The sequence below is a fragment of the Flavobacterium sp. 22659 genome, from assembly GCF_052044235.1.
GTDB classification, from domain to species: Bacteria; Bacteroidota; Bacteroidia; order Flavobacteriales; family Flavobacteriaceae; genus Flavobacterium; species Flavobacterium johnsoniae.
This window is the reverse complement of sequence record NZ_JBQEMU010000017.1, coordinates 1-49,123: the sequence shown is the minus strand read 5'-3', so window position 1 is coordinate 49,123 and position 49,123 is coordinate 1. Positions and strand designations below refer to the sequence as shown.

At 34.5% G+C, this 49,123-nt stretch carries 32 protein-coding genes; 11 read left to right on the top strand and 21 right to left on the bottom strand.

Annotated elements, in window-relative coordinates:
- Window positions 1-418: 418 nt before the first annotated feature.
- From ACTJIW_RS16460 to ACTJIW_RS16410, 11 genes are all read right to left on the bottom strand, one after another.
- Window positions 419-2,827, bottom strand: a complete 2,409-nt coding sequence (locus ACTJIW_RS16460; protein WP_440716212.1) for a glycoside hydrolase family 95 protein — start codon at window positions 2,825-2,827, stop codon at window positions 419-421.
- 198 nt (window positions 2,828-3,025) lie between these two features.
- Complete coding sequence (locus tag ACTJIW_RS16455; protein WP_440716213.1) at window positions 3,026-4,972, bottom strand: sialate O-acetylesterase; 1,947 nt, start codon at window positions 4,970-4,972, stop codon at window positions 3,026-3,028.
- A gap of 113 nt (window positions 4,973-5,085) precedes the next feature.
- Window positions 5,086-6,594 carry a cellulase family glycosylhydrolase gene (locus tag ACTJIW_RS16450; protein ID WP_440716214.1) on the bottom strand — a complete coding sequence of 503 codons (1,509 nt, stop codon included), beginning with the start codon at window positions 6,592-6,594 and terminating at the stop codon, window positions 5,086-5,088.
- A 1-nt stretch (window position 6,595) separates the two neighbouring features.
- Window positions 6,596-8,833 carry a glycoside hydrolase family 3 C-terminal domain-containing protein gene (locus ACTJIW_RS16445; RefSeq protein ID WP_440716215.1) on the bottom strand — a complete coding sequence of 746 codons (2,238 nt, stop codon included), beginning with the start codon at window positions 8,831-8,833 and terminating at the stop codon, window positions 6,596-6,598.
- A 90-nt stretch (window positions 8,834-8,923) separates the two neighbouring features.
- On the bottom strand, window positions 8,924-10,480 hold the full coding sequence (locus ACTJIW_RS16440) for a GH39 family glycosyl hydrolase (RefSeq protein ID WP_440716216.1): 1,557 nt from the start codon (window positions 10,478-10,480) through the stop codon (window positions 8,924-8,926).
- A gap of 264 nt (window positions 10,481-10,744) precedes the next feature.
- Window positions 10,745-12,751 (bottom strand): glycoside hydrolase family 97 protein, encoded by a 2,007-nt coding sequence (locus ACTJIW_RS16435; RefSeq protein ID WP_440716217.1) that lies wholly within the window; start codon window positions 12,749-12,751, stop codon window positions 10,745-10,747.
- A 271-nt stretch (window positions 12,752-13,022) separates the two neighbouring features.
- Window positions 13,023-15,422, bottom strand: a complete 2,400-nt coding sequence (locus tag ACTJIW_RS16430; RefSeq protein WP_440716218.1) for a glycoside hydrolase family 31 protein — start codon at window positions 15,420-15,422, stop codon at window positions 13,023-13,025.
- 195 nt (window positions 15,423-15,617) lie between these two features.
- Window positions 15,618-18,101, bottom strand: coding sequence for a glycoside hydrolase family 2 TIM barrel-domain containing protein (locus ACTJIW_RS16425; RefSeq protein ID WP_440716219.1), 2,484 nt, complete (start codon window positions 18,099-18,101; stop codon window positions 15,618-15,620).
- Between the two features lie 83 nt (window positions 18,102-18,184).
- Window positions 18,185-19,555 (bottom strand): hypothetical protein, encoded by a 1,371-nt coding sequence (locus ACTJIW_RS16420; protein WP_440716220.1) that lies wholly within the window; start codon window positions 19,553-19,555, stop codon window positions 18,185-18,187.
- Window positions 19,556-19,577: 22 nt separating this feature from the next.
- Complete coding sequence (locus ACTJIW_RS16415; RefSeq protein ID WP_073410416.1) at window positions 19,578-21,149, bottom strand: RagB/SusD family nutrient uptake outer membrane protein; 1,572 nt, start codon at window positions 21,147-21,149, stop codon at window positions 19,578-19,580.
- 10 nt (window positions 21,150-21,159) lie between these two features.
- Window positions 21,160-24,273 (bottom strand): SusC/RagA family TonB-linked outer membrane protein, encoded by a 3,114-nt coding sequence (locus ACTJIW_RS16410; protein WP_274251717.1) that lies wholly within the window; start codon window positions 24,271-24,273, stop codon window positions 21,160-21,162.
- Window positions 24,274-24,789: 516 nt separating this feature from the next.
- Between ACTJIW_RS16410 and ACTJIW_RS16405 the strand changes: the two genes are divergently transcribed.
- Window positions 24,790-25,506 carry an NUDIX hydrolase gene (locus ACTJIW_RS16405; RefSeq protein ID WP_440716221.1) on the top strand — a complete coding sequence of 239 codons (717 nt, stop codon included), beginning with the start codon at window positions 24,790-24,792 and terminating at the stop codon, window positions 25,504-25,506.
- Between the two features lie 22 nt (window positions 25,507-25,528).
- On the top strand, window positions 25,529-26,266 hold the full coding sequence (locus ACTJIW_RS16400) for an NUDIX hydrolase (RefSeq protein ID WP_012022872.1): 738 nt from the start codon (window positions 25,529-25,531) through the stop codon (window positions 26,264-26,266).
- A gap of 54 nt (window positions 26,267-26,320) precedes the next feature.
- Here ACTJIW_RS16400 and ACTJIW_RS16395 read toward each other — a convergent pair whose 3' ends face one another.
- Window positions 26,321-26,530, bottom strand: a complete 210-nt coding sequence (locus ACTJIW_RS16395) for a class IIb bacteriocin, lactobin A/cerein 7B family (RefSeq protein WP_121359859.1) — start codon at window positions 26,528-26,530, stop codon at window positions 26,321-26,323.
- Between the two features lie 484 nt (window positions 26,531-27,014).
- Between ACTJIW_RS16395 and lepA the strand changes: the two genes are divergently transcribed.
- From lepA to ACTJIW_RS16380, 3 genes are all read left to right on the top strand, one after another.
- Entirely contained in the window at window positions 27,015-28,811 is a 1,797-nt protein-coding gene (gene lepA, locus ACTJIW_RS16390) for a translation elongation factor 4 (RefSeq protein ID WP_012022874.1), read from the top strand.
- Between the two features lie 269 nt (window positions 28,812-29,080).
- The gene (locus ACTJIW_RS16385; RefSeq protein WP_012022875.1) at window positions 29,081-29,698 is read left to right on the top strand and encodes an outer membrane beta-barrel protein; all 618 of its coding nucleotides are present in this window, start codon (window positions 29,081-29,083) and stop codon (window positions 29,696-29,698) included.
- A gap of 139 nt (window positions 29,699-29,837) precedes the next feature.
- Window positions 29,838-30,797 carry a helix-turn-helix transcriptional regulator gene (locus ACTJIW_RS16380; RefSeq protein ID WP_121359858.1) on the top strand — a complete coding sequence of 320 codons (960 nt, stop codon included), beginning with the start codon at window positions 29,838-29,840 and terminating at the stop codon, window positions 30,795-30,797.
- Window positions 30,798-30,838: 41 nt separating this feature from the next.
- Here the strand turns inward: ACTJIW_RS16380 and ACTJIW_RS16375 are convergent, their stop codons facing one another.
- Entirely contained in the window at window positions 30,839-31,336 is a 498-nt protein-coding gene (locus ACTJIW_RS16375; RefSeq protein WP_440716222.1) for a DinB family protein, read from the bottom strand.
- A 46-nt stretch (window positions 31,337-31,382) separates the two neighbouring features.
- Window positions 31,383-31,862, bottom strand: coding sequence for a DinB family protein (locus tag ACTJIW_RS16370; RefSeq protein ID WP_012022878.1), 480 nt, complete (start codon window positions 31,860-31,862; stop codon window positions 31,383-31,385).
- Window positions 31,863-32,096: 234 nt separating this feature from the next.
- Between ACTJIW_RS16370 and thiL the strand changes: the two genes are divergently transcribed.
- Window positions 32,097-33,143, top strand: coding sequence for a thiamine-phosphate kinase (gene thiL, locus ACTJIW_RS16365; protein WP_440716223.1), 1,047 nt, complete (start codon window positions 32,097-32,099; stop codon window positions 33,141-33,143).
- Between the two features lie 110 nt (window positions 33,144-33,253).
- Here thiL and ACTJIW_RS16360 read toward each other — a convergent pair whose 3' ends face one another.
- The 5 genes from ACTJIW_RS16360 to ACTJIW_RS16340 all read right to left on the bottom strand — a co-directional run bounded on the left by ACTJIW_RS16360 (window position 33,254) and on the right by ACTJIW_RS16340 (window position 39,152).
- Complete coding sequence (locus ACTJIW_RS16360) at window positions 33,254-33,952, bottom strand: response regulator (protein ID WP_012022880.1); 699 nt, start codon at window positions 33,950-33,952, stop codon at window positions 33,254-33,256.
- Window positions 33,942-35,963, bottom strand: coding sequence for an ATP-binding protein (locus ACTJIW_RS16355; RefSeq protein ID WP_440718461.1), 2,022 nt, complete (start codon window positions 35,961-35,963; stop codon window positions 33,942-33,944). The genes ACTJIW_RS16360 and ACTJIW_RS16355 overlap by 11 nt, the downstream gene beginning before the upstream one ends.
- A gap of 139 nt (window positions 35,964-36,102) precedes the next feature.
- A complete protein-coding gene (locus tag ACTJIW_RS16350) occupies window positions 36,103-36,348 on the bottom strand; it encodes a hypothetical protein (RefSeq protein WP_012022882.1) in 246 nt (81 codons plus the stop codon).
- A 176-nt stretch (window positions 36,349-36,524) separates the two neighbouring features.
- Window positions 36,525-37,334 carry a LytR/AlgR family response regulator transcription factor gene (locus ACTJIW_RS16345; protein WP_012022883.1) on the bottom strand — a complete coding sequence of 270 codons (810 nt, stop codon included), beginning with the start codon at window positions 37,332-37,334 and terminating at the stop codon, window positions 36,525-36,527.
- 276 nt (window positions 37,335-37,610) lie between these two features.
- Entirely contained in the window at window positions 37,611-39,152 is a 1,542-nt protein-coding gene (locus tag ACTJIW_RS16340) for a glycine--tRNA ligase (RefSeq protein ID WP_012022884.1), read from the bottom strand.
- Between the two features lie 161 nt (window positions 39,153-39,313).
- Here ACTJIW_RS16340 and ACTJIW_RS16335 point away from each other — a divergent pair, with 161 nt between their 5' ends.
- On the top strand, window positions 39,314-39,934 hold the full coding sequence (locus ACTJIW_RS16335) for a ComF family protein (protein WP_012022885.1): 621 nt from the start codon (window positions 39,314-39,316) through the stop codon (window positions 39,932-39,934).
- 10 nt (window positions 39,935-39,944) lie between these two features.
- Here the strand turns inward: ACTJIW_RS16335 and ACTJIW_RS16330 are convergent, their stop codons facing one another.
- A complete protein-coding gene (locus ACTJIW_RS16330; RefSeq protein WP_440716225.1) occupies window positions 39,945-42,632 on the bottom strand; it encodes a zinc-dependent metalloprotease in 2,688 nt (895 codons plus the stop codon).
- A 200-nt stretch (window positions 42,633-42,832) separates the two neighbouring features.
- Here ACTJIW_RS16330 and ACTJIW_RS16325 point away from each other — a divergent pair, with 200 nt between their 5' ends.
- The 4 genes from ACTJIW_RS16325 (at window position 42,833) to ACTJIW_RS16310 (ending at window position 46,527) form a co-directional block, all read left to right on the top strand.
- Entirely contained in the window at window positions 42,833-43,765 is a 933-nt protein-coding gene (locus ACTJIW_RS16325; protein WP_121359852.1) for a bifunctional riboflavin kinase/FAD synthetase, read from the top strand.
- Window positions 43,766-43,879: 114 nt separating this feature from the next.
- Window positions 43,880-44,317 carry a hypothetical protein gene (locus tag ACTJIW_RS16320; protein ID WP_012022888.1) on the top strand — a complete coding sequence of 146 codons (438 nt, stop codon included), beginning with the start codon at window positions 43,880-43,882 and terminating at the stop codon, window positions 44,315-44,317.
- A 171-nt stretch (window positions 44,318-44,488) separates the two neighbouring features.
- Entirely contained in the window at window positions 44,489-45,580 is a 1,092-nt protein-coding gene (gene bioB, locus ACTJIW_RS16315; protein ID WP_073410291.1) for a biotin synthase BioB, read from the top strand.
- An 80-nt stretch (window positions 45,581-45,660) separates the two neighbouring features.
- Entirely contained in the window at window positions 45,661-46,527 is an 867-nt protein-coding gene (locus ACTJIW_RS16310) for a cupin-like domain-containing protein (RefSeq protein ID WP_440716226.1), read from the top strand.
- Between the two features lie 71 nt (window positions 46,528-46,598).
- On the opposite strand, the gene ACTJIW_RS16305 is transcribed toward ACTJIW_RS16310, so the two are convergent.
- On the bottom strand, window positions 46,599-49,123 hold a 2,525-nt coding region (locus tag ACTJIW_RS16305; protein ID WP_440718460.1), incomplete at its 5' end, for a T9SS sorting signal type C domain-containing protein.

The following is a 49,123-nucleotide window of genomic DNA, read 5'->3' as shown; positions in this document are numbered from 1 at the left end:
CCCGTCAGTTTTTAAAACTCGTCGGGTTTATTATTAAAAAACCTCAGCGAGGCGATATATTTATAGATATTAAACCATCCGAATGTAAAGAGCTCCAGCGGGGTGAAATATTTGAATTGTAAATGATTTATATGTCGCTCCTCTGGAGCTTTATATTGTAAATATCTATTTTATTCTATTAATATTTCGCTTCTCCGAAGCTTGTATAAAAAAATAAACCCGACAGGTTTCAAAAACCTGACGGGTTTGTTATTAGAAAGCCTCAGCGAGGCGATATATTTATAGAAATTAAACCGTCCGAATGTTAAGAGCTCCAGCGGAGCGACATATTTGATTGTGAAAATTATATGTCGCTCTGCTGGAGCTTTATGTTGTAAATATCTATTGTATTCTATTAATATTTCGCTTCTCCGAAGCTTTAAAAATTAATTTCTTTTTTCTCTCCTTTTTTCAAAACAATCTCTTGCTTTTTATCACCAAAAATCAAAGTTGTTTTTCCTCCTGTTTTAGAAGAGATTACAACATGAGTTAGATTTTTATTACTCCATGCCATTTCAATTTCAAATCCTCCTCTGGCGCAGATTCCTTTTACAGAACCTTCTGCCCAGGCATCTGGTAAAGCAGGTAATAATCGAATCTCATTTTCATCTGACTGGACTAACATTTCGGCAACGGCAGCTGCTCCGCCAAAATTACCATCAATTTGAAATGGCGGATGTGCGTCGAATAAATTTGGGTATGTTCCTCCTCCTCTTCTTGGTTTTTCCGTTTTCTTTCCGTCAGGATCTACATAACGAAGTAATTCTCGGAACATTTTATAAGCGCGGTTTCCGTCCCAAAGTCTTGCCCACAGATTAATTCTCCAGCCTTTTGACCAGCCGGTTGTTTCATCTCCTTTTATTTCTAACGTTTTTTTTGAGGCTTCTGCCAAATCCGGAGTTTTTAAAGGCGTAATATGATCGCCTGGAAAAAGCCCAAATAACTGCGATTGATGGCGATGTTTTGGATCCTGATCATCCCAGTCAAAATACCATTCCTGCAGATTTCCTTTTTTACCAATTTGATACGGATGTAATTTTGAAAGTGCTGTTTCTAATTTTACTCTAAAAGCAGCATCTGTATTCAGCACTTTTGACGCTTTTATGGTTTTATCGAAACATTCGCGAATCATAGCTAAATCTGCCGTTCCTCCGTAAAATGTCGCACCCGCAAAACCATCTGCCAATTTGTATTGATTTTCTGGAGAAGTGGATGGCGATGTAATTAAATTTCCTTTTTTATCGGTTACAAGCCAGCCCAAACAAAATTCGGCAGCACCTTTCATTATTGGATAACCCTCTTTTTTTAAGTATGTTTCGTCTTGTGTAAAAATATAGTGCTCCCAAATATGAGTACTCAGCCAGGCACCCGCCATTGGCCAGCAAGCCCACATTGGATCTTCTTTTCCAAACTGCCCAACTGGATTGGTCATTGCCCAGATATCTGAATTATGCGCTGCAGCCCAGCCTTTATCTACTCCATAAAAAGTCTTTGCCGTAACTTTTCCTGTTACCGAAAGGTTTTTAATGAAACTCAAAAGCGATTTGTGCATTTCTGAAAGATTGGTGTTTTCTGCCAGCCAATAGTTTTCTTCCAGATTAATATTCATTGTATAATTACTGCTCCAGGGCGGACTTAAATGCGGATTCCAAAGTCCCTGTAAATTGGCTGGAACGCCCAAAGTTCTTGACGAACTGATTAATAAATAACGTCCGAAATTGAAATATAGAATTTCTAGGTTCTTATCTTCTTTTCCGTCTGCATAACGCAATAAACGTTCGTCTGTCGGTAAATCAGGTGCAGTTGTTTTTCCTAAATTTAAATCAACACGATTGAAGAATTTTTGATAATCGGCAATGTGAGATTCTTTTATTTTGTCAAATGGTTTTTCAAAAGCTTTATTCAGGTTTTGTGCCGCAATTGCTATATCGTCTAAACCTTCTGATGCCGGATTTTTGTCAAAACCATTAAAACTTGTTGCGACAGAAACGTAAATAATCGCTTCTGTTGCGTCTTTTAAGGTTAACGTTTCTCTCGAACTTGTAATTTTTCCGTCGGATTTTTTGATTTGAACTAAACCTGTAAATCGTGTACCTCTATCTTTTAGGGCTAGATATTTTGGCAGTACATTGTATCCTGCATTTTCATGAATTGGTGCAGAACCAGTTATAACCAAGATATTATTTCGTACTTCTACATTAGATTTTAAAAGGCTTTTTAAATTGATATCAAAATTTAAAGCTCCTTTTTGATCGGCTGTTAATTTAATTATCATGATTTGGTCTGGTGCCGAAACAAAATACTCTCGTGTGTATTTTATACCAGCCATTTCATAACTTACTTTTGATACGGCGTTTGAAATATCCAGTTCTCTGCGATAATTTACGGCTTTTCCTTTTTCAGAATTATTGATTTCCAGTGTTCCTAAAGGCGCATACGATTCGGAGTTTTTTCCTTGTACTTTTTTATTTAATTCTTCGGCCAGTTTGTAGTTTTCGTTTTGCAATGCTTCGCGAATCGCTGGAATATTTTTATAAGCTTCCGGATTCATATTTGTATTTACCGGTTCGCCTGACCAAAGTGTAATGTCATTCAAATAAATTTTATCTGAATTTACACCTCCAAAAACTGTCGCACCCATTTTTCCGTTTCCTAAAACCAAACTTTCTTCAAAAAATTCTGCGGGCTGTTTGTACCATAAAACATTTTTTGATTGTGCCAAAATGTTTGTATAATAAGATGTGAGAAGTAAGATGAAAAATGTTTTTTTGATAAGGGTTGAATTCATTTTGCTGCGTTTTAAATATTACCGATCAGATGTTCCCACGGAAACAATATTGCATTTTTAATTTTTACTGCGGATTTCATCCGCAGCTACCGATGAATTGTTCCTAACGGAACATTTTAAATTTATTTTTCATTCAAACAAGTTTTGAAAACCGTTCAAATTATCCTTTACTTCTCACTAATTACTAAGGACTAATTACTATTTACTCACTTTGTATTTTTCGCCGGCAGTAATCATTTCCCAATTATCGGTTCTGAATTGTGATGCAGGAAATTTTTCTTTGTTGAAAAGATTGATCTGTGTATCATCGTCTGCCCAGCCATAATGAACAGCAAGTGGATTTTGAATTTTATCACTCGAAACAATTACTTTGTTGTCTTTTATAATCGCTTTTGCAGAATGAAAAACTTTGTCTGCACCTGCGATTTCAAATCCTTTTAACTCATCGTTATTTGGCGTTGATAATCCGCTGCCAATATTGTCAAAAGTTAAAATAATCTGGTTTCCTTTTATTTCCTGAGATTTATAAACTGGTCCGCTGTGAATTTGTTTTTTACCGTAAATGTTGTTCATCGCAATCGCAGCCAAACGCAATCCAATATCTTGTTTGTTGGTTGGATGAATATCTTTTGCGTTCCCAATGTCCGTTGTAACTGCCATTCCTGTGTTTGGGAGTTTTAAAGTTTCAGACTGCGCTTCTCGAAGTTCTGCCCAACGGCTTCCTTTTTGGCTGTTGCCGCCAAACTCATCAAAGGTTGACAATTGAACGAAATAAAACGGAAAGTTTCCTTGTTTAAATTTTGTTCTCCAGTCAGTTATCATCAGCGGAAATGACTTTTTATATTGTTCTGCCCTCCATACATTAGCTTCTCCCTGATACCATAAAACACCCTGAAACGCGTACGGCACTAACGGATTTACCATTGCATTGTATAATAATGAAGGATAACTATTAGGCGAAACTTCGATTCTTACTTTTACAATATTAAATTTCCAAAGTCCTTCCAGAGATACATTTGAGTCTTTAAAATCGATTTTTAAATCGGCTAGATCACCGTAAATTCCGCCGCCGCCGCTGTAATCTGTAATCCTAACAGCAATCACGTTTGTTCCTTCTTTTAAAACATTGGCTGGAATTTTATAAATTCTTAGTTTGTCCCAAAGGTTATTGGTTCCTACTTCGACTCCATTTACATACGTTTTGTCTTCATCGTCTACTTTTGCTAAATGTAAAATTGCTTCTTTTTTAGCTTGTTCGGCAGTTAGAACAATCGTTTTTCGCATCCAGACAATTCCATCAATATTTCCAATCTGCTGGTTTTCCCAAAGTGAAGGCACTTTTATTTCCGGCCAGTTTTTATCCTGAAAATCCGATTTTTTAAATTGATCTTCGTTTTCCATTGAAATATCAAAACTCTGCACTTTTTTCAGATTGTCTAAAATTGATTTTTTATAGCTTTCAAAAACTGCATCAATATCTACAACCGGAACATGGGCTATCATCGATTTAAATTCATCACTGTTTTGAAATGCTTCACGGCTTGTCCAGGTTTCCACATTAGTTCCTCCCCAGGAAGTATTTATGATTCCTATTGGAATTTTTAATTCTGAATATATTTTTCTGGCAAAGTAATATCCAACAGCTGTAAAATTACCAACGGTTTCTTTGTTTGCTGTTTCCCATTTTCCAGCTTTTAAATCGTCTTTTGGTTTTCCGCTTAAATCCTGTGCCACTCCAAAATGACGAATCATAGGATAATTTGAATCTGCAATTTCTTTTTCGGCATTCATAGTTTTGAAAACCTGAAATTCCATATTCGATTGTCCGCTGCAAATCCATACTTCTCCAACCAAAACATTTTTGATCGTGATTGTATTTTTTCCAATTACAATCAGTTCAAAAGGTCCGCCGGCTTTTTCTGATTTTAAATTAAGAGTCCATTTTCCATTTTTATCTGCTTTGGTTTTTTGGATTTGTTTGTTAAAATGGACTTCTATTTTTTCATCAGCATCAGCAAAACCCCAAATTGGAATTTGTTTGTCTCTTTGGAGCACCATTCCATCTGAAAACAATAAAGGCATTTTTACATTAGCGCTTACAAAAACACTAAATATCAACAAAATAACCATTAAATACTTTTTCATATCCTGCAATTTAAAATAGTTAAAATCAAATTAGTGATATAAGTAAAAATAAATTCAAAGCTATTTTTAAATTTAAATTATCTTATATCACTAATATAATTTAGAAAGTTTTTTTATTGTAATCCTTCTTTTAAAGCCGTCAAAGCCTGTGAGTCAAAAACAGTATTATCGCTTCTTTTAAAAATTCCAAAACTGTTATCGCCTGTACTTCCTTCGTCCCAATAAAAAGGCAATAATCCGTTTGCTCGAGCTGTTTTTACCACCGTTTTTAAGTAATACGCTCTTGATGCCAAATGTAAAGTTAAACCTTCTCCGGTTAGACTTGTTCTTCTGATTGCTCCAAATTCTCCTAATAAGACCGGAATTCCTTTATCTACAAACTGAGTTTTCATTAACTTGAAATTTTTCTCTAAGTCTGCTTCTTCTCCCCAGTTTGCATTTCTTTCTGTATCGGTTGCTGAATGGTAACCTGATCCCCAATAGTAAAACATTTTACCCCAAGATTCATCTTTTGTTAAACCTGCAAAATTCCATGGTGTATAATAATGAACCTCAACCATCATTCGGTTTGCTGCTGTATCTGTTGGCAAAACGGTCATTAATTTATTTGTTTTTTCAATGTCGGTTGTTGGCCCCTGAACTACTAAAGTACGATACGCATTTTTTCCACCTGTAGAACGAACAGCGTCAATAAATGTTTGGTGATAGGATGTTAAAACTGCCATTTGTGCAGCATCTTCAACAGCTGGTTCATTGGCACTTGCAAAAAGTAAATGCTCGTCAAAGTCACGTAAATGCGTGGCTATTTGTTCCCAAAAAGCTTTTTGTTTGGCGTTAGTTTCTTCTTTTTTGGCTTCGGTAATATTGTTTTCCAGCCAGCCGCCGTCCCAGTGAATGTTTACCAAAACATACATATCATTATCTACACAATATTGTACAACTTCTTTCACTCGGTTCAGCCAAGCAGTTTGAATTTGTGCAGTTGAAGCATTCGCTAGATTTTGATTCCATGAACATGGAATTCGAATGGCATTAAAACCGTTTGCTTTTACAGCATCGATTAAAGCTTTTGTAACTTTTGGGTTTCCCCAAGCGGTTTCTCCACCAGTTGCTTCCATTGTGTTGCCAATGTTCCAGCCTAGTTTTATTTTTGCAGCTAACTGCACTGCATTACTTGACATTCCAGTTTGGTCTGCAGCAATTGGATTTGTATTATAGCTTGGATATAAACCTGCAGCTGCTGCGCCTCCTGCCTGAGAAACTGCAATTTGTATTGGAGAAGTTTCATCAGAAGTAATTGTTATAACCGCTGTTCTTGCTTCTTTTCCGGTATTTTCTAAAGCTGTAATTTTAACTAAAACTGATCCTGTAACACCAGAAGTCTGGCTTAGTTCCAGCCATTTAGTATCGGCGCTGCTGATTTTCCATGTTCTGGCATTTGTCGTCACTTTTATGTTGACGTCGTTTCCTGTGTTGGCAAAATCAATTTTATTGGTATCAACCGTAAGTGTTTTTTCGGCTGTTTTCTCTGCTTCTTCTTTATCTGAACTGCAAGCCCAAATACTTAAAAAAGAAAAACATAATACAAAACTAAACAGGTAACCTTTGATGATCTTTTCCATTTTATTTGATTGTGAAGTTAATTTCCTTTTTAATATCTCTTGAAGAAGTTCCTAACTTAATTGTATATTTTCCTGGCTCAACTGTCCATTTTTTAGAAGCAACATCATAATAAGCCAATTCTTTTACTGGAACTTTGATTGTTATTTTTTCTGAACTTCCGGCTTTTACATCTGCTTTTTTGAATCCTTTTAATTCTTGTGCCGCACGGTTAATTTTTGAATCAGATTTTGAAGTATACAACTGAACTACTTCTTTTCCGTCTACTTTTCCTGTGTTTTTAACGTCAACCGTAACTTCAATTACATCGTTTTGAGCGTAAGAATCTTTATCTGTTTTGGCATTATCAAGTGCGAAAGTTGTGTATGATAATCCGTAACCAAAAGGATATAATGGTGCTACGTTTTTAGTATCAAACCAACGGTATCCTATTAAGATTCCTTCAGCATAATTAACCGCTTTGTCTCCAGGGAAACTGTTTGTGGCGTGTGCAGGAGAATCTTTTAGTTGTTTTGGCATTGTCCAAGGTAATTTTCCTGACGGATTTACTTTTCCTAAAATAACATCAGCCAAAGCATTTCCGCCTTCAGAACCATTGAACCAGCTCCAAACTAAAGCTGATGATTTCTGGCTTACTTCATTCAAATCAAACGGAGCGCCGGCAATCATTACTACAATCGTTTTTGGATTTGCCTCTATTACTTTTTTGATTAATTCTTCTTGTCCAAATGGCAAGTGTAAATCTCTACGGTCTGAAGCTTCTGTTTCGTAATCACGGTTTGAACCTGCAAAAATAATGGCAACATCAGATTTTTTAGCGGCTTCTACAGCTTCCTGAACTTTTGCAGGATCTAATTTGTCAATTGTAACTGGTCCTGTAGAAGTAATATTTCCTAAATTTCCTTTATTTTTCTCCTCATATTTCTCTAAATATCCTTCAGCATAATTGATTTTAACTGATGAAGGCAATCTGTTTTTAAGACCTTCAAGAGGTGTAACTTCTCTTTTTGTTTTTACTCCGGCACCAAATCCGCCCAAAGCATTTTTCTTTGTTGCATTGTTTCCAATTACAGCAATAGATTTAACTCCATCTAATTTTAATGGCAGTGCATTGTTTTCGTTTTTCAACAATACAATTGCTTCAGCTGCAATTTTGTAAGCGTCTTGGTAATGCGCTTCGGTTGCTATGCTTCCTTTTGCACGCTGGCCTCCGCCCATTGCTTTTACTTGGAATAAAACTCTTAAAATACGTTTTACATGCAGATCAATTTCTTTCTCAGAAACTTCTCCAGATTTTACTGATGCAATTAATTTATCGGCTAAGAAAAATTCGTTGAAAGGTTTTGGTGTTCCCATTTCAATATCCAAACCATTTTTCAAAGATTTTGCTGTAGAATGAACCGCAGCCCAATCTGAAACTACAATTCCTTTAAATCCCCATTCATCACGAAGGATTTTATTCAGCATATAATCGTTCTCACATAAATATTCGCCTCTAAATTTGTTATAAGCGCCCATTATACTGTATGCTTTCGCTTCTTTTACAGTAGCTTCAAAAGCGGGAAGATAAATTTCGCGAAGTGTACGTTCGTCAATTTGTACATCGACAAAATCGCGATTTGTTTCCTGATTGTTTGCTGCGTAGTGTTTTACACATGCCATTACATCTTTTTCTTGTAAACCAACAACCAAAGGCACAGCTATTTTTTTATTTAAAAACGGATCTTCCGACATGTATTCGTATGTTCTTCCTCCAAGCGGTGTTCTTACCATATTGATCGCTGGCGAAAGGAGCATATCTTTGTCTCTTGCGCGTAATTCTTCTCCTAAACTGGTTCCGAAAGTATGTGCCATTTCTGCATTCCAAGTTGCTGCTAAAGCACCTCCTGCCGGATAATACGTTGCAAAATCGTTTGTCCATCCTGCCGGAGCCCAATTGTCTCTTGAAATTTCTTCGCGAACTCCCAATGGCCCATCAGCCATTTTTAATTCTGGAATTCCTAGACGTTTTACACCTGCATTGGCAAACATACTGTTCCCATGAAGCATTCCAATTTTTTCTTCTAATGTCATCTGCGAAATCAGTTTATCGATTTCTGCATCATGATCTGTACTGATTTCTTTCCCAACATATTCTTGAGTCTGGCTGGAATTTGAAGCTGAAGTTTGTGTTTCATTTTTACAAGAAGTAAAAAATGCAAAAACCAAAGCTGCAGAAAGGTATATCATTTTGTTTTTCATAGATAGTTAGGTTCTTTTTATTTAAAGATTTGATTCCTGACTCAGAATCTTTAAATACAGTTAATATTACTTTTATGTTTGTGGTTTTAATTATTGTTTGATTAAATTCAGCATTACAACATCATTTTCATTGATTTTAAATTCTCTGCTGAAAGTTCCTTTTCCGTCAATTGTAATTTTTTCTGTCGAAATAGGCGCGCCGTTATTTTTCTCTTTTATTAAATTTACCTGTTCACGTGTTAACTGACTTGGTTTATTCATCGCCAGATAATCTGCGTAAGCGTCATTTACTTTGTAACCCACTTTGTAAATTTCTAAAAGATATTTTCCTTTCTGCATTCTGTCAATCTCCACTTTTACTTTTCCTTTTTCTTTTGATGGAAGGTCTTTTATATAATAGGTTTGATTCAATTCCTTATCGCCGGGATGTGTATTGGTAAAATCCCATAATAAAACCTGAACATCACCTTTTGCATTTTTAGAACTCCAGGAAGCTTTATCTGAATTTTGGAGTTCTGTTTCTCCTAATTTATTCAATAGATAATAAGAGAAATAAGCTGGCTTTTTAATTCCCTGCGTATTCAACAATCCGAAACCGCCGTGGAAAGGTGTAAATCTTGGTCCTGCTTCTTCAAAAATATCGGTAAAAACCCAATATGACATGGAATTTGCCACATTGCCGACTTGCTTTAATTTTTGTAAAATATAAGCTGCCGAATGATAGCTGTCGTGAATTGGATCTGCTGGCGTGTAAGATGAACTCCATTCCGTATAATGCAATTCAAGATTCGGTTTAGCCGACTCTGCAATCAATTTTCTTGAATTGATAATTTCACCGCTTACACTCCATTCGTCCTGATTTAAAATTGTTCCCGAAGTTCCGAATTCGTCCAGATATCCATGTTTTACACCATAAGTATGTGTCGAAACAAAATCCATCGGAACATTATTTTTAGTACAGAAATCAATTGTTTCAGAAACCCAAGCAGAACCTGCTGTTGCCGGTCCGCCGACTTTATATTCTTTGTTTACTGCTTTTACACCACGAGCGGCATAATCGTATAATTTATAATATTCTTCCTGAGTACTGCTCCAAAATCCCGGTGATAAATTCGGTTCGTTCCAGACTTCAAAATACCATGTTTTTACTTCTTCATCTCCGTAACGTGCCGCAAAATGCTGGGTTAAATTTCGAACTAAATCTTCCCATTTTTTATAATCTTTTGGAGGTGTTACGTTGCCGCGCCACCAGAAAATCGTTTCTTTCCCGCTTGCTAATGCATTGGGCATAAAACCTAATTCTACAAACGGTTTCATTTTCAGACTTACAATATAATCGAACAAAACGTCTACATATTGATAATTGTATTCTGGATTTCCTTTTTCGTCTTCACGATAAACGGCCATATCATCAGACAATAAACCATGAAAACGAATGTATTTAAAATCGCATTCTTTTTTTACCAATGCCAATTGCTGCTGCCAATCTGCACGAAGACCTTCATTTGCTCTTCCTGCTCCGATGCATTCTTTGAACATGGTGTTTAGTTTTCCTGCTTCTTTTTTATAATCAACTTTTATCGTTCGGTTTTGTGCCATCAAATGGACTGAACTAAATAAAACTGCTGCTATTAAAAGTTTTTTCATCTGGAAATGGTTTTATTTATTTTTTTTCTCGCAGATTTAGCAGATCAAGGAGATTTTTTTATTCTTTTCAATCTGTAAAAAAATATGCCACAGATTAAAAAAATTAAAAAGATTAAATCTGCACAATCTGCCAAATCTGCGGGAGAAAAAGAAAAAATCCTTTTCAATCTTTTTAATCTGTGGCTAAATATTTTATTTTCTAACCATATGTTAGATGCACTGCAGTGCGTCTATACAAATACGTTTGTCAAAAAACTGAACTGATTATAACTTTTTGAATCTCACTGCTCCACCTCCAGCTCCGCCTAATTTCAATTGTAATTTATCTGAAGCTTTTACTGTTTTCTTAGAAATTGCTACGGCTTCTGGATTGTGTGTTTGATCTGTTCCTTCGGCATCAACATAAATCTGTGCTTCGTAAGTGGCGTTTGAATCTAAGAATGATAATGAAACTTCTACGTTTCTTGGTTTCTCATTTGTTAAAGTTCCTAAATACCAGTCTGCGCTGTTTCTGTCTTTTCTTGCTGTTGTGATGTACTCGCCAATTTTTCCTTCTAAGATTTTAGTGTCTTCCCAATCTGTTGGAACATCTTTTAAGAATTGTAAAGCTGGTTTTCCTTCATAATTTTCTGGAAGATCAGCCAACATTTGAATTGGAGAATAAATCGTAACGTACAATGCCAATTGCTGTCCCACAGTTCCCTGAATTCTTTTTCCCGGATATCCTTGTTTTACTTCAACATCAAAAATTCCAGGTGTAAAATCCATTGGACCAGAAAGCAATCTTGTAAACGGAATAATGCTTAAATGGTTTGGCGGATTTCCTTCGCTCCAAGCGTTATATTCTTGTCCGCGTGCTGCTTCTCTTGAAACCATATTTGGAAAAGTTCTTCTTTCTCCTGTATCTTTTATTGATTCGTGGTATAAAACTGCTAAATCATATTGTGCTGCTTTTTCTAAAATATATCTGAAATAATTTACTCCAAACTGTCCGAAGTGCATTTGTTTCATGTTTAATTTAGAACCTACGTGACCAATTTTCACGGTATGAATTCCAAGTTTTTTGTACAAAGCAAAACCTTCATCAACTTCTTTTAAGTAATTAATTAAGTTTGAACCTGTTTCGTGGTAACCGATTAATTCGATGTTCTTTTTCTTTCCGTATTCAACTACTTTTTCTAGATCGAAATTATCGGCACTTTTCGTGAAGCTGAACATGTGCATACGGTTTTCATACCAACCTGGCGTCCATCCTTTATTCCATCCTTCGATTAATAAATGGTTGAAACCTTCTTTTGCTGTAAAATCGATATATTCTTCAGCGTGTTTGGTTGTAGCACCTTGTTTGTCGCTTTCCCAGAAGGTATATTTACCAATGTGCATTCCCCACCAAATACCTAAATATTTATAAGGTTTGAAATAGTTGTTTGTATTCTTTAATTTGTTTGGTTCGTTTAAGTTTAAAACCAAATAAGAAGTGATCAACTCACCTGGATTTTCTCCAATTTGAAGTGTTCTCCATGAAGAAGTGAAAGTATCTTTTACACGAACTTTCACACCGTCAGGCCAAGGCACTAAATCTGATTTTAGTTCTGTTCCTTTAGTGTTTACCAAAGTCATACTGGCAAAATCGATCAAGTTTGCTTCGTGGAAACTTAACGCTAATCCGTTTTTGCTTTCGATTGTTAATGGCGTTAAAACGGTATCCAAAGTACTTACCGGCGCATCTTTGAAAAGATATTCGTCACGGTTTTCTCTGTTTGCCGGAATCCACCATGCTTTTCCATCTTCTTTTAAGTTGAAAGTTGTTTTTTCATCCATGATGAAAATACTGTCTTTTACATTTTGTTTTGGATAAACGTATCTAAAAGCCACTCCATAATCGAAGGCGCGAAACTGAATTTGTAATTTTCTTTTGTTTCCTGTTTTTTGCTGTAAATCAACTACCAATTGATTGTAGTGATTTCTAATATTTTTCTTTTCTCCCCAAACTTGTTCCCAAGTTTCGTCAAACGTAGAAGTTTTTGCTCCTTTAATTTCAAAGTTTGTGCTTAAGTCTTCGTTTCCTTTCAATACAAATCCCATATCTGACGGAGAAATGACTTCGGTTTTTCCGTGAGAAACTGCATATTTTGGAGCGTTTTTTACTAACTCAAATTTGATTTTATTTTGTCCGTTTGGCGATGCTAATTCATAAGCGTTTTTTGCTTTCTGACTGTATCCAATCGAAACTGAAAGTAATAGAGCGGGAAGAATGAGGTGTTTTTTCATGGTCATTTTCTTAATTCATTTTTAATAAATCGGGCGTCGCAAGCTTTCACCCGATTTAAAAACTAAACAAAAACTAATTTTTATCCTAAGTTGTTTTTTTAGGCCACAGATTTCACAGATTAAAAGGATTATTACTATTGTAGATTTTTTAATCTTTAAATAAATGAAAATATAACACGGACTAAAAGAATAAATCAGCTCAATCTGCGTGAGAGAAATAAAAATTATTTTAATCTGTGTATCCCGACAGCTATCGGGAGTGGCATATATTCTATTTTATCCACTCTGTTTTAAAAGTGGTTTTTCCGTTTAATGGATTTGATGCGACGTCAAAATTGTTTCCGTTTTTGTTCACTTTTATTTCTTGTACTGCATCACCTTCTGGTAAAAATACTTTGGCTGTTGCCGAAGTGGTTTTATCGCTTGCGTAAACTTTTAATGTCAATTTGCTCCAATCCATATCTTTTGTAGACTGCGCTAAACCGATATGTGGAATTGCTGTTCCGTCTTTAATTAAAACTACGATTGGCACTTCGCCTGCTTTGATTTTATGCCATCCTGATTGGTATACTTTTTTAGTTTGGTAATCAATCCAAGTTCCTTCTGGAAGATAAACATCTCTTTCTTCAACTTCTTCAAAAAGCGGCGCAACCAAAATACTTGAACCAAATAAATATTGATTATCAACTAACCAAGCTCCCGGATCGTTTGGATATTCTACAAAAAGAGCACGCATCATTGGTAATCCTTTTTGAGAACTTTCTTTTGCCTGAGCGTAGATATATGGCATTAATTCGTAACGCATATTGTCTGCTTTTCTAAATCCATCTAAGAATTCTTTGCTGTACAACCAAGGTTCGCGAGGTGGTTCTCCGTGGCTTCTTACGTGCGAAGTAAACATTCCGAATGGCGTCCATCTTCTGTAAATATTCTCAGGAGATTTTGTAGCAAATCCTCCAACATCATGACTCCAGAAACTGAATCCGCTTAATCCTAATGAAAGTCCGCCGCGTAATTCTGCCGACATTGCTCCGTTTGAAGTTTCAGAATCTCCTCCCCAATGTAAAGGATAACGCTGTGATCCTGCCCAAGTACTTCTTGCCCAGATTAAAGTGTATCCTTTTTCTTTCTGAGTAATTTCTGCAACTGCTTTGTTGTAACGTAATGGATATAAATTGTGCTCATAGAAACCTGTTCTTCCAGAATGGTAAATTCCGTCTGGCGGAGCTGCTTCTCCAAAATCTACTTTGAAAACTGCTACACCTTCATCAAATAACTTTTTCAATTTTCCTTGATACCATGTTACTGTTTCCGGATTTGAGAAATCTAAAACAGCATCTTCGTACGGAAGATTCCCTTTTCTATCTCTTACCGCTAAGTTTTTATCCATGATTTCAGGAAACAACGTATTCTTTGGTGTGAAATATGGCAACTGCCATAAACAAACCTGAAAACCGTCTTTCTTTAAATCAGACATCATTTTTGTGGCATCCGGGAAACGAGATTTGGCAAACTCGTAGTTGTTTCTCCAATCTACATCAAACCAGCCTGTATCAAAGTGAATTACGTCTGTTGGGATTTTGTATTTACGCAAATCTCTTGCTACGTCGCGTCCTTCTTTTTCTGAGAAATACGTAATACGACTCATCCAGAAACCGAATGACCAAAGTGGTGGCATCGCTGCTTTTCCTGTCAGATTTGTGTATTGATCTAAGATATCTTTTGGTTCTCCGATAAAGAAAAACAAATCGGCTTCGTCATCTCCAATGTACATTTCGTTGGCACTTGAAAAGTATTTTCCGAAGTCAACTGTAATTGGTGTTGAATGGTGCATGAAAACTCCGTAACCACGGCTGCTCATGTAAAACGGAATTGGTTTGTACATTGTTTCATTTTGGATTCCATTGGCGTCATCCGTCCATAAAACTACTTTTGAACCACGTTTGTTGAATTGTGTAAATGATTCACCGCAGCCAAATATTTTTTCGTCTGGTTCTAAACTGAAAGCTGCGCCCATACTTCTTGAATAATCGCTGTTTCTGCGAACGTAAGAAAATGGAAGTGTTGGCGTATAGGTGTTTTTAAAATCAGTATCGTGAAGTGTGCTTGTCAGCAATTTTCCTTTTTCATCGTAGATTTTTACGTGCCACGGTTTTGTCAAAATTTCAACTCTTCCGTGTTTGCTTGTATAACTGTGACCGCCTTCAATTTTAGCATATTTCCATAATTCAGGGTGATTTGGCGCAACGCCGTCAATCAACATCAACGATTCTTTTTGTGGATGAAATTGCGGTCCAGAAGTCGTTTTGATTCTAACTGTTCGATCTGAAACAAACTGAATTTCGAATGGCAAAACAGGAGATTCTGCATATTCTGTTGTTGGAAATTCGTTTGCTTTTTCTACATCTGGTTTCATCATCATGTTGTTGAAAGCCTGACGCGTTTTATAATTGTATCGCAGATATTTTATAGTTCCTTTTCCCGTTGCAGGATCAAAAGAAGCCAATTCGTCTGCAAAATAAAAAGTGTTCAGATAGTTCTGAAAATCTTTGCTTATATCTATTGGTGCATTTAATACGTCTGCATTTTGGATTTGAGCATTAGCATTTGGAACTGCCAAAATTCCAAACATAAGAGCAGAAAATAATGCGGTTAGTTTTGAGTTTTTCATGAGTTAGTTTTATTCTTTATATATCTTAAAATCTTTTAAACACATAGAATCATAGCTCATCGGAGTCTTTAAAAAGGCGTTTCACTTGTTTAAACCAACATAGCTATGTCTTAGAAACTAGTTTCTTTTAATTTTCTTTTTCACAAACAAAAAATCTATGATTCTATGTGTTTAAAATTTAATGTATTATAATTATCATTCAGCTGTAATTACAATTGTTGATTGTTTCAATCCATTTGCTTTTGCGGTTAATTCCAATCTTCCTGATTTATCTCCAGACTGAACTATTACCAGACATTTTCCAGCCAAAGCCGTATGTTTATTTCCTTTGTATGATTCGTGGCTAACTGGATCTCCGCTGCAAACGCCTACGATTTTTCCGTTCCCTTTTAAAGAGAAATTGATTTCATTATTCGCATTTGGTGCTAAAGTTCCTTTATCATCTAAAATATCAACTGTGATAAATAACAAATCGTTTTTATCAGCTTTGATGGTGCTTCTGTCAGCAGTCAGTTTTAATTGAGAAGGATTTCCAGCCGTTTTGATTTCTTTTTCTAAAACCACTTTTCCGTCTTTGCGAGAAACGGCTTTTAAAGTTCCAGCTTCAAAAGGAATTCTCCACATTACGTGTAAATCGTCTCCTTTTTTACTTCTTTTTCCAACCGATTTTCCGTTTACGAAAAGTTCAACCTCATCGGCTTTGTTGTAATAGGCCCAAACATCAACGGTTTGTCCGGGTTTCCAATTCCAATGCGGAAAAATGTGAAGAACGGTTTTGTCTGTCCATTCGCTTTGGTACATATAATAAACGTCTTTCGGGAAACCGGCTAAATCAACAATTCCGAAATACGAACTTACCGATGGCCATTCGTATGGAGTTGGTTCTCCGATGTAATCGAAGCCTGTCCAAACGTACATTCCTGCCAAGAAATCATGTTTTTTAATGATTTTCCAAGTCGCTTCGTGTGTAGATCCCCAAGGTGTCTGCACTTGGTCGTAAGCCGAAACGGTATTTCCAGAATTTCCTTCTGTAAATTTAAGATCCCATCTTACCGGCCATTTTTTGATAGTATCTGAAACGGCATCGTAATATCCTCTTGTCTGTAAACCTGAAGTAGTTTCAGTTGCGATAAAAGGTGTTTTTGGAAAGTTTTCCAAATGATGTTCAAAAGTTTGATGCGCATAATTGTATCCAATTAAATCTAAAACTCCAGATCCAGCAAGCGGATTAATCGAAACATCTTTTTTCTCAAATTGTAAAGTCACGGCATCAATATTCATGTTTACTGGCGGATTCATTCCTGCAGTCAACGGTCGTGTTTTGTCATATTGACGTGTAATTGCGGCCAATTCTTTCGCAATTTCAACACCTTTTTCACTCCATTGTTCCGGAATTTCATTTCCAATACTCCACATAAAAATACTGGCATGATTTCGGTCGCGAAGCAGTTGATCGATTAAATCTTGTTTGTGCCATTTGTCCCAATCGTTTCCGTAATCGTATTTGGTTTTGGTCTGTTTCCACATATCAAAAGCTTCATCCATAACAATGAAACCCATTTTATCGCAGAGTTCTAAAAGCTCTGGAGCAGGCGGATTATGAGAAGTTCTGATTCCGTTTACGCCCATTTCTTTCAAAATTTCTAACTGACGTTCGATCGCACGTGTATTGATTGCAGAACCTAACGGACCTAAATCGTGGTGCATACAAACACCTTTTATTTTGACCTGTTTTCCATTCAAAATAAAACCTTTGTTCAAATCGAATTTAAAATCTCTGATTCCAAAAGTGGTTTTGTATTGATCGATGATTTTATCGTCAAGCGAAATTTCAGTAACTGCTGTATACAGTTCCGGTTTTTCATCTGACCATAAAATCGGATTTTCAAGTTCCGCCGATTGATTCAGCGTTTGATTTTCGCTGGCGTTGATTATTATATCTTGAGTAACCGATGTTACTTTTTTATCTTCTTTAAAAATTGTGGTAGTTACCGTTGCTTTTTTACCTTCTTTGTATTGATTTTTTATTGTGGTTTCAATACTTACTGAAGCTTTTTCGGCTGTAACTTTTGGAGTTGTAATATACGTTCCCCATTGTCCTACATGAAGTTTGTCTGTAGTTTCGATCCAGACATTTCTAAAAATTCCTGAACCCGAATACCAGCGTGAATTAGGTTGTTTTGAATTGTCAACCTTAACAATTATTTCGTTGTTTTTGTCTCCGTAATTTAAATATGGTGACATATCATATTGAAAACCTATGTATCCGTTTGGACGTTTTCCTAAGTAATGACCGTTTACCCAAACTTCGCTGTTTTTGTAAACGCCGTCAAAAGTAATTGAAGTAATTTTTGTGCTGTCTTCTGCAGCTACTTTGAATGTTTTTTTGTACCAGCCCAAGCCTCCGTTAAGCGATCCTCCGCCATAACCGCCAGGACTTTTTTCATCAAATTTTCCTTCAATGCTCCAATCATGCGGAACGTCTAAAGTTCTCCATTTTGTTCCCGCTCCAATAGTATCTTTATCTGCAATACTGTCGTTAAGATGAAAACTCCAATCTGCATTAAAAGAAACTTTTCGGTTACTAAATTTTAGATCTGTTGACGATTTGCATGCTGTCAATAAAAGAAAGCCTGCAAATAGTAATCCTAGTTTTTTATATGAAGTTAGCTGCAACATTGTTTTATAAATTTTAATAACCTGGAAGCAGTTTTTAACGCTGCTTCCAAGTTATTAGTAAATTAAAAAATCTTTCTGAATTTTTAAGGAATTATGTAGTGGAACACAAACCATTCATTTTTTCCTGCGTCATAAGATGTTCCAAACCAAATACCTTTAGTACCGAAATCGCTGTTATATGCTTTTACTACTTTAATTACATTGGTTGTTGGGTTCATCCAGCTTGACGGGTTTTGAATTAATGTCTCTGACCCTAAATTGATTTCGTTCGTTTCTGCATTAATAGTAAATAATCCAGAAGTTACCACACCATTTTGGCTTCTTGTATAATTCTGTTTACCTCCGTATTGGTCAAAACGTATCCAAGAATTATTTGCAACAGCTGTCCAGTCAGGATTCCATCCCCAGTCAGAAGAACTTCCCGGTCCTGTTGTCCATCCAATACCGGCTGCTAACCAATCTACAGGATTTCCTGCTGCATCTAGAGCCCAGATTCTTCCTGCACCAACACCTCCAGTAAGCATTTTTAACAATTCGCCTGAAGCAAAAGTTGGATTAAAACCTTCATCAACAACAGGTTCAGTTACTATAGGGACATAATTATCTGCATATTCTTTAGAAACAAAGTTCCAGATATACCACCATGCACCCTCACTGTTGGTTCTCATAATAGCAATTCTTAACTGATTATCTGTCAGTTTTAAAACTTTGATGTTTGATGTCCAGTTACTGGCATTTGCAATATAGTTGTCAGGTCTTAGAATTGTTGCACCATTTGTTGTTAAGGTATGAGCATTAATATCTAAGAAATAAGATCCGTTTTCTATTGTTGTTCCATCTGCTTCGTGAACAGTCATAAAAGGTCCTCCTTCAAGGCTGAAAGTCATATACCTGCCCCAGTGCATGTCTGCATCTGTACTTGAATTAGCATTTCCGGATGGTTCCCAGTTTGGACTAAAATTACCCCATTCAACAGTTCCGCTTGGGTCTGCATAAGACATTGCTCCTGGTGCTAAACCATATTTACCATTGTCGAATACCCATGATTTTTGTTTTCCAACTCCACCGGATAAAGCTGTCCAAAGAGGGTCGTTTACATAGTTTAAGTTATCTGCTGAAACTGTTACTGTTACTGGGTCTAATTCTACAATTCCGCCATCAGTAACCGCAGAAATTTTTATTGTATAATTACCTTTAAAAGCATACTTTACTGTTTCAACCGCTTTGTTGGATTTTCCTGTTACATAATCCCATGTAAGAACAACTCCTGGTGTTGTGTTTTTCAATATTACAGTATTTCCTCCTGCGTCTGCTGCAAGGTCTTGAGTAACTTCAAAATGTATATCCGATTTATCCATCGGTTCATCCAAAGAGTATGTATCTGGAGAACAAGATGATATCAGCAATGCCGTTAACATCAAAAATGATGTCACTAATAATTTAATATTTTTCATTTCTTTGATTTTTTAGTTAGAATTACCAACCGGCATTTTGTTTTAAAACTCCTCCGGATAATGTGATCTGCGTATTCGGAATTTGAGTAAGCCCTTTTGTTTCCTGAATCTTAGCTGCCGTAATTGTTTTTGTTCCCGCAACTCCTCCGCTCAATAATGTCGTTGATTCTGCAATACTTGAAGATGCTTTTCCGATACCTTGGCGTAATAAATCATAATATCTTATACCTTCAAGAGCAAACTCTAAACGTCTCTCATTCATAATATTATCAATAGTTGCAGGCGATGATACAAAATTATCTTTGTAGGCTCTTTTTCTAACAGCATCAAAATAAGCCTGTGCATTACCGCTTCCTAATTCTGCTGCCATCAATAAAACATCAGAATATCTTAATACTACATAATCCTGAAACTGACTGATATCCCAAAACTGACTTCCCAAAGTAATTGGAAGATCTACTCCGTTTTTGTCTACCATTGGTGAATATTTTTTGTTGTAATAACCTGTATATTCTCTCTGGCTGTTCTTTTTATCAAATTTTATTTTTTCTTCATCAATTCCAATTATACTAGCTGTACGTCTTGTATCTGTAGCACTGAAAGCATTCCATAACTTTGCATTTACGGTAACTCCCCAGCCGCGGCCATAAGGATAAGATGAAAATTCTCTCATTCCAAACATTACCATCCATTGATTGCTGTCTGTATTTCCGTTATAATCACTTGTGTAGGTGTATTTTATAGAAAACACAAATTCTCTATTGGCTTCACCTGCATATTTTTCTACTGAAGCTGCCGGCCATAAAGTCGCAAAATCATCTACTAAACCATGACCGCTTGAAGCTATAACATCTTCTAAATGACCTAAAGCCTGAGTTTTTGTAACTACGCCAGCTAAGTCATTTTTTGCATAATATCCTGTGTAATACAGATAAACACGTCCTAATAAAGATTTTGCGGCCCATTTTGTAACGCGTCCGTTTGGTTTAACGTTATAAGCTTCTGTAGGCAGATTGGTTGAAGCAAATACCAAATCTTCAGCAATTAGTTTATAAATTTCTTCAGGTGTTGCCTGAGGAACATTTTCAGAAGAAGGTGCTGTCAATAAAGGCACGCTTCCCCATAAACGAGCCATTTCAAAATAAAGGTATGCTCTGATAAATTTAGTTTCAGACTCGTATGTATTTCTTAAAGCTGTATCTCCATCCCATTCAATCTGATCCATTTTAGATAACAGCATATTGCATCGGTAAATCGCTTTGTAATAAGCTACCCAATTGTTATTAAGCAAATCAACATCTCCAGGAGAGCGTGAAATATCAAACTCATCTATAGCGGCATAATTGTAGCCATCAGAATTTCCGGTTCCTCCAAAACAATCATCTGACATTACTTCACTTACTACCGGAACTCCAAGACCTGCTCCTCCTGTTGCCACTTGTAATCCGTCATAACAGCCCACTAATGCTACATAAGCATCATTTTTTGTTTTATAAAAGCTTGTATCTATTGGTGTTAACGGCTCAGTTTCTAAACTGCAAGAACCTAGAGACAATAAACCCAAAAAGAAAATATATAAATAGGTATTTTTCATTTTTTTATTATTAAAGTTTAACATTTAATCCCATCATGAATGTTCTTGGTCTTGGATAGTAACCCACATCAACCCCTGACGAAAACTTTTGATCATCATTTGAAGAACCAAATCCAATTTCAGGATCCATACCATTATATTTGGTAAAAGTGTACAGATTTAATACTGAGAAATAAACTCTAAACTGACTTGCAAAAAATGGTTTTGACTGTTTCATTTTTGCTAAATCAAATCCTAATGTTACGGTATTAATTCTTAAGAAATCTCCATTATGAATATACAGATCTGAAAACTGCGTAAAGTTTCGGTTGTCTTCTGTTACTCTTGGCATTGTGTTAGAAGAACCTTCACCATGCCAGCGATCTAATATTGCAGTAGTATAATTTCCGTAAGCATTAGATTGGTTTCTGTACGATTGTACGATTTGATTTCCTGCTACACCATTTGCCATTAATGAAAAATCAAAAGCTTTGTAATTTGCAGAAATAGAGAACCCGTATGTAAAATCAGGATTAGGATTTCCTATGCTTGTTTTATCTGTCGCATCAATTTTATCATCTCCGTTGGTGTTTACATAAATAATATCTCCGGGAGCTGCAGTAGGCTGTAATACTACACCGTTTGCAGATTTGTAATTGTCAATTTGTGCCTGATTCTGGAAAACTCCTCCTGTTTTATATCCCCAGAAATAACCTAACGGATATCCGTTTTGTGCTCTGTAGAATTCGCTTGAGTTATCATAAAGTTCGTTTGGCAGTCCGTGAATTATTCCGCCTTCTGCAGGTATCTGGCCAACAGTATTTTTATTGTAAGCACCATTTGCACTTACGCTGTAATTAAAATCACCAATTTTATTTTGGTAACTTAAGCTTACCTCAACCCCTTTATTGACTACATCTCCACCATTAATAAAAGGAGCATCGGCACCGGCAGTTGCTAAAATTGGAGCAAGTATTAACCAGTCTTTGTTTGTTTTTTTATAAAAATCAACATTAAGATTTAAAGCGTTATTTAAAAATCTGGCATCAAAACCAAGGTCAATCTGCTCTGAAGTTTCCCATTTTAAATCTAAGTTAGACAATCTGTTTGGATAGGCACCCGGAGTCAATACTCCTTCTTCGTCTCCAAAAGAATAGTTTGTATTATTCACTTTTATTGGTGATAAGTATTGGAAAGCCCTTGCATTCTGATTTCCAACCTGTCCCCAGCTTGCTCTTAATTTAAGAAAGTTTAAAACTTTTGAATCTTTCAAAAATTCTTCGTTTGATACAATCCATCCTCCTGAAACAGATGGGAAATACCCCCACTCATTTTCTTTAGAAAAAATTGAAGATCCGTCAACTCTAAAAGTTGCATTTAATAAATAAGTTTCTTTATAATTATAATTTAACCTTCCAAAATAAGACATTCTTTTAGTTTGCTGCTTAATTCCTTTAAAGGCAATTTTAGCCCCATCTTTATTGGTAGTGTTGTCTAACCAGGCATGTTCTAAATCATCAAAAAACGAATCTGCATTTGTAGCATCAATTGTAGTACCGTCAAAATTAATAGATGAAGTACCCACCATAGTTTCAAAATGATGATTGTCTGCAACATTAAACTTATAAGTCAATAAGTTATCCCAAGTAAGCGTTTTACCTTTGTTCATGTTTTGATTTACTTTATCAAAAGCAGTGTTTGCGTAAATAGACAAACGGTATATTGGTGTATAAGAATGTCCTTCACCAGCATAATAATCAAGTCCTAAAGTAGTCTTGAATGTCAGGTTTTTTATTGGCTCAATTTGCAAATAAACATTTCCAAGCAATTTTTGGTTATTGCTTTCATTCTGGTTGTTGTATACCATTAATGCATAAGGATTTGCCTGACCAGCAAGCCAAGGTTCGTTGTTTGGACTGCTGTCGTAGTAGTTGCCATTTGCATCGTACATTGGTAATAATGGAGATACCTGATAGGCACTTCTTAAAGAATTATTGTATTGATTTCCAACTCCAATACCGTTTTTGTTGATGTAAGCAAAGCTTAAGTTCTGACCGAAAGTAAGTACATCTTTGTATAATTTATGTTCAGAATTGAATCTAAAATTATAACGCTCATAGTTAGATAAATCTTTACCTCCTACAACTCCTTCCTGTCCTAAGTAAGACAAAGATGAAGAGTAAACAGAAGTTTCTGAACCTCCCGATGCACCAAAAGAGAAATTTTTTGTAGCGGCATTATCAACCAGCATTTTGTCCATCCAGTTTGTTCCTGAACCCATACTCGCAATCTGAGCATTAGTAAAATATGGATTTTTTCCTGAATTTACTGCTGCTTCATTTAAAATAGTAGCGTATTCAGTTGCATCTAATAAATCTACTTTTCTGGCTACTGACTGCACACCATAATACTGATCAAAAGTAATTTGTCCTGCAGCACCTCTTTTCCCTTTTTTGGTTGTCACCAAGACAACTCCATTAGAAGCCTGAGAACCATAGATAGCAGCAGATGCAGCATCTTTTAAAACAGAAATCGATTCGATATCTGAGTTACTTAAATAAGAAATATCACTTGTAAGTATTCCATCTACTACGTATAACGGAGTACTTCCTGCTGTTGAACCTACACCTCTGATAACTACATTTAACCCTTCACCCGGTTGTCCCGAAGTAGAAGTAATCTGGATTCCGGCAGCTTGTCCCTGCAATGCCTGAAGCGCATTTGTAGTATTTGTTTTGGCAAGATTTTCACCACTTACTTGAGTTACAGCATTGGTTACTAAAGTTTTCTTTTGAGAACCGTACCCAATAACCACAACTTCTTTAAGTTCTGAAGTTTCTTCCTGTAAAGTAACACTAATTGTTTTTTGGGTTCCTACAGTTACTTTTTGAGTTTTAAATCCAATAAAAGTAAATACAAGTACGTCGCCTGTTTTTGCTTCTATTTTATAATTGCCATCAAAATCAGTGGCGGCACCAATTTTTGTTCCTTCTACTGCAACAGTAGCTCCCGGGATTCCCATTCCGTCAACAGCCGATGTTACATTTCCACTTACAGACTTGGATTGTGCCTGAGCATAACCCGTCTGTATCATAAATAAGCTAAACAACAGCGTCGTACAAAACGATAAAACTGTTGTTTTCATACAATCTTTGCTTTTCATAGTTAATAAGAGTTGGTTTAAATTTAAGTTAGTTACGGTTTTTATTGATTAAAGTGTAAGTTTCATAGAGAATGGTTTGTAGTGAAATCATCAAATTATTTAAAATACTTTCGACTGATTTTGTTAAGCATAAAATGGTTCGTTTAAAACTTATAGTCATCATGAACTTATCTTATGGTAAATTTGACTACAAGTGTAAAACTTTTTTTCTATTTTAGCAAAATATTAAGGTTATTTTTTTTTGATTCTGATTTATAGCAAGGTGTTTTTGTCAATACAATAAGATCTCTTACTAAATAGAAATAAAAGATTCAGAAAAAACTTCCAATTATAAATTTGATAATCAGACATTTAAAGAAGATTAAATTTTCAGATCATTTTTTTAGTAAAATTTAAATCACTGAACGTCAATTTTTTACTTTGTTAAAAAAATATTAAGTAATCAAAAAAGGCAGTTATGCATTTTATTTGTTTAATTTGTCAAAATTTATTTCGCACATGGATAATAAAGTAGATGCCGAATCTGTTGCAAAAAGCGAACAAAATGCAATGAATGCAATAACCATTGACTGTGTTGTTTTTGGTTTTGATGAAGGAAGCCTTGAAGTCCTTTTAGTGCAGCATGCTGAAGGTATTAGTAAAGGAAAATGGGGACTTCCCGGCGGATGGATTTATAAAAGAGAAAGTACTGATAATGCCGCACATCGCTTATTGAACGAGCTTACCGGACTTGATAATATTTACTTGGAGCAGCTTAAGGCGTTTGGAGATCCGGATCGTTTTCCGCTTCGACGTGTTATAACTATAGGATATTACGCTCTTGTAAAAAGAGAAGATTACAATATTAAAGCCGGTTTTACAGCATCTGATGCCAAATGGTATAAAATCAACAGTATTCCGGATTTGATTTACGATCACAATGAGATTTTATCTTACAGTATACAAAATCTTCGCAACCGTGTTCGTCAGGCTCCTATTGGATTTAATCTGCTTCCGGAAAAGTTTACTTTACTCCAGTTGATGCATCTTTATGAAGAAATTCTTGGAATTGAAATGGACAAATCTAATTTCCGAAGAAAAATTCTGCACATGAAATTATTAGTCGCTTTAGATGAAAAACAACAAGATGTTTCACACAGAGCCGCTAAACTATATAAGTTTGATCCGGATATTTATAAAAAACTGACTAAAAAAGGATTCAATTTTGAATTTTAAAAACCGCTTATAAAAGCATACAATGGCAATATCATCATCTAAAAAAAACTCACAAACAAACAGCTGCATTGCCGCCAATACTGTAACACCCGAAATTGATGGTATTTCAGTTGACTGCGTAATTTTTGGTTTCAAAAAAGAAAGCCTTGAAGTACTTTTAGTACAACATGCCGGGGGAGAAAGCGAAGGAAGCTGGGGACTGCTTGGAGGCTGGATGAAAAGACAAGAAAGTGCCGATGATGCCGCTCACCGAATTATTTATGAGCTTACAAGCCTGGATAATATTTACCTGGAACAGTTAAAAGCATTTACAAATCCGAGTCGTGTTTTAGACCGTCGAATTGTAACAATTGGATATTATACTCTCGTAAATCAGGAAGATTATAATGTAAAAGCCAGTTTAGATGTGCGAGAAGCAAAATGGTGTAAGATTAAAGAAATCCCAAATTTAATTTTTGACCATAACGAAATTTTAAATTTCAGTTTATTACAACTTCAAAATCGTGTGCGCCAGGCACCAATTGGTTTTAATCTCCTGCCAGAAAAATTTACTTTATTGCAATTGATGCATTTGTATGAAGAAATTCTTGGAATTGAATTGGACAAATCAAACTTTCGACGAAAAATTCTGCACATGAAATTATTAGTCGCTCTAGACGAAAAACAACAGGACGTATCGCACAGAGCTGCAAAACTCTACAAATTTGATCCTGATATTTATAAAAAACTGACTGAAAAAGGATTTAATTTTGAGTTTTAAAATACAAATGGGCATCGATAATCGATGCCCATTTTTTATTTGAATTCAATTGGATTATAAACAAGTCAAAACACAAGTATAACCATCAAGCATAGGATAAGAAGTTCCCTGACAGCCCGTGGCTACTAAACCATATCCCGAAGCACAAATACTTGTAGGAACTGTAAATCGGCCAACGGGTGTTACGCCGCCATTTATATTTTTCATTTCTTCATTTGAAAGCCTGCCAAATTTAGCAGCAAGCTCCATAGTTTGTTTTTTCATAATTTGTTGGGGTTAAATTAGTAAATAGTAAAAACTCATTTTATTATTTCAAAGATGTATCTCGTGCACAGATAAATTCTAAGAAAATAATACAAAAACCAAAGCTGATCAATCTTATGGTTATAATGACTACAAGTATAATCATATTTAATCTAAACGACAATTATTCGCACAAATTTTACAAATAACCCGGCTAAAAATCATTTTTGCTGTTTTTTCGACAAACAACGATTGAAATAAATCTATAAACACAAACATTCTTCAAGTTTTTGATTGAATGGTAAACCGTAATTATAAAAGAATGAATGAGTTTAGGTATTGAAATACAGCTTTTTGGCTTCAAATTTCAAAATCCTTCAACTAAATTCCAGAATCCAAAACTTTGCGCTATCTTTGCCACTTGATAATATGTGTTAAAGCGATTGCTACAGCGCATTTTACATCAAAAAAATACTTAAACTCGATAGAGAACTGATATACTAAAATGAAGAAGATTCGTAACTTTTGCATTATTGCACACATTGACCACGGTAAAAGTACATTGGCGGACAGATTACTAGGCGCAACACAAACCGTTACAGCTCGTGAAGAAAAAGCACAATTGCTTGACAACATGGACCTGGAGCGCGAACGTGGTATTACCATAAAAAGTCACGCCATTCAAATGGAATACAAATACAAAGGCGAAGAATATATCTTAAACTTAATTGATACCCCGGGACACGTTGACTTTTCATACGAAGTTTCAAGATCTATTGCTGCCTGCGAAGGTGCGCTTTTGATTGTAGATGCGGCTCAGAGTATTCAGGCACAAACGATTTCAAATTTATATTTGGCTCTTGAAAACGACTTAGAAATTATTCCGGTTTTAAACAAAGTTGATTTACCAAGTGCTAATCCAGAAGAAGTAAGCGACGATATCATCGATTTATTAGGATGTAAATTAGAAGATATTATTCATGCTTCGGGAAAAACTGGTTTTGGTGTTGAAAATATTTTGGCAGCAATTATTGAAAAAATCCCTCCTCCAAAAGGGGATCCGGAAGAACCATTACAAGCTTTGATTTTTGACTCGGTTTACAATCCGTTCCGCGGTATTGAGGTAATCTTTAGAGTTGTAAATGGTGAAATCAAAAAAGGCCAGAAAATTAAATTCATGGCTACTGATAACGAATATTTTGCTGACGAAATTGGAACTTTAAAATTAAATCAGGTTCCTAAAAATGTGGTTTCGGCAGGAGATGTTGGTTATTTGATTTCTGGAATTAAAGAAGCCCGCGAAGTAAAAGTGGGTGATACAATTACAGATGCAAAAGTACCAACTACCAATATGATTACTGGTTTTGAGGATGTAAAACCAATGGTATTTGCCGGAATTTATCCTGTTGACACAGAAGATTACGAAGATTTACGTTCTTCTATGGAAAAATTACAGTTGAATGACGCTTCATTAGTTTTTACTCCTGAAAGTTCTGCTGCATTAGGATTTGGTTTCCGCTGTGGATTCTTAGGAATGCTTCACATGGAAATTATCCAGGAACGTTTAGAGCGCGAATTCGATATGACTGTAATTACAACAGTTCCTAACGTTTCGTATTTGGCTTACACTAAAAAAGAACCTGAAAAAGCATTAATTGTAAATAATCCTTCAGATTTACCGGAACCTTCAAAACTAGACAGAGTTGAAGAGCCTTTTATTAAAGCTACAATTATTACAAAAGCTGATTTCGTTGGAAACGTAATGAGTTTATGTATCGAAAAACGTGGTTTAATTACCAACCAAACCTATTTAACAACAGAACGTGTTGAGTTAAACTTTGATATGCCTTTGGCCGAAATTGTATTTGATTTTTACGATCGTTTAAAAACAGTTTCTAAAGGTTATGCTTCTTTTGACTACTCTCCTATTGGAATGAGAACTTCAAAATTAGTGAAACTTGACGTTCTTTTAAATGCACAAACGGTTGATGCGCTTTCTGCATTGATCCATGAAGATAACGCTTATAACATCGGTAAAAAAATGACCGAGAAATTACGTGAGTTGATTCCGAGACAGCAATTCGATATTCCAATTCAGGCAGCAATTGGAGCAAAAATTATCGCTCGTGAAACGATTAAAGCGCTTCGTAAAGACGTTACCGCAAAATGTTACGGTGGAGATATTTCACGTAAACGTAAACTTCTTGAAAAACAGAAAAAAGGTAAAAAACGTATGCGTCAGGTAGGAAACGTTGAAATTCCGCAAGAAGCATTTATGGCTGTTTTGAAATTGAATGACTAAATTTAGCATTAAGATTTAAGTACTAAATAGTAAGAATATATACAAACCCGATGACTAATGTTGTCGGGTTTTTGTTTGAAAATACTTAATTATTATCCATTTCAAAAACCAAATTATCTTAAAATACTCTCAAAAATAAACAGGGAAATACTTATAAAAAAGTAAGATTATTAACTCAATAGCTTCTTTTTTAATTCATTCGATTAGGATTCTTAAAAGTTTTAACATTAAAATATAACTTTAATCTTACAACTTTTAAAACTAATATCATGAAAACTAGATTTTTTATTATTTTATCAATGCTGACTTTCTCATTTGCAAATGCACAGCAGGATGAAGTCGATTCTGAAATGAACTCTGCAAAAGGCGTTACCTTTCAACAAGGTGATATGATTCTCGAAGGTTCTATAAAAATTAGTACCGGAGGCGAAAATGATTATTATGGGTTCAGTCCAAAGTTCGGCTATTTATTGAATGATAAATTTGCAGTTGGAGCAAAAATAGATTACTCCAGTAATAAAGAAGAAGCAACGGGTATTAAAACCAATGTATTCGGAATTGGGGCTTTTGCTCGTTATTATTTCTTAGAATTGGACAAAAAACGTTTAAAAACGTATGCTGAAGTTGGTTTAGGTTATGGAAGAAACAAAACCGAAACACCGTTGGCCGGCAGTGATACTGATAACAGCTTAACTGCTGATATTAATGTGGGATTAAATTACTTTGTAACCAAAAACATCGCAGTAACTTTTGTTTTGGCAAATGTTTTGGCATACAACAGTGTTTCTCCAGAAAATGGTCCATCGTCTGATACTTTTCAATTAAACATCAATTTATTTGAGAACATTTTCGATCAGCCTCAATTTGGAGTTTTGTATAGATTTTAATTCGTTTCTACGATTTATTAAAAAAAGCTGTTCCAGTTTGGAACAGCTTTTTTTATTCTCTTTACTTTTTTCATTTGTATCTTTGAATCTTTAAAACTGTAATAAGCTTAACAGCTCAAAACCTCAGAATCTTAAAGAAATGCTCGACGAAACCCCAAAACGATTTGATAGAATTGTTGCCATTCTGATTCAATTACAATCAAAAAAAATTGTAAAAGCACAGGAATTGGCGGATCGTTTTGAATGCAGTTTAAGAACAATTTACAGAGATATTCGTACTCTCGAAGCTTCTGGAGTTCCTATTTACAGCGAAGCCGGAGTTGGTTATGCTTTGATGGACGGTTATAGATTACCGCCCGTGATGTTTACCCGCGAAGAAGTAAGCAGTTTTATTGCAGCCGAAAAATTAATGCAAAAGTTTACCGATCCTTCTTTGGGAACACATTATGCATCTGCGATGTACAAACTGAAAGCTGTTTTAAGAAGTAATGACAAAGATTATCTTTCGAACATCGAATCCAGAATTGTAATGCAGGATGCAGAACCAATGTTTAATGATAATTCACCAAACACTTTGGCAGTTCTTTTTGAAGGAATCGCAGAGAAAAAGCAAATTCTTTTAACTTATAAAACTTTTGACAAAGAGGAAACTACGCAACGAAATTTAGAACCTGTTGGCGTTTTTCATGATAATAACAATTGGTATTTTTTGGGATACTGTCATCTTAGAAAAGATTATCGACAGTTTAGAACCGACAGAATTCAGGAAATTAAAAAAACAGATTTTGATTTTACGATCGAACACGATGCACTGGAAACTTATTTAACTAAAACTGAAACCTGCCCAACAACAAAAGTTCGTCTTTTAATTGATCGTAAAATCGCAAGATATTTGGCAACAGAGAGAAAATATCATGGTTTTATTTCACAAAAAGAAGCTGGCGAAAAAATAGAAATGACTTTTATGTCAAGGGATATTGATAATGCATTTCCAAGATGGTTTCTTATGTTTGGAGATTATGCCGAGATTCTGGAACCTGAAATATTAAAAACCAATGTTCTGAAATTATTAGAAATTAACAGACAAAGGCTTGTATAGAAAAAACTCCTGATAGAATTATCTTCAGGAGTTTTTTTTATCTATTTCTGTTTAACAACATTATAAAAATTGTAATCTGTATTTGAAGCATCTGTAATGCCAATATTTCGTCCCATTGTTACAATCTGCCCTCTATGATAAGTTCCATGATTAATAACCTGGATTACATACTCAGAAATTGGCAGTTTGCACTCAAACCACGGATTAGTGATTTTAACTTCTTTAACCAAATTTTCTTCTGACAATGAATTAATAAGATGTTTCAATTTTGCAGATGAATTTAAAAGCCCGTCGAATATTTCTTCTTTCGATAATTCATTTTCTGTTTTCTTTTCAGACATTGCAGTCTCTGAAATTACAGAAAACCAATATTCTTCAGTTGACCAAATATGATCGAGGGTTTTCATAATTGTCGAGAAACTCGAAGGCACTTCGGCATAGAGCAAATCATATGGCTTTGGCGACAGCCAGTTTACAAATTGCTGGTTTACCCATAAATTGTAATCTGCATAATTTGACATTATCTTTTTTAAACTCATGGTTCTTAATTTTAGATTTGTTTATAAAGTTATGAAAATCACAGAATTATCTTTCCCAAAAAAATGGCGGTTCGATGTTTAAAGCTCGTAAATATACGTATGCCTGTCCGCGGTGATGAACTTCGTTATCAATAAAATACAAGATATTTTGAATAACAGGAAATTCATACTGCCCAAAAAGATTAAAGGTTTCACTGAAATCTTCAATAGATAATTGTTCCCAATATTTATTGATTTCTTCTGTTGCCTCATCCCATTTTTCAAGATACTGCGCTTTAAAAACGAGTTTTTCTGCTCCTTCTGAAAAAGGTGCTGTTTCTTTAGTTACAATTCCTTTCAACCCCGGACCTGCAATAGCTAAAAGTTCATCAACTAATTTTGCAAAAGGACGCATACCGCCTATTGAAAACTCAAAGAAATCTTTTTCAGGAAAAAGTTCAATTAAACGACGCGTAAGTGCGCGGTGTCCCTGCCAGTGTTTTAATAAATCTTCTGAAGTAATTACTTGTGCTTCTAACGTTTTCATAATTTTTAAGTTTTTAAATTTCTACAATTCAAAATTAAAATGGGCCGGTGACAACAGTTTGTCAGCAGGAAAAAATAATTTTAAAAATATTTTCTCTGTCCTAGAAAAGCACCGCAATGCAGTGAGAAAAAAACTTAGAACCTTAGCTTCTTAGTCCCGATAGCTATCGGGATTAGTATCTTTAAAAAAAACCTTTGTACCTTTGCTCCTTACAAACTTTGGAACTCAGAAAAAATGATCGAAGATAAAAATCCGCAGCGCACCAGCATATCACAATTAGGCGAGTTTGGCTTAATTGAGCATTTAACACGAAACTTTGATGTTACACAAGAATCTACTTTAAAAAGTATTGGCGACGATGCAGCTATTCTTGATTTTAAAGACAAAAAAACCGTTATTTCAACCGATTTATTAATTGAAGGTGTTCATTTTGACCTGGCTTATATGCCTTTGAAACATTTAGGTTATAAAGCAGTTGTAGTAAACCTGTCTGATATTTGCGCCATGAATGCAAAACCAACTCAGATTACAGTTTCAGTTGCTGTTTCTAATCGCTTTCCTTTGGAAGCTTTAGAAGAATTATTTGAAGGTATTACACATGCAGCAAAAGAATACAAAGTAGATGTTATTGGCGGCGATACTACCTCATCTCAAAAAGGATTAATTATAAGTATTACCGCAATTGGTGAAGCTGATGAAGATGGAATCGCATACCGCAACGGTGCCAAACAAACCGATTTACTGGTTGTAACGGGAGATATTGGCGCAGCTTATATGGGATTACAGGTTTTAGAGCGTGAAAAACAGGTTTTTCAGGTAAATCCAAACAGTCAGCCGGATTTAGATCCTTATACGTATTTGGTCGAAAGACAATTAAAACCAGAAGCCAGAACAGATGTTCGTACACTTTTGCATGCCCTTGAAATTAAACCAACTTCAATGATTGATATTTCTGATGGTTTATCTTCAGAGATTATACATTTGTGCAAACAGTCAAAAGTGGGCTGTAATTTATATGAAGATAAACTTCCGTTAGATCCTCAGTTTATTTCGACTTGCGAAGAGTTTAATATCGACAGCACAACCGTTGCCATTAACGGCGGAGAGGACTATGAACTCCTTTTTACGATTGATATTAATGATTTTGATAAGATAAAAGGAAATCCAAACTTTTCTATCATTGGCCACATGGCAGATGAAAGCGAAGGAATTCATTTGGTAACCCGTGCTAATACTAAGATTGCTTTAAAAGCACGCGGCTGGGATGCTTTGAGTGAATAAATTCAGTCTCAGTATTCAGTCTCAATTTATAAAACCTGACAGAATTAGATTCTGTCAGGTTTTATTTTTATGTATTTAAATCTAAGATCTACATTCTTAAATCTAAAATTTTAAAAGAGCCCTTTGCTTTTGGCTTCTTTAACTAAATCGTCATCTGAGCCTGATCGCACTTTAAGGAGTTCTTTAAGGCTTACTCTTCGTTTTTCAATTTCGGTTAAAGAAATGGGGATATATTGAGGCATTTCAGATACTTCAGTACCTTTTGACAAGTGAAATAAAATTTGTTTATCAAACTCATCTATTTCTATTGAATTGTGCGGCGACTGATTGAGCATTTTAACTACTGACTGACTGTAATATTTTTGATTGTTCATTACTTTATCAAAAGCCAGAAGAAGCTCATCAAAAGTAAGGTCATTTTTAATTATCAATCCGTTTGGATTAATTGTCCTTATAATTGTTTTTATCTTGAGCAGTTCTGTGTACATTGTCAAGAGAATGATCTTGCAATATGGCATTTTTTTCATGATAAGTTTAGCAAGGTCTTCGCCAGAAAAAAGATTTTTTTCTTCGTAAGCCGGCATACTTATATCCAGAAAAGCAATTTCAAACTGCGGCGTGTTTTGATTTTCCAGCAAATCATAAGCCGATCTGCAATCATGAGCCTGTGCTATTTCAAACTCATATTCATTGGTTTTATAGCGAGTTATAGCATTTTTGTATCCTTCAATTATAAAAGGATGATCATCTACAATTAAGATGTTAGGCTTAATTAATTCCGAAATTGGGGATTTCAAATTAAATGTCATTTTTCTGCAGGTTAATTTTTTGATCAATTGGAACTTTAACTACAAGAAGTGTCCCTTCTCCTTTGGCAGATTTTATAGCTGCTGTGCCCTTACATTCTGCTGCTCTATATTCGATATTATGCAAACCGATACCATTTTTTGTACGTCTTACATTAAATCCAACTCCATCGTCAAAAATTGATAAAACCAAATGATCGATTTCACTTTTAAACTCTACTTTAATTGTATCTGCCTTGGAATATTTATTACAATTTTGAAGTGCTTCTTGAATTATTCGATATAAATTAATCTTTACAATGTTGTTTACAAGCTCCCATTTTATATGCGAATCAAAAGAAGTTTCCAGTTTTGAAGGATACGTATTTTTTTGATTATCAAATAACTTATTTAAAATTACTACAAAATTATTAATTAATTCAGATTTTTCCCTATTTAAGTCATGCGAAATCTCACGTATGTCTTCTTCAATATGTTTCAGCTCGGCTAAATATTTCCTGCGTTTTTCTGCTGCTTCTGCTTCATCAATTTTATCTAAACTGTCTAAACTAATTCTAACTCCAAACATTCTGCCTAGAACTCCATCGTGTAATTCCTGGGCTACTTTTTTCTTTTCTTTAATTCGGGTTAATTCAATTTCATTCTGCTGTGAAATCATTAAATTGTAAATATCTTCATTTGCAATTTGCTGCTGTTGCTTAAAAAGCAGTTCTCTATTTTTTGCCTGCTGCGTTTTGTAAACATAGAAAAATAAACCAATCAAAGTACAGATACTGAAAACATAAATCAGTGTTTTGTTTTTTTCCTGCAGGCTGGAATTTTGGTCTTTTATTTCGTTGGTTTCGTATTCTATACGAGAGAATTTCTCTCCCATATTTCGCTCTGCTTTAAGCATTTTATCATTAAGAAGAATGTATTCTCTGGAATATTTTGCAGCATTTTTAGGATCAACAACAGCAATTTGTTTTAATGCTTGCAGTGTATTATTTAGTTTATCTGACGAACGGGAAAGAAGTAAGGCTTGTTTGGAAAGCTGAATTGCTTTAAAAGTATCTTTTTTAAAAGCATAATATTCAGACAAATGAATTTGATTGGATATTTTAGCCATTCTCATCCCTAAACTATCCCTAATTTTCATAGATCTGTAAAACAAATCTGGAAGCCCTTCCATATTTCTGGATTTTAATTTAGAATATGCTAAATTATCCAGTAGCATGGCATATAATATTGTCTTTTCTTCAAATAGATTTTTTTCCTGTAATCCTTTTTGAAAATAAGGTATTGCCTGTTTATAATCTTTCATACGCATATAAACAAAACCTATATTATTAAATGAAGTAGCTTTTAACTGCAGATCCAATGGTATTGTTTTATCCGTAAGTGTATTAAGAGCTTTGTTTTGAAATTCTAACGCTTTACTATATTCTTCTTTTTCGTTGTTTAAAATTCCTAAAAGATTGTAACATTCATAAAGTAGATCATTTACATCTTTTTGTTCTTTTAATATACTAAGCGCCTTAAAAACAGATATTTCACTTTCAAAAAAATCTCCTTCATTATATTGTAAACTGGCTTTACTCAATAATGTTTTAGATAAATTATATTTATCATTAATCTGTAAATAAATTTTTTGCGCTTTAAAATAATTTCTAAAAGCGCTGTCTGAAACTAATTGTGCTCCGTAATAATCTCCTAAATATGTATAAGCTTTTGCAATGCTTGAAGAATCTTTAGCACTCATTGATCGTTCTAAAATCAGCTGTGATATTGTTTTATATGACTTTAAATCATTCATATTATAATATCTATTAGCCACTTTAAATAGGTTGATCCTGTTAACTGAATCATTTTTTTCATCAACGATAATTGAAAATGCTTTCTGGGCATACTTCTGCTTGAAATCATAACTCAAATTAATATCATTTGCCAGTGACAAATAAACAGGAAGACTATCCTTTTGAGAAATGATATTTTTATCTAGATGACTTTTCTTATTGCAACTAAGAAAGATCATAAAAAGAAACAATAATATTTGGCAATATCTTTTCAATACAGATTGTGAATTTCACCAAAAATACTAAAACTATAAACACAAAAAAAGCTGTCAAAAATTTGACAGCTTAAATATTTTTTGTAAATATTTTATTTCAAACTTAATCTACTTTTTTATTTGTGCCTACAGATTGGTTAATATTTGAAAAACCTAAATCATTATTCTTAACTACTAACTCACTCATTATTCTATGTGAATCCTGCTTTCTTCCGCCACCAGTTGATCCATCAACCGGAAGATCAGAACTTAATTTTTCACTTGAAATAATTGGAGCTGCAGGGTTTGCAAAAGAAGTCGCTGCTGCCACTAAAGAAAATAATCCGATTGTTAAAGCTGTTTTTTTCATGTTTTGAGGTGTTTTATTTTTTAATATTTATTTGGGGCTTAGTGATTGTTTTGGTGTCAATCACGGTGTAAAACTAAGTCCGAAATCAAAAAAAATATATACGAAAAAATCAGTTTGTGGTAGATCGTACCCAATTGATAGTCAACGGATAGCAAATCGATGTAATTACCTAATTATTAGACTTCTAAGTAATTTCCTTCAGAAAAATCGCTGATAATTAAATCAACATTTGATTTGTAAGTTTTCGAAAAAGGAATCTTTTTCGAGGAGTTTTTTATGTAACATATTGAGTTTCCGTTATGAATCCTCGCAATGTAATTTCGATTGATAATATAACTATTATGAATTCTGACAAAAGGATACGATAAAACATGCTCAAAATGTTTTAAAGTTTTAAAGGCCGTTATCATTTCTCCCGAATTTAAATAAATATCCGTCGAGTTATTATCTGCCTGAAAATAGCTGATATCATCTGCATTTATATAACGATGATCGCCATATGATTTGATACAGATTATGAGCGGTTTTTCGACTATTTGACGCACTTTTGCATCAGATGTTACAACTAGAGGAATTTCTTTCTTAAAATCACCCGATTTTGCTTCTTCCGGCAGGCGGTTTAATTTTAAAATGGTTTTTAATAATTCTGCCGTAACCAGCGGTTTTAATATATAATCGAAAACACCATATTTTATAGCTTCGAATGCTGCATCTTTTTTAGACGTTAAAACAACAATCCGGGGCAGTACATTTAAAAAACGATGAAGTTCGTTAATAAACAAAAGTGATAAATTGCTTGAGGATTTTTTAGGATCTATTTCTAAAAATACAAGTGAAGGTTTGTATTCTAAAACCAAATTTAAACCGTCCTGATAATTCACTGCCGATGCCAGAAACAATAGTTCCGAAAAACCTTCTGCAATTGTTTGGGTTTTCGAAATACTATCTGCATCATCATCAATAATTATATACGAATACTTTTTCAATTTAGGTTCTATTGACTTTTTACGAATATAAGAGAGTTCTTGTATTTTTTATATATTTTTTTTCTCTATTCTTATAAAAAATAAATCTGGCTCTTTTATTCGTAATTAAAATTACAATTTTAAAAGATCTAACAATTTCATTGTTAATAGATTATATTCAAATGTTAACACAAAAGGACGAAATGCAGAATTTATCGATTAAATACATCTTTTTAGAATAAAAAAATCCCAAACTCCTTATGGAATTTGGGATTTGTATATCGTAATATTTTAAAATTACATTTTCATCAGCCAGTTTTTCATCGAAACTTCGTTTTCAATAATACCTCTTAATTCAGATATTTTTACACGATCTTGTTTCATAGTATCTCTATGACGAATTGTTACTGTTTCGTCTTCCAGAGTTTGATGATCTACTGTAATACAGAATGGCGTACCTAATGCATCTTGTCTTCTGTAACGACGTCCTACTGCATCTTTCTCATCATAAGAAACATTGAAATCCCATTTTAAGTCTTCAATAATTTTCTTTGAGATTTCTGGCAATCCATCTTTCTTAACTAATGGTAAAACTGCTGCTTTTGTCGGCGCTAAAACTGCAGGTAATTTTAGAACTGTTCTTTCAGAACCGTCTTCTAAAGTTTCCTCTTGTAATGAAGTAGCAAAAACTGCCAGGAACATACGATCTAAACCTACAGATGTTTCAACTACGTATGGCACATAGTTTTCGTTTAATTCCGGATCGAAATATTGTAATTTTCTTCCTGAATATTGTTCATGTGCTTTTAAGTCAAAATCAGTACGAGAGTGAATTCCTTCTAATTCTTTGAAACCAAATGGAAAATTAAACTCGATATCTGCTGCTGCATTTGCGTAATGCGCTAGTTTTTCGTGATCATGAAAACGGTAATTCTCTTTTCCTAATCCTAAAGATAAATGCCAGTTTAAACGCGTTTGTTTCCAGTGTTCGTACCATTGCATTTCTTCTCCCGGACGTACAAAAAACTGCATTTCCATTTGTTCAAATTCACGCATACGGAAAATAAATTGTCTTGCAACAATTTCATTTCTAAAAGCTTTACCCGTTTGAGCAATTCCAAAAGGAACTTTCATACGGCCAGATTTCTGAACGTTTAAAAAGTTAACGAAAATACCCTGTGCTGTTTCAGGACGTAAATAAAGATCCATTGCATTTTCTGCAGAAGCTCCTAACTTAGTTCCAAACATTAAGTTGAACTGTTTTACATCTGTCCAGTTTCTGGAACCAGTTTCAGGATCAGCGATTTCAAGTTCTTCGATCAAAGCTTTTACATCTTCAAGATCTCCGTTTCCTAAAGAACGCCCTAAACGCTCTCTGATTTCTTTTTCTCTGGCCAAATATTCAACTACACGGGCATTTGTTGTAATAAATTCCTGTTCGTTGAATGCATCACCAAAACGAGCTTTTGCTTTATCAATTTCTTTTTGCGCTTTTTGATGAATTTTTTCAGCAAAATCTTCAACTAAAACGTCTGCTCTATATCTTTTTTTAGAATCTTTATTATCAATTAACGGATCATTGAAAGCATCAACGTGGCCTGAAGCTTTCCAGGTTGTTGGATGCATTAATATTGCAGCATCAAGGCCGACAATATTTTCATTCATCTGAACCATTGATTTCCACCAATATTCACGGATATTCTTTTTTAATTCGACACCGTTTTGTGCATAATCATATACTGCACTTAAACCGTCGTACACTTCGCTTGACGGAAAAATAAATCCGTACTCTTTTGCGTGCGAAACCACATTCTTAAATATATCTTCTTGTTTTGCCATAGTAATGCAAAAATATAAAAAGTAGTTATAAAAAAAAGAAAAATAAAAAAGATTGAAGGCCTATTTTGGCTATTTTTGTAACTAAATTCTTTCTATTTGTGTTTAATTTTATTATTGATCTATTTTTTCCTAAAGTCTGCTCCGGATGCCGCTCTGTTTTAATGACTAATGAAACGGTTTTATGTACAAACTGCAGACATGAAATGCCTTTAACGCAATATCATTTAGATCCAGATAATCAGGCTGTCAAAAAATTCTACGGTAAGGTCGAAGTCGAACATGTATCTGCTTTTTTATACTTTAATAAACAAGGCATTGTTCAGGAACTCATCCATAATTTAAAATATAAAGGGCACGAAGAAATTGGAACAGTTTTGGGCAATTGGCATGCAGAAGATTTAAAGGAACTAAAACTTAAAAATCCGTTTGATGTTATAATTCCTGTACCGCTTCATCCCAGAAAATTTAAAGAAAGAGGTTATAATCAGGTTACAACATTTGGAAAAGCTTTATCTGAAACCTTAAAAATTCCTTTTGATAATTCTATTTTATACCGAAAGAAATATTCAAAAACACAATCAAAAAAGAATCTTTTAGGGAGATCTGAAAATATCGAAAACAGTTTTGATGTTCATTTATCCAAAGAAAATCAAAACAAACATTTTTTAATTGTTGATGATGTTCTAACCACCGGAGCAACTCTCGAAGCTTGTTCTCGTGCTTTACTCAAAATTCCGGGAGCAAGAATCAGTATTGTCTGCATGGCAATGGCAAATTCGTAAGATTAAAATTTTAATTTAAGATGATTTTCTTAACAGTTCTTTTATCTCCGTCAACAATTGTCAAGAAATATACTCCAGATGAAGATCCAATAGGCATTGTAATTTGTTTATTAAAATTATCTACATGCTCAAAAGATTCTGAATAAACTGTTTTTCCGAGTATATCATGAATATATATTTGCGTTCCTTCTTTTGAGTGACTTTTAAATTCAACTGTAACCGTTCCTTTAGTAGGATTTGGGTACGAAATTACTTCTTCAGTTACAGGTATGTCTACACCCAAAGTAAAAGTTTGATTGCAGATATTTATCGAAGCCGAATTTATTGTACCAAAACTTCCAACTACTGCATCACGAACTCTAAGCGTCCAATTTCCTTCTGGATTTTCTCCATTAAAAATACTCAGCGCATCTGTTGGAAGAACTATTTGACTTGTTGTTGAAGAGCACTGCAAATTAGCTCCAGAATCGTCAAACTGTAATGCTAAAGTTGAGTTTGTACTGGCACATCCTTTATCAAATAAACGAACAATAGTTCCCTTTGGACTTACGATTTGAATTTCAAGATCTGAGAATCTTGCATGTGTAACATTAATCGAAACGTTTACATCAGACACAGTTCCCGTTGATGATGGAACTGCAGCATTTCTGGTTGTAAATGAAGTTCCGTATGGAATACTAAAAGAGCTTCCAAAACTATAATCATTACAGTTTGTTATTGATGTGTAACCAATTGCAAATGATTTACTGTTTAATGCATAATAAATATTGGCTGTTGGCTCAATCAAAATTCTGCAATTTGTAGCTGCCTCAAGACCTTCTGGAATCAGGACCGTTTCTGAACCATCATTTGCTGTTGCTGCGGCCAGAATAGTTGGAAAAGTCAATCCTCCATCTGTAGATAATTTGATATTTACTGTCGATGAACCTTGAAGCGTATTGGTGTTATTAACACTCCATGTAATATTTTGATACGTTCCCTGCAGCCAGCTTATATCATTAGTATTTTGAGAAGTTAAGGCAAAAGGTCCTGCAGATGGTGTTACTGTTACGACCATTCCGTCAGTATTAGTTTGAGCGAGACCCAAAGCACCATTATCCCTTCCAGTTAAAGTAAAATTTAGAGTTCTTGCAATTGATGAAACTGATTCCCATCTTGTTGTGAGTCTATTTTGAAGTACATAATCAAAACTTGGCATGTAACGAACTGGTGTAGTTCCCGGAGGTATTGATCTAAATAAAGGCCCGTTTGGTTTTGCTGCATAAGCAATACTATTATCGCCAGAAGTATTTGTTGCGTTATCGTTCTCTTCCCAAGTATAGGTAAGATTATCAGAACCAGAACCTGATCCGGTTAAAATAAACGGTGTACTAATTGGAATTGTAAAATCGTCACCAGCACTAATCACTGGAGGGTTATTAGTTATACTAGTACTAACCGGACAACTTTTTCCTGCAAGGTTATTTTGTATTTGAAGAATACTGGCATATGCAAAATAGTCATCTGAATTATCCTGTATATTATAATTATCCGTTACACCGGCATATCCCATAATAGTAGAACCGCTTCCTGGTTCTACACTTACTCCCGTACCTTCGATATCATAAGAAAATGTATGATTGGCACCTAATTGATGACCAATTTCATGAACCACAAAATCAACATCAAATGTATCGCCTTGAGGTCTGCTGTTTGATGGTGAAGTATAACCGCTTCCTTTTCCTATTACATTAGATGGTGTTGGACTTACACAAACACAGCCAATACAGGCAGCATTTCCTCCTCCGCCAGAAGCTCCAAATAAATGCCCTATATCATAATTACCTTCACCAATTACATTCGTAATTGTACTTTGAACTTCTTTACTCCAAAAATCATTACCATCTGTATCTGTAGAAGTTCCTTTATTTGCATTCGAGTATGGATCTGTAGATGCATCTGTATAAATCAAAGCATCGTTATTTGCAATTAAAATCAACTGCACTGCTAAATCTCTATTTAAAATTCCGTTTACCCTTGTTAATGTAGCATTCATTCCTGCTAATGCCCCGGCTTTTGTTCCTCCAAAAAATGCGGTGTATTCTCCTGTACAAGACAATGCTAAACGCATCGTTTTAAATACTTTATTGTTTGAAGTCGTTTTTGCTGTCTTTGATGTATTAGCATTTTGCGAAACTAAATCTGCTGTTTTACAAGACAATTTGGCTTTTGAGGTTTCACTTTTAGAAGAAAACAAAACATATTCTGTTTTATTATCTGGATTTTCTTCTATAAATTCAGTTCCTTTATCTGTGCGAAAAACCATTGTTTGTAAACCATTCGGCGAAAAACTAAAATGTATTTTTGCCGATTTATCATCTAAACCGCTTCCTTCATACGATCTAATTTCCGGATATTTTGCCTGAAGTTCAGGATCAAAATTTGAAGATTCCCAAACTTGAAATCTTTCTAAAACACCTTCAGCATTAGGAATTGTAATTTCAGTACGATTACTTTTTGACTGTTTTGATGTGGTAGGTGAAAGTTTTGCTTTTAGAAAATCTGTATTTAATCGATAATACAATTTATCAGAATCTTTAGAAACTGTCTGTTTTTTTACGGCTGAAGCAGAACCTGATCTTTGCCATAAATCATCACTTTGAGCATGAAGTTCTACACAACAAAATATAAACATTAAAAAAAGTAGTTGTTTTTTCATACTTAAAAGAGGCTTTTATATATATCAAAATTAATAGATTTAAATCAAATTCTTACATGTAAACGATAATAAACGTTTTTTAGTCGACGAATCGATTCTTTTTTCGGCAAAAGAAAGCGAATCTTCTTAAAAAATCAATTCGATGAAGCACAAAATTTAAAATAGATAGTATAAATTTGCAGCATCTTAAATAATTTGTTTTGAAGCTCTTTCATTCTATAAACGATTTCCATACGACCAAGAAAACAATTTTAACTCTTGGAACTTTTGACGGCGTACATATTGGTCATAAAAAAATTCTGGAAAGAATTACTGATAATACCGAAAATGGAAAGTATGAAAGTTTAGTGCTTACTTTTTTTCCGCATCCAAGAATGGTTCTGCAGGAAAAATCAGAAATAAAACTTCTAAATACAATTTCTGAAAAAACAAAACTTTTAGAAGCAACCGGAATTGAAAATCTGGTTATACATCCGTTCAACGAAAGTTTTTCAAGACTTACTGCCGAAGAATTTGTGCACTCCATTTTAGTAGATCAATTCCATATTCAAAAAATAATTATTGGACACGATCATCGTTTTGGAAGAAACAGAACAGCAAATATTGACAATTTAATTGCTTTTGGAATTGAATACGGTTTTGAAGTCGAACAAATATCAGCCGAGGAAATTCAGGATGTTTCGGTAAGTTCTACTAAAATTAGAAAAGCTCTTACTGAAGGAAATATGATTTTGGCCAATGAATATCTGGGATATGACTATTTCTTAACCGGCGAAGTCGTTCAAGGAAAACAATTAGGAAGAACGATTGGTTTTCCTACTGCTAACATACAAATTGAAGAAGAATACAAATTGATTCCTAAAAACGGAGTTTATGTAGTTCGCGCTTTAATTGATGAAAAGGAAGTTTTTGGAATGATGAATATTGGTTTTAACCCAACTGTTAACGGACAAAAACAAACCATAGAAGTCAATCTTTTTGATTTCGATACTGATATTTATGGTAAAAAAATCGAAGTTTCGTTACTTCAATATCTTCGTGACGAACAAAAATTCGGTTCTATTGATTTATTAAAAGCCCAATTAAATCAAGACAAACAAAATGCTTTGTTCTTTGTGAGTAAACTTCAATAAAATTTCAAAAAACACTTTTAACTCTTTTTAGATCATCGTAGTTATTTTTTTAGTAAATTTGATATAGAACTGTTTTTCAAATATTTACTATTAACTTCTTTAAAAATAACCACTATGAAATTACCTAAAGAAATAACAAACGGTTTTTTAATATTCCTCGGAATTGGGATTTATTTTTTATTGATGAATCTATTAGGTTTGGCAGATTTATTCTACCTGCGTACTCTTAACGTATTCTTTATATTTTATGGCGTAAACAGGACAATGCAGATGAATCTTCATGAAGGGGAAACAAATTTTGTATCCAATGCGGTTTCTGCAATGGCAACTTCTGTTGTTGGTGTGGCTCTAAGCGTTTTTGGATTATTAGTTTATAGTTATGCACGAGGCGGTGACGCTTATGTCGAAACTTTGTCTAAAACATTTATGTTTGGAGGAAATCCTTCTGTTCCAACCTATTGCATCTGCCTGCTTTTTGAAGGACTTGCTTCTTCGGTTATTGTTACTTTAATGATGATGCTGTATTGGAACAATAAATATGCTGCCGATTAATTAATCAAAATAAAAACCATTATTTAAGCACTTTAAAATCATAAAAATTAATAATTATATGATTTTAAAGTGCTTTTTTTATGAAATTATTTAACAAATATTGATTTACAACACGCAATGTTGTTGATTCAAAAATTTAATTACATTTGAAGCTTCAAAAACAATTTATCCATGAGCATGACTACAAAACACAATTGGACAAAAGACGAAATTATTGCAATCTACAACAAACCATTAATGGATTTGCTTTATGAGGCAGCGACGATTCACAGACAACAACATGATCCAAACGTGGTTCAGGTATCTACCCTGCTTTCTATAAAAACCGGCGGATGTCCGGAAGATTGCGGATACTGCCCGCAAGCGGCAAGATATAATACAGGAGTTGAAGGAAATGATTTAATGACTGTAAGTCAGGTAAAAGCACAGGCATTAAGAGCAAAATCAAACGGATCATCCCGTGTATGCATGGGTGCTGCCTGGAGAAATGTTAAAGATGGTGAAGAATTTGATCAGGTTTTAGAAATGGTACGAACCATTAATAAACTTGATATGGAGGTTTGCTGTACTTTAGGAATGCTGACCGAGAATCAGGCACAGCGTTTAGCCGAAGCCGGTTTGTATGCTTACAACCATAATTTAGATACTTCTGAGGAATATTATAAAGATGTAATTTCAACACGCGGTTTTGAAGACCGTTTACAAACTATAGAAAATGTTCGTAAAACGAATGTAACAGTTTGCAGCGGCGGTATTATTGGAATGGGAGAAAGTATTGAAGACAGAGCCGGAATGCTTGTTGCACTATCAACTTTAAATCCACAGCCGGAATCCGTTCCTATTAATGCCTTAGTTGCCGTTGAAGGAACTCCAATGGAAGAAGAAAAACCGGTTGAGATCTGGGAAATGATTCGTATGGTAGCTACTACCCGAATTGTAATGCCGGAAACTCAGGTTCGCTTGTCTGCCGGAAGAACCAATATGTCCCGCGAAGGTCAGGCAATGTGCTTTTTTGCCGGAGCGAATTCAATTTTTGCCGGAGATAAACTACTTACTACACCAAATCCTGATGTTAACGAAGACATGAAGATGTTTGAAACTTTAGGTATGGTGGCTCAAAAACCATTTATTAAAATAATGCAGCCTAAAACAGTTGAAGCTGCTGATTCTCAATTTGCTCCATTAGGTGAAAAACCAAAATGGTCTAGACCCGGACATACAATTGAAAGAAACGTTGAAGCTTCGATCAAATCAAAAATTTAATTAAAAGAGCTCAAAAATCTCGATAAATATTTTTAAATTGCTTATGACACAGAGTTATAAGCAATTTTTTATTTATACTAATGAAATTAAAACAAATCGAGAGGGTTAAAAAAATCTCTAAAGATGATTTTGTTTCCCAATATGTAAAAAAACAAATTCCCGTTGTTGTCGAAGAATTAACTGAAGACTGGCCAGCTTATGAAAAATGGAGATTATCCTATATTAATAAAATTGCCGGTGATATTACTGTTCCTTTATACGATGACAGACCTGTAAATCATGAGGAGGGTTTTAACGAAGCTCATACAAAAATGAAAATGAGCGATTATATTAGTTTATTAGAATCAAAACCTACCAACTATCGCATTTTTCTTTATAATTTAATGAAAGAAGTCCCAGTATTGAAAAACGACTTTTTATGGCCGGATATTGGCCTAAAATTAGTTAAACAATTGCCAATGCTTTTTTTTGGCGGAGAAAATGCCCGAGTTTTTATGCATTATGATATTGACTATTCAAATATACTGCATTTTCATTTTCACGGTGAAAAACAGTGTATGCTTTTTGCACCAAATCAGTCAAAATACATGTATAAAGTGCCTCATGCTTTAATTTCGAGGGAAGATATTGATTTTGATAATCCAGATTATGATAAATTTCCTGCTCTTCAAAATGCAGAAGGATATATCACAAATCTTAAACATGGAGAAATGCTGTATATGCCGGAAGGATATTGGCATTATATGAAATACCTGACTCCTGGATTTTCTATGAGTCTGCGTGCTTTTCCTAAAAACATTAACAACTTATCAAAAGCAGCCTATAATATATTTATTATGCGCTATTTTGACATTATGATGCGAAAGTTTAAAGGTCAAAAATGGATTGATTATAAAAACGAGAAAGCTATTCATAATACCAATCAAAATCTCCGAAAGAGTGCTTGAGCATAAATTTTGAAAACAAAAAACCAGCTGCAGTTTAAAATTGCAGCTGGTTTTTTGTTTTCTGTCATTTCTTAATTAAAAACAATTTTCTTAGTTATAATATTTCCATTTTCTAAAGTTACTTTCACAATTAAAACCTGATTTCCGGATTGGAAGTTTGAAATTTGAAACTCTGTGTTTTCTACTTTTTTGTTGTTATAAAGCAGCTTGCCTGAAATATCAAAAATCGAAACTTCTCGCATTACATCTTCAGTCGAATTTAATTTTATTGTTTTAGCTTTTACAGAAACATAAAAACTATTCGTTTGATTTTCGAAATCATCAACCCCTAAAGAAGTATTTGTGTATTTTAAAATAAATCTTTCTGGAAAAGTCCCTATAGCAGTTGTAAAATTATAATTACTAGTTTGAAGATTGTGAATAGTATTGGTTACTTTATCTTCAAGATAAATAGCTTGATTGCTTAAAACGCCATCTGTGTGATCAATAGATATTGTAAATTCTCCTTGTATAGCTGATCTATAACCTAGCGGAATTACATCTGATTCATTAAAAGGCAGTGCTCTTCCCTGAATTACCAATTTCTGACCTTCATTTATACTATAAAAATCAACATACGGATTACCATTGAAAGAAATTGCATCGTAATTCTGATCCCAGAAATTGGTTGCTCCTTCGATATAACCAATTAAAACCTGCTTAAATGCTCCTTCTGTATTAGTAAGATTAAGCCACACTCGATGTCTTTCTAAATTAGTCTTATTGCTATTATTCGTTTTATAAAACTGACTATTGCTTCCCGGAACTCTCATTGCATTAGTAAAAATAGCCGAAGAAGTTGTTTTAGATTTCACGAAGAAAGACTGGCCGGCAGCAATATAACCCAACGGAGCCGTTTGATTTCCCGGACTTCCGGCACCTTGACCTGAAAGGTTTCCCACTGAGGTACTTCCTGAAATATTATAAATGGCATAATCAGCAGAATTATATTTGTATGTACCAGAAGCATCACCTGCAGGAGGCGAATTATGAGTCCAGAAATACAAAGTTCCATATAAATTAGCTGCATTATCAAAAATAAACTGATCTGCGTATACCGCTGATGGATATGGATTCCCTATTAAATGAAATCGCTCTGCTGCGACCAAAGGAACTGAAATTGTACCATTATTAGGTACTCCTATAAATGATACTTCTTGAATTGCCGGTGTTACAATATCAAAATTTTGAGGACCTCTAATACTATATCCCTGACCCGGAATCATTTCAAGAACACCTCCATAACTAATTACCCAGCTTGCATTTGGATTATAGCTTGTATATTTATCAGACAAAGTATTAGGAGATAAATCATGTAAAGTATAAGCTGGTGTTCGAACAATTGGTGATGACCAATAAGTATAATCATATCTACGCGTTGAAGTATTTCTTTTGTAAATAATATTCCCTGTATTTATCGCATTAGCTGTCTGCAATAAACTTGAATTATTTTCGAAAGTTAATATTCCGCCATCATTAGTTACTGCGTTTGTAATTGTTAATGTATGGTTAGAGTTTACTGTAACATTTACTCCTGAATCTATCATACAAGAACATCCGCTTAAATTACCGGTTGTTGAATAATCACCTGAAAATCTAATAGCATCTGTTATTACTGGTTCGCTTCCCTTCGACCAAGATGTGCCATTCCAGACATTTGTAGAAGGGGCTGCAATTTCAATACCTGCTGTAGGTGATGAAGGACAAATAGGGTTTTCATATATCGTAAAGGTATAAATACCCGGAAGCAAATTAGTAACCGTAAAACTAGGTCCTGAACCTGTGTATGTCTGCGATAATGTTCCATTACTTTGAGTTATAGTCCAATTTCCCGATGTAAGCAAACCGTTTAATGTTATACTTCCCACAGAATTCACACAAGTTGGCTGTACAACCGTTCCTGGTACAGGAGCTGCCGGTTTTGGTTCAACATCAATTCTGGTTTCAATTGAACCCTCTTCAGGACATGTTCCATTTTGTATCACAGCTCTATAACTTGTACTTGTAGTTAAAATACCTGGCTGGTACGTATCTGCGGTATGACTTATTGGCTGCCAAACATAGGGTATAGCTTCTGCATATTCCCATCTAACAATTGTCCCAGCATAATCATTTAAAGTTAACAAAGGACTTGGACTCCCTGCACAAATATGAGTTCCTCCATGTACTACTCCTCTTTCAGTTTTTACAACCGTTGTTGTACTGCTTGCATTTATTGCAGATGTACATCCATTTGAAGAGTACCCAACAGTAACAGTTTTACTGCCAATTGTATGCCAATGTAGTGTTACCGTATTACTAGCCAGTGATAGGCTGCCTGAAATTATATCGTAATCTGTCCCTTGAGTTCCTGGAACTGTCCAAATATAATTTGTTTGTCCAGATTGCGTAGTATAGGTTACATTCGTCTCTACACATACAGAAGCCGCTGGTGAAACAGTAAAGGAAGGTGCAGGAATAGGGTTAACGGTAATAATAGCTGAGTTTGCAGTAAAGCCAGAACTTCTTATACAAGAATTAGCATCGGTAACTGAAACTAATGCATAAGTTGTAGTTG

Bases quoted from the DNA above. Each gene is read 5' to 3' on its own strand.
- ACTJIW_RS16460 (WP_440716212.1), bottom strand. From the start codon at position 2,827: ATGAATTCAACCCTTATCAAAAAAACATTTTTCATCTTACTTCTCACA.
- ACTJIW_RS16455 (WP_440716213.1), bottom strand. From the start codon at position 4,972: ATGAAAAAGTATTTAATGGTTATTTTGTTGATATTTAGTGTTTTTGTA.
- ACTJIW_RS16450 (WP_440716214.1), bottom strand. From the start codon at position 6,594: ATGGAAAAGATCATCAAAGGTTACCTGTTTAGTTTTGTATTATGTTTT.
- ACTJIW_RS16445 (WP_440716215.1), bottom strand. From the start codon at position 8,833: ATGAAAAACAAAATGATATACCTTTCTGCAGCTTTGGTTTTTGCATTT.
- ACTJIW_RS16440 (WP_440716216.1), bottom strand. From the start codon at position 10,480: ATGAAAAAACTTTTAATAGCAGCAGTTTTATTTAGTTCAGTCCATTTG.
- ACTJIW_RS16435 (WP_440716217.1), bottom strand. From the start codon at position 12,751: ATGAAAAAACACCTCATTCTTCCCGCTCTATTACTTTCAGTTTCGATT.
- ACTJIW_RS16430 (WP_440716218.1), bottom strand. From the start codon at position 15,422: ATGAAAAACTCAAAACTAACCGCATTATTTTCTGCTCTTATGTTTGGA.
- ACTJIW_RS16425 (WP_440716219.1), bottom strand. From the start codon at position 18,101: ATGTTGCAGCTAACTTCATATAAAAAACTAGGATTACTATTTGCAGGC.
- ACTJIW_RS16420 (WP_440716220.1), bottom strand. From the start codon at position 19,555: ATGAAAAATATTAAATTATTAGTGACATCATTTTTGATGTTAACGGCA.
- ACTJIW_RS16415 (WP_073410416.1), bottom strand. From the start codon at position 21,149: ATGAAAAATACCTATTTATATATTTTCTTTTTGGGTTTATTGTCTCTA.
- ACTJIW_RS16410 (WP_274251717.1), bottom strand. From the start codon at position 24,273: ATGAAAACAACAGTTTTATCGTTTTGTACGACGCTGTTGTTTAGCTTA.
- ACTJIW_RS16405 (WP_440716221.1), top strand. From the start codon at position 24,790: ATGGATAATAAAGTAGATGCCGAATCTGTTGCAAAAAGCGAACAAAAT.
- ACTJIW_RS16400 (WP_012022872.1), top strand. From the start codon at position 25,529: ATGGCAATATCATCATCTAAAAAAAACTCACAAACAAACAGCTGCATT.
- ACTJIW_RS16395 (WP_121359859.1), bottom strand. From the start codon at position 26,530: ATGAAAAAACAAACTATGGAGCTTGCTGCTAAATTTGGCAGGCTTTCA.
- lepA (WP_012022874.1), top strand. From the start codon at position 27,015: ATGAAGAAGATTCGTAACTTTTGCATTATTGCACACATTGACCACGGT.
- ACTJIW_RS16385 (WP_012022875.1), top strand. From the start codon at position 29,081: ATGAAAACTAGATTTTTTATTATTTTATCAATGCTGACTTTCTCATTT.
- ACTJIW_RS16380 (WP_121359858.1), top strand. From the start codon at position 29,838: ATGCTCGACGAAACCCCAAAACGATTTGATAGAATTGTTGCCATTCTG.
- ACTJIW_RS16375 (WP_440716222.1), bottom strand. From the start codon at position 31,336: ATGAGTTTAAAAAAGATAATGTCAAATTATGCAGATTACAATTTATGG.
- ACTJIW_RS16370 (WP_012022878.1), bottom strand. From the start codon at position 31,862: ATGAAAACGTTAGAAGCACAAGTAATTACTTCAGAAGATTTATTAAAA.
- thiL (WP_440716223.1), top strand. From the start codon at position 32,097: ATGATCGAAGATAAAAATCCGCAGCGCACCAGCATATCACAATTAGGC.
- ACTJIW_RS16360 (WP_012022880.1), bottom strand. From the start codon at position 33,952: ATGACATTTAATTTGAAATCCCCAATTTCGGAATTAATTAAGCCTAAC.
- ACTJIW_RS16355 (WP_440718461.1), bottom strand. From the start codon at position 35,963: ATGATCTTTCTTAGTTGCAATAAGAAAAGTCATCTAGATAAAAATATC.
- ACTJIW_RS16350 (WP_012022882.1), bottom strand. From the start codon at position 36,348: ATGAAAAAAACAGCTTTAACAATCGGATTATTTTCTTTAGTGGCAGCA.
- ACTJIW_RS16340 (WP_012022884.1), bottom strand. From the start codon at position 39,152: ATGGCAAAACAAGAAGATATATTTAAGAATGTGGTTTCGCACGCAAAA.
- ACTJIW_RS16335 (WP_012022885.1), top strand. From the start codon at position 39,314: ATGACTAATGAAACGGTTTTATGTACAAACTGCAGACATGAAATGCCT.
- ACTJIW_RS16330 (WP_440716225.1), bottom strand. From the start codon at position 42,632: ATGAAAAAACAACTACTTTTTTTAATGTTTATATTTTGTTGTGTAGAA.
- ACTJIW_RS16320 (WP_012022888.1), top strand. From the start codon at position 43,880: ATGAAATTACCTAAAGAAATAACAAACGGTTTTTTAATATTCCTCGGA.
- bioB (WP_073410291.1), top strand. From the start codon at position 44,489: ATGAGCATGACTACAAAACACAATTGGACAAAAGACGAAATTATTGCA.
- ACTJIW_RS16310 (WP_440716226.1), top strand. From the start codon at position 45,661: ATGAAATTAAAACAAATCGAGAGGGTTAAAAAAATCTCTAAAGATGAT.